60 protein-coding genes and 1 other RNA gene (2 of these 61 running past the window's edge) are annotated in these 53,531 nt (G+C 62.3%); 27 read left to right on the top strand and 34 right to left on the bottom strand.

What is annotated here, in order from left to right; all coding sequences use genetic code 11:
• Window positions 1-670 carry the 5' portion of a glutathione S-transferase family protein gene (locus ACZ6WW_RS08935; RefSeq protein ID WP_465273885.1) on the bottom strand. The gene continues 2 nt to the left of window position 1, outside the view, so only the first 670 of its 672 coding nucleotides appear in the window; the start codon lies at window positions 668-670; only part of the stop codon is in view: it crosses the left edge, with 1 base visible at window position 1.
• Window positions 671-694: 24 nt separating this feature from the next.
• Entirely contained in the window at window positions 695-1,606 is a 912-nt protein-coding gene (locus tag ACZ6WW_RS08930) for a LysR family transcriptional regulator (RefSeq protein WP_465273884.1), read from the bottom strand.
• A 99-nt stretch (window positions 1,607-1,705) separates the two neighbouring features.
• Here ACZ6WW_RS08930 and ACZ6WW_RS08925 point away from each other — a divergent pair, with 99 nt between their 5' ends.
• On the top strand, window positions 1,706-2,935 hold the full coding sequence (locus ACZ6WW_RS08925) for an MFS transporter (protein ID WP_465273883.1): 1,230 nt from the start codon (window positions 1,706-1,708) through the stop codon (window positions 2,933-2,935).
• Window positions 2,936-2,943: 8 nt separating this feature from the next.
• The gene (locus tag ACZ6WW_RS08920) at window positions 2,944-4,194 is read left to right on the top strand and encodes an SGNH/GDSL hydrolase family protein (RefSeq protein ID WP_465273882.1); all 1,251 of its coding nucleotides are present in this window, start codon (window positions 2,944-2,946) and stop codon (window positions 4,192-4,194) included.
• Between the two features lie 157 nt (window positions 4,195-4,351).
• On the opposite strand, the gene ACZ6WW_RS08915 is transcribed toward ACZ6WW_RS08920, so the two are convergent.
• Window positions 4,352-5,413: an NAD(P)-dependent alcohol dehydrogenase gene (locus ACZ6WW_RS08915; protein ID WP_465273881.1), complete on the bottom strand. Its 1,062-nt coding sequence runs from the start codon at window positions 5,411-5,413 to the stop codon at window positions 4,352-4,354.
• A 204-nt stretch (window positions 5,414-5,617) separates the two neighbouring features.
• Between ACZ6WW_RS08915 and ACZ6WW_RS08910 the strand changes: the two genes are divergently transcribed.
• Window positions 5,618-6,541, top strand: a complete 924-nt coding sequence (locus tag ACZ6WW_RS08910; protein ID WP_465273880.1) for an AraC family transcriptional regulator — start codon at window positions 5,618-5,620, stop codon at window positions 6,539-6,541.
• Window positions 6,542-6,753: 212 nt separating this feature from the next.
• On the opposite strand, the gene ACZ6WW_RS08905 is transcribed toward ACZ6WW_RS08910, so the two are convergent.
• Together ACZ6WW_RS08905 and ACZ6WW_RS08900 are read right to left on the bottom strand one after the other, a co-directional pair.
• Complete coding sequence (locus tag ACZ6WW_RS08905; protein WP_465273879.1) at window positions 6,754-8,016, bottom strand: MFS transporter; 1,263 nt, start codon at window positions 8,014-8,016, stop codon at window positions 6,754-6,756.
• 132 nt (window positions 8,017-8,148) lie between these two features.
• Entirely contained in the window at window positions 8,149-9,357 is a 1,209-nt protein-coding gene (locus ACZ6WW_RS08900; RefSeq protein WP_465273878.1) for an acyltransferase family protein, read from the bottom strand.
• Between the two features lie 170 nt (window positions 9,358-9,527).
• Here ACZ6WW_RS08900 and ACZ6WW_RS08895 point away from each other — a divergent pair, with 170 nt between their 5' ends.
• Genes ACZ6WW_RS08895 through ACZ6WW_RS08885 form a run of 3 tightly spaced genes read left to right on the top strand, consistent with a single transcriptional unit; the run spans window position 9,528 to window position 11,677 of the window.
• Entirely contained in the window at window positions 9,528-10,418 is an 891-nt protein-coding gene (locus ACZ6WW_RS08895; protein WP_465273877.1) for a LytTR family DNA-binding domain-containing protein, read from the top strand.
• A gap of 26 nt (window positions 10,419-10,444) precedes the next feature.
• Window positions 10,445-11,179 carry a hypothetical protein gene (locus ACZ6WW_RS08890; protein WP_465273876.1) on the top strand — a complete coding sequence of 245 codons (735 nt, stop codon included), beginning with the start codon at window positions 10,445-10,447 and terminating at the stop codon, window positions 11,177-11,179.
• A gap of 60 nt (window positions 11,180-11,239) precedes the next feature.
• Window positions 11,240-11,677, top strand: a complete 438-nt coding sequence (locus tag ACZ6WW_RS08885) for a DUF6491 family protein (RefSeq protein ID WP_465273875.1) — start codon at window positions 11,240-11,242, stop codon at window positions 11,675-11,677.
• Between the two features lie 97 nt (window positions 11,678-11,774).
• Here ACZ6WW_RS08885 and ACZ6WW_RS08880 read toward each other — a convergent pair whose 3' ends face one another.
• The 3 genes from ACZ6WW_RS08880 to ACZ6WW_RS08870 all read right to left on the bottom strand — a co-directional run bounded on the left by ACZ6WW_RS08880 (window position 11,775) and on the right by ACZ6WW_RS08870 (window position 13,593).
• Window positions 11,775-12,596, bottom strand: coding sequence for a ferritin-like domain-containing protein (locus ACZ6WW_RS08880; protein ID WP_281850556.1), 822 nt, complete (start codon window positions 12,594-12,596; stop codon window positions 11,775-11,777).
• 218 nt (window positions 12,597-12,814) lie between these two features.
• Entirely contained in the window at window positions 12,815-13,231 is a 417-nt protein-coding gene (locus ACZ6WW_RS08875; protein WP_465273874.1) for a universal stress protein, read from the bottom strand.
• Between the two features lie 38 nt (window positions 13,232-13,269).
• Window positions 13,270-13,593, bottom strand: coding sequence for a glycine zipper 2TM domain-containing protein (locus ACZ6WW_RS08870; protein ID WP_281850554.1), 324 nt, complete (start codon window positions 13,591-13,593; stop codon window positions 13,270-13,272).
• A gap of 205 nt (window positions 13,594-13,798) precedes the next feature.
• Between ACZ6WW_RS08870 and ACZ6WW_RS08865 the strand changes: the two genes are divergently transcribed.
• The 8 genes from ACZ6WW_RS08865 to ACZ6WW_RS08830 all read left to right on the top strand — a co-directional run bounded on the left by ACZ6WW_RS08865 (window position 13,799) and on the right by ACZ6WW_RS08830 (window position 18,153).
• Window positions 13,799-14,260 (top strand): hypothetical protein, encoded by a 462-nt coding sequence (locus ACZ6WW_RS08865; RefSeq protein ID WP_465273873.1) that lies wholly within the window; start codon window positions 13,799-13,801, stop codon window positions 14,258-14,260.
• A gap of 98 nt (window positions 14,261-14,358) precedes the next feature.
• Window positions 14,359-14,904 (top strand): peroxiredoxin, encoded by a 546-nt coding sequence (locus ACZ6WW_RS08860; RefSeq protein ID WP_465273872.1) that lies wholly within the window; start codon window positions 14,359-14,361, stop codon window positions 14,902-14,904.
• Entirely contained in the window at window positions 14,904-15,395 is a 492-nt protein-coding gene (locus ACZ6WW_RS08855; RefSeq protein ID WP_465273871.1) for a hypothetical protein, read from the top strand. The genes ACZ6WW_RS08860 and ACZ6WW_RS08855 overlap by 1 nt, the downstream gene beginning before the upstream one ends.
• A 47-nt stretch (window positions 15,396-15,442) precedes the next feature.
• Window positions 15,443-16,192 (top strand): DUF2884 family protein, encoded by a 750-nt coding sequence (locus ACZ6WW_RS08850; RefSeq protein ID WP_465273870.1) that lies wholly within the window; start codon window positions 15,443-15,445, stop codon window positions 16,190-16,192.
• Between the two features lie 116 nt (window positions 16,193-16,308).
• Window positions 16,309-16,755, top strand: a complete 447-nt coding sequence (locus ACZ6WW_RS08845) for a DUF2383 domain-containing protein (protein WP_465273869.1) — start codon at window positions 16,309-16,311, stop codon at window positions 16,753-16,755.
• Between the two features lie 9 nt (window positions 16,756-16,764).
• The gene (locus ACZ6WW_RS08840) at window positions 16,765-17,340 is read left to right on the top strand and encodes a DUF924 family protein (protein ID WP_465273868.1); all 576 of its coding nucleotides are present in this window, start codon (window positions 16,765-16,767) and stop codon (window positions 17,338-17,340) included.
• Window positions 17,341-17,374: 34 nt separating this feature from the next.
• Window positions 17,375-17,650, top strand: coding sequence for a DUF2845 domain-containing protein (locus tag ACZ6WW_RS08835; protein WP_465273867.1), 276 nt, complete (start codon window positions 17,375-17,377; stop codon window positions 17,648-17,650).
• Between the two features lie 101 nt (window positions 17,651-17,751).
• Complete coding sequence (locus ACZ6WW_RS08830; protein ID WP_465273866.1) at window positions 17,752-18,153, top strand: hypothetical protein; 402 nt, start codon at window positions 17,752-17,754, stop codon at window positions 18,151-18,153.
• Window positions 18,154-18,172: 19 nt separating this feature from the next.
• On the opposite strand, the gene ACZ6WW_RS08825 is transcribed toward ACZ6WW_RS08830, so the two are convergent.
• A complete protein-coding gene (locus ACZ6WW_RS08825; RefSeq protein ID WP_465273865.1) occupies window positions 18,173-19,198 on the bottom strand; it encodes a 2-dehydropantoate 2-reductase in 1,026 nt (341 codons plus the stop codon).
• Window positions 19,195-20,853 carry an FAD-binding dehydrogenase gene (locus ACZ6WW_RS08820; protein WP_465273864.1) on the bottom strand — a complete coding sequence of 553 codons (1,659 nt, stop codon included), beginning with the start codon at window positions 20,851-20,853 and terminating at the stop codon, window positions 19,195-19,197. Before ACZ6WW_RS08820 ends, ACZ6WW_RS08825 begins: the two co-directional genes overlap by 4 nt.
• Window positions 20,854-21,101: 248 nt before the next feature.
• On the opposite strand from ACZ6WW_RS08820, the gene ACZ6WW_RS08815 reads away from it, so the two are divergent.
• The gene (locus ACZ6WW_RS08815) at window positions 21,102-21,902 is read left to right on the top strand and encodes a DUF2884 family protein (protein WP_281850543.1); all 801 of its coding nucleotides are present in this window, start codon (window positions 21,102-21,104) and stop codon (window positions 21,900-21,902) included.
• 176 nt (window positions 21,903-22,078) lie between these two features.
• Window positions 22,079-22,921, top strand: a complete 843-nt coding sequence (locus tag ACZ6WW_RS08810; protein WP_465273863.1) for a mechanosensitive ion channel family protein — start codon at window positions 22,079-22,081, stop codon at window positions 22,919-22,921.
• 221 nt (window positions 22,922-23,142) lie between these two features.
• Here the strand turns inward: ACZ6WW_RS08810 and ACZ6WW_RS08805 are convergent, their stop codons facing one another.
• On the bottom strand, window positions 23,143-26,730 hold the full coding sequence (locus tag ACZ6WW_RS08805; RefSeq protein ID WP_465273862.1) for an ABC transporter permease/M1 family aminopeptidase: 3,588 nt from the start codon (window positions 26,728-26,730) through the stop codon (window positions 23,143-23,145).
• 24 nt (window positions 26,731-26,754) lie between these two features.
• Window positions 26,755-27,639 carry an ABC transporter ATP-binding protein gene (locus tag ACZ6WW_RS08800; RefSeq protein ID WP_281850540.1) on the bottom strand — a complete coding sequence of 295 codons (885 nt, stop codon included), beginning with the start codon at window positions 27,637-27,639 and terminating at the stop codon, window positions 26,755-26,757.
• Window positions 27,640-27,994: 355 nt separating this feature from the next.
• On the opposite strand from ACZ6WW_RS08800, the gene aceF reads away from it, so the two are divergent.
• The 3 genes from aceF to tam all read left to right on the top strand — a co-directional run bounded on the left by aceF (window position 27,995) and on the right by tam (window position 32,351).
• Window positions 27,995-29,692, top strand: coding sequence for a dihydrolipoyllysine-residue acetyltransferase (aceF, locus tag ACZ6WW_RS08795; protein WP_465273861.1), 1,698 nt, complete (start codon window positions 27,995-27,997; stop codon window positions 29,690-29,692).
• Between the two features lie 16 nt (window positions 29,693-29,708).
• Entirely contained in the window at window positions 29,709-31,493 is a 1,785-nt protein-coding gene (gene lpdA / locus ACZ6WW_RS08790) for a dihydrolipoyl dehydrogenase (protein ID WP_465273860.1), read from the top strand.
• A gap of 84 nt (window positions 31,494-31,577) precedes the next feature.
• A complete protein-coding gene (tam, locus tag ACZ6WW_RS08785; protein ID WP_465273859.1) occupies window positions 31,578-32,351 on the top strand; it encodes a trans-aconitate 2-methyltransferase in 774 nt (257 codons plus the stop codon).
• A 501-nt stretch (window positions 32,352-32,852) separates the two neighbouring features.
• Here the strand turns inward: tam and ACZ6WW_RS08780 are convergent.
• The 5 genes from ACZ6WW_RS08780 to ACZ6WW_RS08760 form a co-directional block, all read right to left on the bottom strand.
• Entirely contained in the window at window positions 32,853-33,518 is a 666-nt protein-coding gene (locus tag ACZ6WW_RS08780; RefSeq protein ID WP_465273858.1) for a hypothetical protein, read from the bottom strand.
• 42 nt (window positions 33,519-33,560) lie between these two features.
• Complete coding sequence (gene dinB / locus ACZ6WW_RS08775; protein WP_465273857.1) at window positions 33,561-34,655, bottom strand: DNA polymerase IV; 1,095 nt, start codon at window positions 34,653-34,655, stop codon at window positions 33,561-33,563.
• A 67-nt stretch (window positions 34,656-34,722) separates the two neighbouring features.
• Complete coding sequence (locus ACZ6WW_RS08770) at window positions 34,723-35,082, bottom strand: hypothetical protein (RefSeq protein ID WP_465273856.1); 360 nt, start codon at window positions 35,080-35,082, stop codon at window positions 34,723-34,725.
• Entirely contained in the window at window positions 35,079-35,570 is a 492-nt protein-coding gene (locus ACZ6WW_RS08765; RefSeq protein ID WP_465273855.1) for an RNA polymerase sigma factor, read from the bottom strand. Before ACZ6WW_RS08765 ends, ACZ6WW_RS08770 begins: the two co-directional genes overlap by 4 nt.
• A gap of 6 nt (window positions 35,571-35,576) precedes the next feature.
• A complete protein-coding gene (locus tag ACZ6WW_RS08760; RefSeq protein ID WP_465273854.1) occupies window positions 35,577-36,338 on the bottom strand; it encodes a hypothetical protein in 762 nt (253 codons plus the stop codon).
• Between the two features lie 141 nt (window positions 36,339-36,479).
• Between ACZ6WW_RS08760 and ACZ6WW_RS08755 the strand changes: the two genes are divergently transcribed.
• Complete coding sequence (locus tag ACZ6WW_RS08755) at window positions 36,480-37,805, top strand: APC family permease (protein WP_465273853.1); 1,326 nt, start codon at window positions 36,480-36,482, stop codon at window positions 37,803-37,805.
• A gap of 64 nt (window positions 37,806-37,869) precedes the next feature.
• Window positions 37,870-40,014, top strand: coding sequence for a beta-agarase (locus ACZ6WW_RS08750; protein WP_465273852.1), 2,145 nt, complete (start codon window positions 37,870-37,872; stop codon window positions 40,012-40,014).
• On the opposite strand, the gene ACZ6WW_RS08745 is transcribed toward ACZ6WW_RS08750, so the two are convergent.
• Both ACZ6WW_RS08745 and ACZ6WW_RS08740 read right to left on the bottom strand, forming a co-directional pair.
• Window positions 39,996-40,421, bottom strand: a complete 426-nt coding sequence (locus ACZ6WW_RS08745; RefSeq protein ID WP_465273851.1) for a hypothetical protein — start codon at window positions 40,419-40,421, stop codon at window positions 39,996-39,998. The two genes, ACZ6WW_RS08750 and ACZ6WW_RS08745, sit on opposite strands and share 19 nt — an antisense overlap.
• A complete protein-coding gene (locus ACZ6WW_RS08740) occupies window positions 40,418-40,984 on the bottom strand; it encodes an RNA polymerase sigma factor (RefSeq protein ID WP_465273850.1) in 567 nt (188 codons plus the stop codon). Before ACZ6WW_RS08740 ends, ACZ6WW_RS08745 begins: the two co-directional genes overlap by 4 nt.
• A gap of 129 nt (window positions 40,985-41,113) precedes the next feature.
• Here ACZ6WW_RS08740 and ACZ6WW_RS08735 point away from each other — a divergent pair, with 129 nt between their 5' ends.
• Entirely contained in the window at window positions 41,114-41,437 is a 324-nt protein-coding gene (locus tag ACZ6WW_RS08735) for a hypothetical protein (protein ID WP_465273849.1), read from the top strand.
• A gap of 42 nt (window positions 41,438-41,479) precedes the next feature.
• On the opposite strand, the gene ACZ6WW_RS08730 is transcribed toward ACZ6WW_RS08735, so the two are convergent.
• The 4 genes from ACZ6WW_RS08730 to ACZ6WW_RS08715 are packed head-to-tail and all read right to left on the bottom strand — an operon-like array spanning window position 41,480 to window position 43,609.
• The gene (locus ACZ6WW_RS08730; protein WP_465273848.1) at window positions 41,480-41,890 is read right to left on the bottom strand and encodes a hypothetical protein; all 411 of its coding nucleotides are present in this window, start codon (window positions 41,888-41,890) and stop codon (window positions 41,480-41,482) included.
• On the bottom strand, window positions 41,887-42,372 hold the full coding sequence (locus ACZ6WW_RS08725; protein ID WP_465273847.1) for an Mpo1-like protein: 486 nt from the start codon (window positions 42,370-42,372) through the stop codon (window positions 41,887-41,889). The genes ACZ6WW_RS08730 and ACZ6WW_RS08725 overlap by 4 nt, the downstream gene beginning before the upstream one ends.
• Window positions 42,372-42,704 (bottom strand): SMR family transporter, encoded by a 333-nt coding sequence (locus ACZ6WW_RS08720; RefSeq protein ID WP_281850523.1) that lies wholly within the window; start codon window positions 42,702-42,704, stop codon window positions 42,372-42,374. Before ACZ6WW_RS08720 ends, ACZ6WW_RS08725 begins: the two co-directional genes overlap by 1 nt.
• Before the next feature lie 8 nt (window positions 42,705-42,712).
• Window positions 42,713-43,609: a phosphoribosylaminoimidazolesuccinocarboxamide synthase gene (locus ACZ6WW_RS08715; protein ID WP_465273846.1), complete on the bottom strand. Its 897-nt coding sequence runs from the start codon at window positions 43,607-43,609 to the stop codon at window positions 42,713-42,715.
• 107 nt (window positions 43,610-43,716) lie between these two features.
• Here ACZ6WW_RS08715 and ACZ6WW_RS08710 point away from each other — a divergent pair, with 107 nt between their 5' ends.
• From ACZ6WW_RS08710 to rpe, 3 genes are read left to right on the top strand one after another with little or no spacing between them, the layout of a single operon-like run.
• Window positions 43,717-44,025, top strand: coding sequence for a c-type cytochrome (locus tag ACZ6WW_RS08710; RefSeq protein ID WP_281850521.1), 309 nt, complete (start codon window positions 43,717-43,719; stop codon window positions 44,023-44,025).
• Window positions 44,022-44,822, top strand: a complete 801-nt coding sequence (djlA, locus tag ACZ6WW_RS08705) for a co-chaperone DjlA (RefSeq protein WP_465273845.1) — start codon at window positions 44,022-44,024, stop codon at window positions 44,820-44,822. Before ACZ6WW_RS08710 ends, djlA begins: the two co-directional genes overlap by 4 nt.
• A 50-nt stretch (window positions 44,823-44,872) precedes the next feature.
• Window positions 44,873-45,544, top strand: coding sequence for a ribulose-phosphate 3-epimerase (gene rpe / locus ACZ6WW_RS08700; RefSeq protein ID WP_465273844.1), 672 nt, complete (start codon window positions 44,873-44,875; stop codon window positions 45,542-45,544).
• Between the two features lie 76 nt (window positions 45,545-45,620).
• Here the strand turns inward: rpe and ACZ6WW_RS08695 are convergent, their stop codons facing one another.
• From ACZ6WW_RS08695 to ACZ6WW_RS08665, 7 genes are all read right to left on the bottom strand, one after another.
• Complete coding sequence (locus ACZ6WW_RS08695; RefSeq protein WP_465273843.1) at window positions 45,621-46,001, bottom strand: OB-fold protein; 381 nt, start codon at window positions 45,999-46,001, stop codon at window positions 45,621-45,623.
• 129 nt (window positions 46,002-46,130) lie between these two features.
• Window positions 46,131-46,772 (bottom strand): ribose-5-phosphate isomerase RpiA, encoded by a 642-nt coding sequence (gene rpiA / locus ACZ6WW_RS08690; RefSeq protein ID WP_465273842.1) that lies wholly within the window; start codon window positions 46,770-46,772, stop codon window positions 46,131-46,133.
• Between the two features lie 82 nt (window positions 46,773-46,854).
• Window positions 46,855-47,322: an EVE domain-containing protein gene (locus ACZ6WW_RS08685; protein ID WP_465273841.1), complete on the bottom strand. Its 468-nt coding sequence runs from the start codon at window positions 47,320-47,322 to the stop codon at window positions 46,855-46,857.
• Window positions 47,319-47,930, bottom strand: coding sequence for a 5-formyltetrahydrofolate cyclo-ligase (locus tag ACZ6WW_RS08680; RefSeq protein WP_465273840.1), 612 nt, complete (start codon window positions 47,928-47,930; stop codon window positions 47,319-47,321). The genes ACZ6WW_RS08685 and ACZ6WW_RS08680 overlap by 4 nt, the downstream gene beginning before the upstream one ends.
• Window positions 47,931-48,018: 88 nt before the next feature.
• Window positions 48,019-48,207: non-coding RNA, 6S RNA (ssrS, locus tag ACZ6WW_RS08675), on the bottom strand.
• Between the two features lie 7 nt (window positions 48,208-48,214).
• A complete protein-coding gene (locus ACZ6WW_RS08670) occupies window positions 48,215-48,529 on the bottom strand; it encodes a cell division protein ZapA (RefSeq protein WP_281850514.1) in 315 nt (104 codons plus the stop codon).
• Window positions 48,530-48,587: 58 nt separating this feature from the next.
• Entirely contained in the window at window positions 48,588-48,842 is a 255-nt protein-coding gene (locus tag ACZ6WW_RS08665; protein ID WP_281850513.1) for a TIGR02449 family protein, read from the bottom strand.
• 100 nt (window positions 48,843-48,942) lie between these two features.
• Here ACZ6WW_RS08665 and ACZ6WW_RS08660 point away from each other — a divergent pair, with 100 nt between their 5' ends.
• Both ACZ6WW_RS08660 and ACZ6WW_RS08655 read left to right on the top strand, forming a co-directional pair.
• Window positions 48,943-49,509, top strand: coding sequence for a UPF0149 family protein (locus ACZ6WW_RS08660; protein WP_281850512.1), 567 nt, complete (start codon window positions 48,943-48,945; stop codon window positions 49,507-49,509).
• A complete protein-coding gene (locus ACZ6WW_RS08655) occupies window positions 49,464-50,825 on the top strand; it encodes an aminopeptidase P N-terminal domain-containing protein (RefSeq protein WP_465273839.1) in 1,362 nt (453 codons plus the stop codon). The genes ACZ6WW_RS08660 and ACZ6WW_RS08655 overlap by 46 nt, the downstream gene beginning before the upstream one ends.
• Window positions 50,826-51,131: 306 nt before the next feature.
• Here the strand turns inward: ACZ6WW_RS08655 and ACZ6WW_RS08650 are convergent, their stop codons facing one another.
• The 4 genes from ACZ6WW_RS08650 to ACZ6WW_RS08635 all read right to left on the bottom strand — a co-directional run.
• The gene (locus tag ACZ6WW_RS08650; RefSeq protein WP_465273838.1) at window positions 51,132-51,872 is read right to left on the bottom strand and encodes a hypothetical protein; all 741 of its coding nucleotides are present in this window, start codon (window positions 51,870-51,872) and stop codon (window positions 51,132-51,134) included.
• 225 nt (window positions 51,873-52,097) lie between these two features.
• On the bottom strand, window positions 52,098-52,235 hold the full coding sequence (cydX, locus tag ACZ6WW_RS08645) for a cytochrome bd-I oxidase subunit CydX (RefSeq protein ID WP_465273837.1): 138 nt from the start codon (window positions 52,233-52,235) through the stop codon (window positions 52,098-52,100).
• A gap of 17 nt (window positions 52,236-52,252) precedes the next feature.
• Entirely contained in the window at window positions 52,253-53,383 is a 1,131-nt protein-coding gene (gene cydB / locus ACZ6WW_RS08640) for a cytochrome d ubiquinol oxidase subunit II (RefSeq protein ID WP_465273836.1), read from the bottom strand.
• A gap of 11 nt (window positions 53,384-53,394) precedes the next feature.
• On the bottom strand, window positions 53,395-53,531 hold the final stretch of the coding sequence (locus ACZ6WW_RS08635; RefSeq protein WP_465274049.1) for a cytochrome ubiquinol oxidase subunit I. The gene runs 1,429 nt beyond the window's last position; only the last 137 of its 1,566 coding nucleotides appear in the window; the start codon falls outside the window, past its right edge; the stop codon is at window positions 53,395-53,397.

The raw sequence follows: 53,531 nt of genomic DNA, 5'->3' as shown, positions 1-53,531 counted from the left end.
AGCCGGTCATGAACGGGCCGCCGCGCTTCAGGGCGCGCTGATAGGCGGGCCGGGCGTGGATGCGCTCGAGGAACTGCCACAACCTCGGATAGCTCACCGCATCCAGGCCGGCGCGGCTGGCCGCCGCTTCCAATGGGAAGCTGAGCTGGATATCGGCGGCACTGAATGCATCGCCCGCAAACCAGGTGGCTTTGGCCAATTCGCCTTCGAGGTAGTCCAGGTGCAGCTTGACCTGGGGGTCGACGAAGCCATGGAGTGCCTTGGCCGAGACGCCGCGCAATACGGGTTTGACGAAGAACGGCGCGGGCGTGGTCGCTACCCGTTGAAACACCAGTTTCAGCAACAAGGGCGGCATCGCCGAGCCTTCGGCGTAATGCAGCCAGTAGGTACAGCGCAGTCGCTCGGGCGTGCCGGCGGCGGGCAGGAGGCGGCCGCCGCCGTAGCGACCGGCGAGGTATTCGATGATGGCCCCGGACTCCGCCAGTACCAGCTCGCCATCGACGATGACCGGCGACTTGCCTAACGGATGGATGCGCCTGAGCTCCGGTGGCGCCAGCATCGTCTTGCGGTCGCGCTCGTAGCGTTTGACTTCGTAGGGCAGGCCCAGCTCTTCCAGTAGCCACAGGATGCGCTGCGAACGGGAGTCGTTGAGGTGATGTACGAGGATCAAGAGTGTCTCCAGTGAAGTCGCTTTCTAGTCAGCTTTCCAAACCGCATTCTCGGCTAGTTGCTCGCTCAAAAAATCCACGAACGCGTGCACACGATGCGGTACCAGTCGCCGTTGCGGCGTGACGGCGTGGATGCCCGAATCGGGCAGGGCGTAATCGGGAAGCACCACTTGCAGCCGACCGCTGCGCAGATCGTCGTGAATATGCCAGATGGAATGCTGGGCGATGCCGATGCCGGCCAGCGCAGCATCGCGCAGCTGGTCGCCGAAATTGCTCTCGATGCGGCCATCGACACGCACGCGATAGGTTTCGCCGCCGCGGTCGCTCATTTCCCAGACATCGTGCCGGCCGTTGCTGCCCACTTGAACCAGGCAGTCGTGGCGGGTCAGGTCGTCGGGTGTGCGCGGCGTGCCGTGTCTACGCAGATAGTCGGGCGAAGCGCACAGCGCGCGCTGGTTGGATGCGATGCGTCGCGCGACCAGGCTCGAATCGCTCAGGCGGCCGATGCGGATGGCCAGATCCAGGCCTGCGCTCACCAAGTCGACAAGTTGGTCAGTGAGATGCACGCTGAGCTTCACTTCCGGGTGGCGTTCCAGAAAAAGCGGCAGCAGCGGCGATACATATAGACGTCCAAACGTGGCCGACATGGTGACGCGAAGCGTGCCGGTGACGCCCAGGCTGGCACTACGCAGGCCGGAAGTAAGCGCATCCAGATCGTCGATCAGCGTGCGGCCTTGCTCGGCCAGCAGCGCACCCTCCGGCGTGGCATGCAGCTGGCGGGTCGTCCGGTGCAGCAGGCGAACGCCGAGCTCCCGTTCGAGCCGCTTCAGGCGCTGACTGGCCACGGCCACCGAGATGTCCAGGCTGCGCGCGGCAGCGCTGATCGATCCCAGGTCCAGTGCTTTGATAAACAAGAAGATATCGTCCGGACGCTGCATGATTATCAACAGAAAATTGAAATTGATTAAGTCAATCGATGGTTGTTGAAGAATATGCCTCTGCCTACGCTGGCGCATCTCTTTTTTGGACCTTGAGCCATGACGCCGGCTGCACCCTCCCGCCCCAGGACACCGTGGGGCCTGTACTCACTCACCGCCGGTGCGTTCGGCATCGGTACGACCGAATTCGTCATCATGGGCCTGCTGCTGCAGGTCGCGGCGGATCTCCACGTCACCATTGCCGCTGCCGGCTTGCTGATTTCCGGCTATGCGCTGGGCGTCTTCGTCGGTGCGCCATTGTTGACGGTGGCCACCAGCCGGATGCCGCGTAAGGCCGCCTTGGTCGCCTTGATGATTATCTTCACGCTCGGAAACATCGCCTGTGCGATGGCGCCGAGCTACGGCTTCCTGATGGCCGCACGTGTGCTTACTTCGTTGGCGCATGGAACGTTCTTTGGCATCGGCTCGGTCGTCGCCACTGGCATGGTGCCGGCGGACCGCAAGGCATCGGCGATCTCGATCATGTTTACCGGTCTGACCGTCGCTACCCTGCTTGGCGTGCCGGCGGGTGCGTGGCTAGGTTTGCACCTGGGCTGGCGTGCGACGTTCTGGGCGGTGTCGGTGATTGGTGTGCTCGCCACGGTCATCATTGCCGCGCTCGTGCCGTCCGAGCATGGCGTGCGCGAACGCATTGCATTTGCCGACGAACTGAAAGCCGTTGCGCGCCCGCAGGTTCTGCTTGGCCTGTTGATGACGGTGTTCGGTTTTGCCGGGGTGTTTACCGTATTCACCTATATCCAGCCGATGTTGACTCGTCTGACCGGTTTCAGCGATAGCGCCGTGTCACCGATCCTGCTTGTCTTCGGTGTCGGTCTGATTGCCGGTAACCTGCTTGGCGGGCGTTTTGCCGACAAGCGGTTAGTGCCGGCCGTATTGGGGTCCTTGATTGCGCTGGCGATCGTGCTGTTCGCCATGACGTTTGCGATGCACAACAAGATCGCCGCGATTGCGTTTACCGGCCTGCTCGGTGTCGCCGCGTTCGCCACGGTGTCGCCATTGCAATTGCGAGTCTTGCAGAAGGCCGAAGGTGCGGGTCAGAACCTGGCGTCGAGTTTCAATATCGCCGCATTCAATCTCGGCAATGCGCTGGGCGCATGGTTGGGCGGCATGACGATCGAGCATGGTCCGGGTATCGGCTCGGTCACGTGGGTGGCTGCGTTGGTGACGCTGGCTGGCCTTGCGGTCGCGCTGTGGAGTGTATGGTTGGATCGCTCGCGTCGGGGTATCGCCACGACGTGTGCGCAAGCCAGTCTTGCGGCGCGCAGCTGATGGGTGCCATGAGCATGCGCCGCTTTGTGGTAGCCGTGGTCGTCGGTTGGTTGGTGGCGTTCGGTGTATGCGCAGCCCCGCGCGATGATGTCCATTGGGTAGCCACCTGGACTGCAAGCCCCGAGGCCAGGTGGGATGGCGATTTCGCTTTGCCGTTGAACCTGCCATTCCATCTGTGGAATCAGACCGTGCGCCAGGTCGTACGTGTCAGTCTGGGTGGCAAGCAGACGCGCATCGTGCTGTCCAATGCCTACGGCGATGCGCCGCTGGTCATCGGTGCCGCGCATATGGCATTGGCCGGACACGAGGGAGCCGTTGTCGCGACCGGCGATCACGCGTTGACCTTCTCGGGCCAGTCTGCAGTTTCCATTCCGCCGGGGGCCTTCGTAGTGAGCGATCCCGTGGCCTGGAAGGTCGATGCATCGAGCGATCTGGCCGTGAGTCTGTATTTGCCAGAGCCGACGCCGCCAGCGACATTTCATTGGGACGCTCGCCAAACGGCGTATGTGGGTGCCGGCAATCAAACGGCCGATGCAGCCTTCAAGACGGACGCCACGATGACGACGCGCGTGTTCCTGAGCGCGGTACTGGTTGACGCCGATGCGCATGCGAGCGCCGTCGCCACTCTGGGCGATTCAATCACCGACGGTGCCGGCGCATCGATGGATCGCAATACGCGTTGGCCGGACTTTCTGGCGCAGCGTTTGCGTCAGCACGATGCCGCAGTGATGAATGCAGGCATATCCGGCGCACGCCTGTTGCGTAACAGGATGGGCGATAACGCGCTGGCTCGATTCGGACGCGATGTACTCGATCAGCCCGGCGTGAGAACGGCGATCGTGATGATCGGCATCAACGACATCAGCTGGCTCGATACGCCGCTGGGCCCGCACGACGCTACGCCTTCGCCGGAGCAGATGATCGCCGGCTATCGCCAGCTGATCGCTCAGGCCCATCTGCATGGCGTGCGCATCGTCGGTGCGACATTGACGCCATTCGAGGGCGCGTTGATCGACAGTCCGATGAAGCACTACTACAGCGCGGACAAGGAACGTGTGCGTCAGGCGGTCAATCGCTGGATGCGCGAGAGCGGCGAATTCGATGCGGTGGCGGACTTCGATACCGCCTTGCGCGATCCGGCGCATCCGCGGCGGCTATTGCCTGCGTACGATTCGGGCGATCATTTGCACCCTGGCGACGCCGGTAACAAGGCGATGGCCGATGCGATCGATCTCTCTGGACTGTTCGGCACGCATTGAGTCGGAAGGAACCTTTCCTATCCGTCATCCCGGCGAACGCCGGAAACGCTTTACAACAGCGAAGCTGGTCATCTAGTGCCTTAGGCTTCGATGCGCCGAAGACACTGCGCCCCGGCCTTGGCCGGGGCGACGGGTAGGAGAGACTATTCGAAGTACTTCAGGCCGCTTTCTTCAGCGAAGCAATATCGATCACAAAGCGATAACGCACATCGCTCTTGAGCATGCGCTCGTAAGCACCGTTGATGTCCTGGATATCGATCATCTCGATATCGCTGACGATGCCATGCTTGGCGCAGTAGTCGAGCATTTCCTGCGTTTCGGCGATGCCGCCGATGGCCGAGCCCGAGATCGAGCGGCGGCCCATCACGACATTGGCAGCGGCGACAGCCGGCTCGATCGGTTCGAGCAGGCCGACCAGGCACAGCGTACCGTTCATGGCCAGCGTGGCGAGATACGGATTCAAGTCGTGCGGGCTGGGGACGGTATCCAGGATGAAATCGAACTGGCGCGTCACCGCCTTCATCTGCGCTTCGTCGGTGGACAGCACGACATGATCGGCGCCCAGGCGGCGTGCTTCGGCTTCCTTGTCCGGCGTACGCGTGAACAAGGTGACGTCGGCACCCATCGCCTTGGCAAATTTCAGGCCCATGTGGCCCAGTCCGCCCAGGCCGATGACCGCCACCTTGCTACCCTTGCCGACCTTCCAGTATTTCAGCGGCGAGTAGGTGGTGATGCCCGCACACAGCAGCGGTGCGGCCGCCTTGGCATCGAGCGAGTCGGCGATGCGTACGACAAACTTGTCGTCGACGACGATACGCTCGGAGTAACCGCCGAAGGTCGGCATCTGGTCACGGCGATCGATCCCGTTGTAAGTCCACACGGCGCCTTCGCGGCAGTATTGCTCAAGGCCTTCGTTGCAGGCGTCGCAATGCTGGCAGGAGTCGACCATGCAACCCACGCCGACCATGTCGCCGACCTTGAACTTGCTGACGTTCGCACCGACCGAGCTGACCCGGCCGATGATTTCGTGGCCGGGCACCATCGGGTAGATGCTGTTCTTCCATTCGTTGCGCGCCTGGTGGATATCCGAGTGGCAGACGCCGCAATAGAGAATATCGATCACCACGTCGGTCGGGCGCGGATCACGGCGTACGAAAGCATGCGGCGCCAATGGGGTGGTCGCGGACTGTGCGGCAAAGCCGCGAATATCGAGAGTCATGCGGAGCTCCAGGCAAGTGAGGGACGGGCGGCAATCCGGGAAAGATCGTCGAACGCCTCGCAGTATGCGGAGGCGGGTGTGACGGCCGGTAGCTCGATTCTGCGAAATCCTTGCCCGATTCTCCGTTTTGACGCTGAGGCACTCGCGTAAGCTCGCAGGAACAGGCAAGGTTCGATGGTCCCTGATCAGCTGAAATACTCTCGAATGTCGCTACTTTCCGAAGAATCGGCCGCGCAGGAGTTGGAACGCAAACGGCAGGATCTGGCAGCCCTGATTGATCGATTGGCCGTCGATGATGGCGACCACGAAACCGCCATCGCGGGGCTCAACCTGTATCGCTCCAACCAGCCGATCAACTCCAAGTGCGGTCTCTATACCTCGACGCTGACCCTGGTTGCGCAAGGCAGCAAGCGGGTGCTGCTCGGGGGCGAGCGCTATGACTACGATCAGGCCAATTACCTGGTGACGACGATCGATCTGCCGGTGATCTACAGCGTCACCGAGGCGTCGCCCGAGCGTCCGTGTCTTTGTGTGGTGTGGCAGCTCGATCCTTCGCGCATTGCCGAGTTGCTGACTGCCGATCTGCCGCCGGTCAAGGTATCGGCGGGCCGCGGCATGTCGATCAGCCCGCTCTCGCACGACATGCTCGACGCCGTGCTGCGTCTGGTGCGTCTGCTGGAGACGCCGGCGGATATTCCGATGCTGGCGCCTTTGATCGAGCGCGAATTGCTCTATCGCCTGCTCATCAGCGATCAGGGCGCACGCCTGCGCCAGATCGCCATGACCGGCAGCCAGACGCAGCAGATCGCGCGGGCGATCGACTGGCTCAGGCAGCACTTCAGTGCACCGTTGCGTATCCAGGAGCTGGCGCGGACGGTCAATATGAGCGTGTCGTCGCTGCATCACCACTTCAAGGCGATTACGGCCATGAGCCCGTTGCAATACCAGAAGCTCCTGCGCCTGCAGGAGGCGCGGCGTCTGTTATTGACCGAACAATGCGACGCGGCTTCGGCGGCGCATCGCGTGGGCTATGAAAGTCCTTCGCAGTTCAGTCGTGAGTACAGCCGCTTTTATGGGGCGCCGCCGTTGCGCGATGTTGCGCAGATACGGGAGCTTGCTTCGGCGTGAGTTGGATATTGTGGGAGCGATTTCAGGGAATCTCGAATAACCTTCCCTATTCGTCATTCCGGCGAAGGCCGGAATCTATTCCTCAGCGCAGAGGCTTGCCACATGCCGCCTGACAAGCGACAACCGAGGAATGGATCCCGGCCTTCGCCGGGATGACAATAAAAACTGAGGCTATTCGAGACTCCCTGAAGTCGTTCCCACAGCAAAGCCGGCTAAATCGTCGTTTCGGCCATCTGCGTAGCTTCCGGTTCCGCCTGCAAACGCTGTCGTCGACGCAAAGTGGGAAACATATAGATCCACAGCCCGACCACGATCAATGTCCCCACGCCGCCGATCAGCGTGGCATTCACCGCACCTACCCAAGCAGCGAGCATGCCCGATTCGAATTCGCCCAGCTGATTGGAGGTATTGATAAAGATTGCGTTCACCGCATTGACCCGGCCGCGCATATCGTCAGGCGTATCGAGCTGCACCAGCGAGTTGCGGATCACCACGCTCACCATGTCGAATGCGCCGAGTGCGAACAAGGCGATCAACGACAGCCACAGCAGCTTGGATACGGCAAACACCAGGGTCGCCAAACCGAAGCCTGCAACCGCGGCGAACATGATCGGACCCACACGTCGCTGCATGCTGTGGCGCGCGAGCCAGATCGACATCAGCAACGCACCCGCGGCCGGTGCCGCACGCAACAGGCCCATGCCCCATGGCCCGGTGTGCAGAATGTCCTTGGCGAAGATCGGCAGCAGCGCGGTCGCGCCGCCGAGCAGTACGGCGAACAGGTCGAGCGAGATCACGCCCAGCACATCGGGCCGATGGCGGATGAAGTGCACCCCGGCGAATACGGTTTTCAAGGTTGCCGGTTCGCGTCGCGGCGGTGCCTGCTCGTAGCGCAGCAGACCCATCATCACGACGGCAACCAGATAGAGCACGCCGGCCAGCACATACACCACGCCGGGACCGGCGACGTATAGCAGGCCACCCAGGGCGGGCCCGAGAATCGTCGCCGCCTGACCAGCCGAACTGCTTGCCGCCATGGCGCGCGGCAGGATCGGTGCCGGCACGAGTGCCGGCAACATCGATTGCAGCGAGGGAAACTCGAATGCCTTGGCGACACCGATGATGAACACCAGCGCGAGAACCCCCGCCTCGTGCACCGAATGAAGCAGACTCAACGCAGCGAGTACCGCGATCGCCAGCAACTCCACCATGAGGCCGTAGCGGACGATGCGTCGCCGCTCGAATTGATCGGCCACGTGACCGGCCGGCAGCGCGAGCAGGAACGAGGGCACGAATTGCGCCAGGCCGATCAGGCCCAGATCGAAGGCGCGTCCGGTGACTTCGTAAATCTGCCAACCGACCGCGACCGATAGCATCTGAAAGCCGAAGCTGGACGCGACGCGCGCGAACCAGAACTGTACGAATGCAGGATGTTTGAGTAACGAATCCGCTGGGGGCAGCGCGGAAGAGGCCATGAGAGGTCCTTGCGAAGAACGCGCATTATCGACTTCCGGGACCATTCACGGCAAAAATTTATTGGCGCATGGACTCGCAGTTTTCTGCGCTCCAACCAGGGCGCCGTTGATCGCGGCGCCCTGTCCTATGCTTCAGGCCAGATCGTCAGCCATGCGTGGCAAGACCAACGCAACACGCGCGGGGCGGGGCCTTGCGTCCAGGCCGAACAGCGGGCGCAACCACGACGTGCGGCGAATGATCTCGTGCGACACGGCACATCCGGCAACCGTTCCCACCAGGATCATCAGGGGTTCGCCCACCGCGCCCAGGCCCAGCGGCATCAGCCACCATGCCAGTGCCAGCATCACGCTCTGGTGCAGGATGTACCAGGGGTACACGGCCTCGCGTGCATAGGGCAGCCAGCGGAAGGGGCGGTTCAGGCATGCGTGCCCCCAACCCAGTACGGCAGCGATTGCCGTCCACATATAAAGGTACTGGGCGGCACGGACGATCAGGTCCAGCGCATTCGATTCGTGCCCCAGCAGCGCCCCACCGAACTTGTCCAGCACGATAAACACGCCGAACGACGCCAATGCGACTCCAAGCGTGCTGCGACGCAGCCGCGCCAGCTCGTCCCACAGGCGCGAGCCCGTACCGAGCAGATAACCGTAGAAGAACATCGTCCCGTAGAGCGCATGGGAGTACCAGTCACCGATCAGCGTGTGATACATCGGATAACGATCGGCAAGCAGCACGCCCCAGGCCAGCAGCGGAACGGCCGGCGCGATGAGCAGGCTGCGGCCCCGCAGGCCTTCGATGCGTGCACGTATCCGTTGGCCGATCGGCGACTCCAGAGCCGGCAAAAGCATCAGCAGCACGAGCGTGTACAGCCACAGATAGGGCAAGTACCACAGGTGGTTCCAGGTCACGCCGAACTGCCAGCCGTCAAAGGCATGCGCCGGCCACGGGCCGCCGGTCCAGTAGCGCAGGAGGAAGGCACCGAAGCCCGGCTGGACGAGCCCGTTCGACAGCCCCTGCACATAGGGCTGGATCGGCACCACCACGGCCATGCCGAACAACAGTGGCAGCATCAATCGCACCGTGCGCTTCCAGGCCAGCCGGGGCAGTGAGGTCTTGCCGCGCAGGAAGTGCACCGCCAGCCCGGAAATCAGGAACAGCAGCTCCATGCGCCAGCGGTTGAGGAACAGCATGGGGTATTGCAGCCACTCGGCGGTATGGCTGCTCTTGAGATGAAAGCCCCAGTCGGCGACATACAGCATCGACAGGTGATAGAGGATCAACAGGCCAAAGGCCAGGACGCGCAGGGCGTCGATATCGTGGCGGCGGGGTGTGGCACTCATGACGTAAGGCTCCCGGTGGAAAGTGGAGCCGATGCTGGCGTGCGCGTGATGAGGTGTCGTGGGCTAAGTGATTGATTGGGTGGAGTGGGGGACGAACGGTGGGGTGGGAGGGATGAGTTGGGGTTGCATGATTACGCTCGTACTCGCTACTCCCTGGCTACACTTCGGCCATGCCATCCCCTTCCTTCGATTACCGCTCCTTCCAACGCTGGCGCCGCCCGTTCGAGATCGCGTTCTGGGTGGTGTTCTTTATCCTGAATGCGACCTTCAACAGCATCACCTCGCGGCTGGATCATCCGCGGCTGGCGGCGTGGGAGCCATGGAGCTGGGAGTGGAGCAGCGCCCTGGTGATGCTGGCGCTGATCCCGGCGGTGGTGGCGGGGCAGCGGCGCTGGCCGATTCGTTTCGAAACCTGGCGTACCAGCCTGCCCTGGCTGCTGTTGGGCAGCGTGATCTTCTCCCTGGTACATGTCAGCGGCATGGTGCTGCTGCGCAAGCTGGCCTATGCGGTGATGGGGCAGCAGTACGACTTCGGCTCCTGGGTCGTCTGGGGTTATGAATATCTCAAGGACATCCGTTCGTACGCCGCCATCGTCGCCCTGATCGGATTCTACGAATTGTGGCGGACCCGCTTTCAGGGCGAGGCGCGCATCCTGGCCGAGCCGGACGAAGGTCCGCCGGTGGAGTCGGTGGAGCGGCCCGAGCGCTTTCTGGTGCGCAAGCTCGGCAAGGAGTTCCTGATCAACGCGCGGGAAGTCGAGTGGCTGCAGGCTTCCGGCAATTACGTGAACCTCCACGTGCGCGGAAGGGATTACCCATTGCGGGCCACGATGGCCAGCATCGAGGAAAAGCTCGATCCGTCCCGTTTTGTGCGAGTGCAGCGAAGTTATTTCATCAACCTCGATTACCTGACCGAGATCGAGCCGCTGGAAACCGGCGACGCGCGCCTGACCATGCAGGGCGGCATGAAGATTCCATGCAGCCGCCGCTTTCGCGCGCAGTTGCGCGAACGTTTCGGTGATGTCGCGGTTGCGCAGGGCTCGCGGCCCGTACATTCTTAACGCCTGTCTTTAACCGAGGTTGCGTCATGAATTCTGCCCGCCGTCCTTTGCTTGCCGTACTGGTCGCCGCCGCATCGATGGCAGGTTGTTCGCAACAAAGCGACCAGCCCTCTGCAGCCGAACAGGCGCAGACTGCGGCAGCGCAGACCCAGGCCGACGCAGCCAAGAAACTCGATACGTATCGTCAGCTCGTGCGGCAGAACAATGACGAGATGACCGTGCTGATGGGCAAGGACATCGTCGAGCGCTTTCCCAATACCGATGCGGCCAAGGAAGTGCAGCAAACCCTGCCGGGGATCGAGCAGCGCTTCAAGGACAACCGTGAAAAAGCACGTGTGCAAGCACTGTGGATCTACCAGGTATCGCCGATGCAGGGCGGTACGCAGTCCACGGCAACCATCTACACCAGCCAGCCTTCAGGCAACGATCGCGTGCGCCTGGTGCTGCGTCGCCACACCGAGTGGGGCCAGAACGTGTTCCTCTTCGGCAGCGGCCACGGCTTCATCTGCAAGGGCAATTGCACCATCAATGCAACCGTGGACGGCAAGCCGACCGGCATCAAGGGCTTTGCACCGACCACCGGCGAGCCGGCCATCATGATTCGCGACGACAAGGCATTCATCGCCATGTTGGAAAAGGCGAAGAAAATCACCATGGACGTCACCACCAAGGACGACGACAAGAAGCAGACACTGGTTTACGAAGTGGGTGGATTCGACGCAAGCAAGTGGCAGCCGGTAAGCAAGGGCAAGAAGAAGTAAAGCGGTTCACCGCACCTGCGGGTGCGCGTTTCCATGCAGGTCGCTCCAGGAGACATCGCCATGAAGTCCATCCGTTCGTTGATGATCGCCCTTGCGGTCGCCGCACTGGCCGCATGCGCCACGCAGCCGGAAAAACCCAATCAGCGCCTGCTCGACTATCAGGCAGCGTCGGGTGCGCCGGTCAATAGCTTCCGTTACTTCTCGTTATGGTCCTGGGAGGCCTTGGATCGTACGCATCTGTCCATCTACACGCGCAGCAACGAGGCGTACCTGCTCACGGTCGATGGCGGTTGTCAGAACCTGGAATGGGTCAACGCGATCGGCCTGACCTCGCGCATGCACGAGGTCACCTCCCGTTTCGACAAAGTGCTTACCGGCGAGATGGTCCCATGCACCATCATGGAGATTCGTCCGGTCGACGTGCAGAAACTCAAGGCCGAGGAGAAGTTGCAGAAGGAGCGGAAGATCGAGGAGAAGGAGCGGAAGGATGGGGAGTAGGAAATGGGGAGCGGGGAACGGGGAAGAGCAGTGCGCTGCACGTTGGCTCGTTCCATCCCCCGTTCCCAAGCTCGCGTAGCGAGCGAATTCCCCAGCCCTACTGCAGGAACAACTTCTCTGCGATCTTCGCCAGCGGCTTCTCGATGGCATTCTGCACGCGTGCCGGCAGGTCCAGCGGCTTGAGCAGCATCTTTACCGTCATCTCGGCGGGGATGTTCCGGCGCAGCAGGTCCTGGGCGCGCCCGGTCACCTCGCGGTACTTCGCCTTGTCGCTCTGGTACTGCGGATAGCATTGGTTGAAGACGTGGCGCAGGGCGATATCGCTGTCTTCGCTCTTGATCTCGTTGACCCGGCGCAGCACGGCGCGAAACACCTTGTAGCGACCGAAGCCTTCCTTTTCGCGATAGCGGCGGAAGTGCTGGTAGAAGTGCTTGTAGTGGCGCACCTCGTCGCTCTTGATGTGATTGGTCAGCTGCTTGAGCACGGGCTCGTCGGTGATGTCGTTGAGCGCGCGGTACAGGCTGGCCGTACCGGTTTCGACCACGCAACGTGCCGCCAGCTCCAGGCCGCGGCTGTTTTCCAGCTGTTCGGAGGTGCACACCGCGCCGTACTCGTCCCAGAACGCCTTGAAGCCGCGCTCCCAGTCAAACTCGGGCCATACCTTGCGGACATAGGCGGCGAGGGCGCGCCCATGCTGCAGTTCTTCATGTTCCCAATGCTGGCTCAGCCAGGTCTGCAGCTCTTCGTCGCCGGCGAAATGGTCGACCAGATTATGGGTATAGAGGTCCGATCCACTTTCGACAAACGAGGCGCTGCAAAGCAGGAAGAACAGATCTTCGTTGTGGCGAATGCGCTCGATGTCGATGCTATCGAGATCCAGACTTTCCAGGGTCCAGGGCAACGATGTGGTGTAGCTCACGCGGTGTTTCCTGTTCGGGGCAGAGCCAGGTGTTTCCCTGGCGTGACTGTATTATGACAAGAGGATACGACGCCTTTGGCCCGTAGGGGATTAACGCTTGTTTACCGGCTGGGCTGACGAGCGCCCGGTTCTCGCCGATCCGCGAAATCTTGCGTGGCGCCCCATGAAAAACGCCCGCTGAGCGGGCGTTTCTTGCGATGGAGCGGGGGGCAAAGCGGTCAGCGGACGACGGTCACCGGGACATGCGCGCGGGCCAGAACGTCGTCGGAGACCGAGCCGACCAGCCACCGGGCCAGTGCGCCCCGCTCGGTATGACCGATCACGATATGGTCGATGCCGTGGGCATGGATCTGGCCGATCAGGATGTCGCCGGGGCTGCCGTGCAGTACCTCGAGATCCACCAAGGTGTCGGCATCGGGTGCCAGCGCCCTGAGTTCGGCCATCAGTTCGACGGCTCGCTGACCTGAGGTGTCGGTCATGACGAGGGAGGTCGTGTCGGCGCCGCCTTCGATGATCTGCAGCGCCGATACGACGCGTACCCGTCCCTGGGAAAGTCTGGCCAGCTTGATGGCAAAACAAAACGCCCGTTGCGACGACGGCGAACTGTCGTAGCCGACCAGTGAATACTTGAACATGCTGCCTCCATGGCTTCAGGTGTGTACGTCAACTATCGTCAGTCCTCGACCTTATGGCAACGGCGCTCGATATGCGTGTGCTTCGCCTGCTGGTGCTCCTGAATTTTCTTACCGGCATAACCGCCGCCGACTGCACCGGCCACCGTCGCCAGCGTCTTGCCTTTGCCGCCACCCACTTGGTGACCCAGCAGGCCACCGCCGACCGCGCCGATCGCCATGCCCGCGATCTGGTGCTGATCCTTGGGTTGATCCTGGACTTCAACGTTATGGCACACGGTGTGCGAGGCGAATACCGCGGTCGGACTCAGTGCCAGCGCCAGCAAAAAGCCGGCAGCCCATGCTTTCGGGTAATGAGTTTTCATCGCGTCACCTTCTTTTCCAATCAGTGAGATCAGTCTGCTCGGTGGTTTGTTACGGAAAGATCAAAAATCGTACAAGAATGCGATCTCCACATTGCCGTCACCTCCGTCGGGTTGAGCTATACCGACATGAACACGATGGCCGCCCGGTCCGAAGCACAGCAAAAGGGCGGCTCACCTTGGCAAGAGCGACAAAGGAGAGCTTCACATGAGCAAGCGTCATTTCGGTTTGGCAGCACTGCTTCTGTTTTCGGTAACGGGTCTGTCCGCATTGCCGGTGGCACGTGCCCACGCGGCCGATGCGACGGTGGATTGCGACCTGAGGTTCAGCGTCAAGGGTTGGTCGATTCTCTACAAGCATGCCGAAGGCGCCGGCACCATCGTCTGCAATAACGGACAGCGCGCGAACGTCAAGATCAACGTGGTGGGCGGTGGCCTGACGGCGGGCAAATACCGCATCGACGACGGCAAGGGCGCGATCTCGCACGTGCGCTCGATCGACGACGTATTTGGCGATTACGCACAGGCCGGTGCCGACGCCGGCGTGGTCAAGAGCGGCAGCGCCGAAGTACTGACCAAGGGCACCACGTCGCTGGCGCTGTCGGGCACGGGCGAGGGTGTGAACCTTGGCGTGTCGGTGGGCAAGTTCACGATCGAACGCGTTCACTGATCAGGGGATCGACTCCGCTGATGCAAAGGGCGCCGCACAAGCGGCGCCCTTTGTTTTGCGCGTACACTTGAACAGTTTTCCCTACCCCGGAGTAGCTCATGCGTCGCACTATCCTGCTGTTCCTTCTTTCACTCTTCGTGGGCATCGCCGCACCCGCGTTTGCCGATGTCGTCCCTTCGGACATGCCGCAGGTCGGCCAGGTCGCCCCGGATTTCCGCCTGCAGGACCAGAACGGTCACTGGCACACGCCGGCCGATCACAAGGGCCGCTGGCTGGTGATGTATTTCTATCCGAAGGACTTCACCGGAGGGTGCACCACCCAGGTCTGCACGTTCCGCGACGATATCGCCAAGCTGCGCAAGGCCGGTGCAGACGTGGTCGGGGTGAGCCTGGACAACATCCAGTCGCATCAGGCATTCGCCGAGAAGTACCACGTGCCGTTTCCGCTGTTGTCCGATGCCGACCGCAAGGTGGCGACGACTTATGGCGTGCTGACCTCGCAGGGGAGCATGCACTATGCCAAGCGCACCACGTTCCTGATCGACCCGCAAGGCAAGATCGCCAAGGTCTATCAGGACGTCGATCCAGAGAAGAACTCGTCGCAGGTGCTGGCTGATCTGGCGACGTTGAAGGCTGCACCGTAATGCCGTTTGTAAAAGTCCGTAACGACGCGGCTGGCCCGCGTCGTTTCTCGATATGGAGCCTGGCGTTGTGGGTCCTGTTACTGCTGCTCGCCTACGGTGGTTTGCAGTATCTGCAGCACGGTGATTTTCTTTATCTGGGCGCCACCTTTGTCGCGATCGTCGTCTGCGTGGGCGCGATCATGCGTCACGAATGGGCGCGCTCAGCGATGCGTGTCGTTGCGCTCCTGATCGCGCTATATGCGCTGGTCAGCGGTGTAGCGATACTGATGCATTGGAGCGACTTCGACAGCATGCGCCAATCGGCGCAGGCCAATCCGCAGATCGCCGAGGATGTATCGATGCTGCTGGCGCGCACCAAGCGCGTCTACCAGATTGCGCTGGCGATCAAGGCGATCGGCATCGTGTATCTGCTGTGGCTGGCCTGGGTGCTGGGGCGGCCTGCGGTGCGTGCGCAGTTCCATCGGCGGCAGACCCGGTTCAGCCGGGGTTGATACGTCACCGGTTATCGCTGGGCCTCTTTGAGAGTCGTGGAGGCCTTATGCGCCCGATGGCATGTGTTTGGATGCTTGCCCTGGGCGCCACGACCGGCGTCCAGGCGCAGGACCTTGCGTCGGTCTGCCAGGCCAGCAGCAGTTACGACGTCACCTTGCAATCGCAAGGCCTGCTGTTCGATCGCCCGCAGCCGGCACCGTTTCGCGTCGTGCTGCGGGATGGCAGCCTGCAAACCGACGGTCAGGCCGTGACCCTGCGGCTGGACGAGCAGGACCGCCTGTCCTTGTTCGAGCGGCAACTACGCGCGCTCGAACCTCGCGCCAAGGCCGTGGCGCGCAATGGTGTGGACCTGCTTGCCAAGGCCGTGCGCGATGAGACCGCTCAGCTGTCGCTGAGCGCCGAAACCCAGTCGGAACTCGATCGCCGGCTGGCTGCCCGAGCACAGGAACTGAAGCAGCGCATTACCGCGAGCGAGAGCACGCACGATTGGCAGGGGGATATGGCTGACCGCTACGCCAATCAGATCGCCAGCGACATCATGCCGTTGCTGGCCAGCGACCTGGGCCAGCAGGCGGTGAACGCAGCCATCAGCGGCGACCTGCAGGCCGCGGCGAGTCTGCGGGATCGTGCCACCGATCTGGCGACCGAGCTCCGGCCGCGCCTGGAGCAGCGCATGCAGGCCCTGAGGCCGCAATTGCAGGCCTTGTGCCCGGATATCCAGCGCCTGGCGGAGCTCCAGCAGGGGATTCGGGCATCAAACGGTCAGCCTTTGAACCTGATTCATGCAGGCCAATGAAACGGCAGCTGAGCGGACAATAGCCTGAAGGATAGGGGTTTATCTTCGGCTAAGTGCCCGGCAACGAGGATGACAGCCATCGAAACGTTGCGCTCACCGCCAAGGAGGCGGTTCCCGTGTCGCAGGCCGCCCATCTGTTCAACGCACTGATCCGTCGCGGTATCGATGACCGCGCGTTGTATCGGCGTGCCTTGGCACAGGTGCGCGAACCGGGCCTGCGGGCTTTGCTCAACGAAAACGCACAGGCGCTCGATCAGTTGATCGACGATTTGCAGGCGCACGTACGTGCATGGAACAAGGTGCCGGCCTCGCACGGCACGTTGATGGGCGCGGTACGTGGCGCCATGGCCGATGCCACCATTTCTCGTTCGGACCAAAGCCATCGTGACACCGCCTGGGTGCGTTGCCTGGCGCGTTGCGAATGTGCGCTCTGGGACCGCTTCGAGCGCCATGCGAGACGCACGGCCGATAGCGAGATCGCGCAGGTGCTTGATCGCCAGCTGAGCCGGTTGCATCGGGTTCATCTGGATATGCATTGCCTCGCAGGCACGACGCACGGCTAGATTCTCCGCATGCAGCCTGCCGCCAGGGATGTGCTCGATTTCTGGTTCGATCCGGCGCAGCAAGCCCATTGGTTTGAAAAAAGCGATGCGTTCGACGCGCAGATACGCAGCCGTTTCGGTGCGCTGCATCAGCGTGCTGTCGACGGCGAACTCGATAGCTGGACGCTGGAGCCTGACAGCTGGTTGGCCTTGTTGATCGTGCTCGATCAATTCAGCCGCAACCTGTATCGCGAAGACACACGCGCCTATGCGGCCGATGCCAAGGTGTACAGCATGGTGTTGGCGGGATTGGCGCGCGGTGACGATACGCGGTTGTCGTCGTTGCAGCGCGTGTTCGCCTACATACCTTTGGAGCACGCCGAAGATCTGGGCTCACAGAATCATGCAGTAAATCTGTTTGAGCAGCTCTGCGAGGACGTTCCCGTGGGCGAACGGCCGGCATACCTGAACTATCTCGACTACGCGCGCCGCCACCGTGATGTGATTGCGTGTTTCGGTCGGTTCCCGCATCGTAACCAGGTCATGGGTCGTGTTTCGACGGCGGCCGAACTGGCGTATCTTTCGCAGCCATCCGCCGGATTCTGATCGGCGGGGCTAGCGAATGGAAAAGGAGAAAACCATGCGTCGTTTATTTGCCCTTGCGTTGCCCATGCTTCTCAGTATCTCCGTCGCGCATGCCGCCGAGACCTTGCGCGTCGGCAGCCAGGTACTGGCGGTGGGGGACAGTGCGGTACGCGCCATTGGGTTGTTGGGCGACCCGGCCTACAAGGAGCCGGTGGAAAATACCTTCGGCGCGGCGCGCGGTGAGCGCTGGCAGTACCAGATGGGTAACCGCGTCACGACGGTGACGATCATCGGCGGAAAGGTAGCGTCGATCGAGGATCGTTCGCGCTGACTCCTTGCTGCGACGTTCACTTACAAATCTCACGTTTCCCTCTGACTTCACAGCCTTCGGCATCTATGTAGTCTGGTATCGCAGTGAAGGAGCGAGGAGCCATGGATGGCACCGGCGGGCGACAAGCTAAGAACACCGTCGCCCGCCACCCGTGCGCGATGACGCTACGATTGCTGACGACGGTCGCGCTATGGGTGGCATTGGCCCTATTTGCCGACGCGTATGCCAACACGACTTACCGAGTCGGTAGCCACGTGCTGGTGGTTGGTGATGATGCCTCACGCGTCAAAGCCTTGTTGGGCAAGCCGCAAAGTATTTCGCGCGGCACACATATAGGCGGCCGCCTGCCGGGTCAGAACACGAAGCGACGTCATCGAGGCGCGCGGGATCGAAAAGGCCCACGCCGATACCAGGCTACGCGATGGCACTACCGGCTCGACAGCAAGCATGTCGTGGTGACGCTCGTCAGTGGCAGGGTGGTCGATATCGCTAGCGGACGTTGAGTCGCATCCCTTGGCCTGCCTAGGTCATGTGGCGCCGAGCCGCCCGCAATCGGGCAAGCAGCGCCTGTGCCGTCCAGGGTGTGCGCTGCTTCTCCGCATTGCGGATCAATCCTTGCAGGCAGGCGTTGGCATCGGCTCGTAGCCCATGCAATGCGGCAAGCCGTACGACGGCGCCATGCAGTGCATCGACTTCGGTCGCGCGTCCGGCGCGAAGGTCTTCCCAGGTCGACGAACGCGCCTGCGGATCGATGGCCAGCATGCGCGGCGCCAGTTTCAGGAACAACGCGTCAGGCAGCTCCAGCGCGCGTGGAAGCCATGCGGCAGGCAGCGGCGTGAGGCGTGCGACCGGCATGGCGGCAGCTTGGAACGCGTCGAGCGCCTCGCGTTGCACGATCGCCAGGCAGCGTCGCCAGTCGCGCATGGACAGCTCTTGCTTGAGCGGCAGGTCGGACAGCGCATTGATCGCGTTATTGAGATTGAACAGCAGCTTGGCGCGGAGCACGGCGTCCATATCGCTGCGCAATCGCAATGGCAGGCCGGCTCGGGCGAACAAGGGTAGATACGCCTGCAGCGCGGGATCCTCCGCGGCCATCAGCTCGCCGCCCGAGCCCTGATGCAGCACGCCGGGACTGTGCTGCAGTACGTTGAAGGGCACCATGCCGGCCAATACCGTGTGCTGCGGCAAGGCTTCGCGTAAGCGGTTGGCATTTTCCAGCCCATTCTGAAAACTGACGACGATGCTGTGGGCAGCTAGTACGCGCGACAGTTCATGGGCAACTGTGGCCGTTGCCGAAGACTTGACGCAGACGAGGACCAGATCGGCGTCTGCGGCAGCTTCCGGGGAAGTATGGAAGTCCAACTGGTCCATGCGCAGATGACGCTCCCAGCCATGCCAGTCGCTCAGATGCAGTCCGTTTTCCGCCAATGCCTTTGCGGTGGCCGGGCGCCCGATAAATCGCACGGGGGCGTGTTCGAGCAGGCGTCCGCCGAGATAAAGACCGATATTGCCGGCGCCATAGATGACGATGCGCCCGGGTGGGCTCATGCGACAGCTGCCGCCGCCGCCCGCCCGGCGATGCGTCCGGAGAACAGACATCCACCGAGAAAGCTGCCTTCCAGGGCGCGGTAGCCATGCAAGCCGCCTCCGCCGAAACCGGCCGCTTCACCGGCTGCATAAAGGCCAGGTAGAGGAGTGCCCGATGGGTCCAATACGCGCGCATGCAGGTCGGTATGCAGGCCGCCGAGTGTCTTGCGGGTGAGGATGTTGAGACGCACCGCGATCAGCGGACCGTTGGCTGGATCGAGGATGCGGTGCGGCTTGGCGACACGCACCAGCTTGTCGCCGCGATAACGCCGCGCGTTATGGATGGCCATGATCTGACCGTCCTTCGTGTATGGGTTATTGAACTGCAGGTCGCGTGCTTCGATCTCGCGTCGCAGTTGCGCGGCATCGAGCAAGGCGTCGCCGCTGAGCTGGTTCATGCCAGCGACGAGTTCTTCCAGCGTGTTGCGCACAATAAAGTCGCGACCGTGCTGCTTGAACGCCTCGACCGGAGCGGGTGCGTGCTTGCCGACCGCGCGCTTGGCTACCTGGCGCCAACTCTTGCCGGTGAGATCGGGGTTCTGTTCCGAGCCGGACAGGGCGAATTCCTTGCGAATGATCTGCTGGTCCAGAATGAACCAGCTGTAGTCGTAGCCGGTACGGCGCAGGTGTTCGAGCGTTCCCAGGGTATCGAAGCCAGGCCACAGCGGGCCGGGCAGGCGTTTGCCGGTGGCGTCGAACCAGAGCGAGGAGGGGCCGGGCAGGATGCGGATGGCATGCATGGGCCAGATCGGCGCCCAGTTTTCGATGCCCTCGACGTAGTGCCACATGCGGTCGCGATTGATCAGCTGCGCGCCGGCCGCTTCGGTGATGTCGAGCATGCGTCCATCCACATGCGCCGGCACGCCGCAGAGCATGTGCGCTGGCGGCGCGCCCAGTCGTTCGGGCCAGTACTTGCGCACCAGCTCATGGTTCGCGCCGATGCCGCCGGAAGCCACGACCACGGCCTGCGCGCGAAGCTCGAATGCACCCGTGATCTCGCGCGAGCTGGGCTTGCCCCGTTCGACCTTGTCGTCGGCCAGCAAACTGCCACGCACGCCGACGACGGCGCCGCGTTCGACCATCAGCTCATCCACACGGTGACGAAAACCGAACTGCAACTTGCCGCGTGCCTGCGCGTCGCGTGCGCGGCGCACGAAGGGTTCAAGAACACCCGGGCCGGTACCCCAGGTGACATGGAAGCGTGGCACCGAATTACCGTGACCGACCGAACCATGCCCGCCGCGCTCGGCCCAGCCCACGACCGGAAACCAGCGCATGCCCATGTCGTAGAGCCAGCGCCGCTTCTCGCTGGCGGCAAAATCGACATACGCCTCGGCCCAGCGCCGCGGCCAATGATCTTCCGGGCGGTCGAACGCTGCGGTGCCCAGCCAGTCGGTCAGGGCCAGCGCGTGCGAATCCTTCACGCCCATGCGCCGCTGCTCCGGCGAGTCGACGAAGAACAGGCCGCCAAAGGACCAGAACGCCTGACCACCCAGGCTCTGCTCCGGCTCCTGGTCGAGTACCAGTACGCGTTTGCCCGCGTCGGCGGCCTCGGTGGCGGCAACCAGGCCAGCCAGGCCGGCGCCCACCACGATCACGTCGAACGTATCGCTCATGCCATCGATCCCCAGAGTGTCGCTATCCATGGCGACGTTAGCGCGTCGAACGATTGTTTGACTATGGGCGGTGCAGCACGAAAGCGGGGTAGGGGCGGCCATATGCAGCCCATGACCGATGGCAGGGGATGACCGCTGGCCCATGTATCAAACGCGCAAAGGATTAAACCTTTCACCCACGGTGGCGCATCGAAGCGGCACACAGGGCGTCGATCGACGAGCCCGTCCATTTTGGGGAGAACTTAGGTATGCGCATGAAAGCGGGCGTGCTGGTACTGGCGATGGGCTTGGGCTTCGGTCTGCAGGCAAGCGCAATGGATGTCCATGTCAGTGGCGACAGCTGCGGCTATCGCACCGATTACGATGTGCATGTCACCGATGCGGGCATCGGATTCGATCGCGACAGCGGCGTGGCGCAGCATGTTTTCATGCATGACGGTCAAATCAAGATCGACGGGAAGCCGCTTGCTGTTTCCGGCGACGACGCCGAGCGCCTGCGCCAATACGAGGCGCAGGTTCGCGCGCTCCTGCCGGAGGTGGCGAGCATTGCACGCGAAGGGCTGGATATCGGCTTCGGCGCCATCGCTACCGTCACGGCGACGTTTGCCGAGGATCCGGCCGAGCGCAAGCGCATGCTCGACAAGATCAATACCAAGCGGGCCGCGGCGATGCGCGAAATCGACCAGGGCATCGCCAGCGGCATCTGGAAGCAGGATGCGTTGGAACGCACCGTCGAAGAAGGCGTCGGTACGGCGGTTTCCGAACTGGTCGGCACCGTCACCGCCGGCGCCGTATCGGCCGCGTTGAGTGGCGACCAGACCAAGGTCGCCGCGCTTGAGGCGCGCGCCAATTCGCTCGATAAAACCATCGACAAAGAAGTGAATGCGCGCGCCGACAAGCTTGGCCATCGCGCCGAAGCCCTGTGTCCGCGCATGCAGGCCCTGGATGATTTGCAAAAGCGTTTTTCGTTCCGTCTCAGCGACGGTTCGCAGCTCAAGCTGGTGTCGCCCGATCCGGATCATCACGCCAAGGTCGTCGCCTCTTTCTGATCCCCAAAAAAAGCTCTATCAAAACTAGCTGTTAAGGATATCCGCTCCCCCACAGCGTGAATCCATCGCCGCGTCCGTTGCTCACCCCAGACGCGGCGTTTTTTTTTCCGCCATCGGGCGAGGCATCGACGCGGATGCTAGGCTTGTCGAGGTACTCACGACGAGCTGGACTTCGTATGCACGACTACCTCAAGCATCTCAATCTTTCCGAGGGCGCGATCGCCGTCATCATCAATCTGATCGCTGCGCTGGTGATCCTCGTGGTGGGCCTGTGGGCGGCCAGGCGCGTGACCAATTTCGCCGGGCGTGCGATGGGGCGGGCGAGCTTTGATCCAACATTGATCGGCTTTCTGCGCAACCTGATCTACGGCGCGCTGATCGCGATGATCATCGTGGCCGTGCTGACCAAGGCTGGCGTTCCGTTCGCGCCGATGGCCGCAGCGCTCGGTGCTGCGAGTCTGGCGATTGGCTTGTCGTTGCAGGGCTCGCTGAGCAACCTGGCCTGGGGCGTGCTGTTGATTCTGTTTCGGCCGTTCCGTGTGGGCGACTTTATCCATGCCGGCGGTATCGACGGCACTGTCGAAAGTATCAATCTGATGCATACCGTGTTGGTGCTGTCGGACAACCGCGAGGCGGTGGTACCCAATGCCAAGATCGGCGGCGACGCCATCATCAATTTCAATCGACGCGGCACGCGTCGGTTCGAATTGCGCGTGGGTATCGGCTACCAGGACGATATCGGCAAGGCGATGGCGTTGGTCGAAGCGCTTTTTCAAGCCGATGAGCGCATCCTCAAGGAGCCTGCGCCGGGTGTCTATACCGAAGCGCTGGCAGACAGCTCGGTGAATCTGCTATTGCGTGCGTTCACGAATACCGGGGATTTCTGGGCGACGCAGACGGATCTGTTGCGTCGCGTGAAAGAACGCTTTGATGCAGAGGGCATCACCATTCCGTTTCCGCAGCGGGAGTTGCGGGTGGTGCAGGGGCAACTGCCGGAAAGCAAGGAGGCAGCCCGCTAGGCGGTAAAAATAGGACCACGTTTCTTCGGCGCAGCTTCAAGAGCTCGAACAACCTCAGTCTTCATCGTCATCCCGGCGAAGGCCGGGATCGACTCCTCAACGTGGCCGCTTGCCAAACGCTATCTGAAAAACGAGAACTGAGGAGTGGATCCCGGCCTTCGCCGGGATGACGAAAAGGAGAAGGCGACCGAGTTTCTCTAAGGTCACCTCCGGCCATCGCTCTACTGCAAACTGACACTCCGCCGATTGTCATCGGAAACCCGATCGATCAGCTTGTTGTAAGGGTCGATACCCGCCGTGGCCGGCACACCATCGACCTCGACGGTGATCGTGCTGTCGCCCTTGGGTACATCGCGCTTTTGCAGATAAAGCGGCTTGCCTTCCTGGCCGTTCCCCGGCGAGGCGGCGAACACGCCGATGTCGAGCGGAATGCCCGGGTCGGCATCAGTTTCCTTGCCCTTGCCGTCGACGTAGATCTTGCCGGCATGCACTTTGAGCGTGACCTGATACTTGCCGTTGGGCAGCTTCTTGGCCGTCGCTTCGGTCATGCGGTTGTCGTACAGCGTGATCTTCCAGAAGAAATCGTCCAGCACCGGATGCCACTTCGGATCGACCGAGGCACGCAGGCTGTCCATGAATTCCTGTGACGTCGTATACGGCGGTTGCTGGAACTGCTTGGCTTCCAGGAAGCGCTTGAGCACGCCGTTGAAGGTGCCTTCGCCGATATAGTCCTTCAGCGCGTAGAAGATCAGCGAGCCCTTGCGGTAGTGGATGTACTGCTGGTTTTCCACCTTGGCCAGGGGTTCTTCGGCCACCGCTTCACCCGCGCGACCGCCCAGGTAGGCGTCGAGTTCGTACTTGAGGAACTTGCGCATCTGATTGGCGCCGTAGCGATGCTCCATCACCATCAACGCCGAATACTGCGCCAGCGACTCGCTGAGCATGGTCGAGCCCTGCATGTTCGCGCCGATCACCTGATGCGCCCACCATTGATGCGCCACTTCGTGCGCGGTGACGTAGTACGGATAGTCGATCTTCGAGGTGTCGCGCAGGTCGGCGATAAAGCCGATCGATTCGGAGAACGGAATCGTATTGGCGAAGGACTGCGCAAAGCTGGCGTAGTTGGGGAACTCCAGGATGCGTACCTGGCGAAACTGATAGGGCGTGTAGTTGGCGTCGTAGTAGGCCAATGCGTCCTTTACGCCCTCGATCATCCGGTCGACATTCCAGGAGTGCGCGGGGTTGTAGTAGACCTCGATCGCAATGTCCTTGAAATGGTCGCGTTTGACCGCGTAACGCGCCGACAGCCATGCTGCAAACGGCAGCATCGGCTTGTCCATAACGTAATGGAAGTAATGGCGGCCGTTGGCGGTCCATTCCTTCTGCAGGTAACCCGGCGCCAGCGCGATCTGATCGGCGGAGGTCGAGACCGTCGTGTCGAAGGCCAGCCAATCGGCATCGTTGGCGATGTAGTTGTTAGCGCGCGCTTTTTCGTCGCCCAGCTTAGGCATCCGCGGCACCTCGGCCGACAAGCCATACTTGCGGCGGTCGTTGCGGTCGGTGATCTGCTGGCCGTCCTGGTAGCCGAATTTCGGCAGCACGCCACTATTGACGAACGTGCCATTGCCCGCCAGGAACTGGCCTTCGGGGCTATTGGTAAAGCCCTTGGGGGCATATTCCATGTCGAAATCGAAATCCATCGACGCACCGGGCGCGAGCGGGGTCTTCAGTCGATAGATGGCGTAGCCGAGCTTCTTGTCGTCGATCACCACGTCATGCGGCGCGAAGTTCAGCGACTTCATGGTGAAGTCGTTATCGGTATTCACGTGCAAATCGCTGATGGGTTGGTCGTGCTTGTTGGTCAGCGTGTAGTGGACACGAAATTCGATCCTGCGCGGCTCGTCCGGATAGATGTCGACATCCGCCTTTATTGCCGCCACTCGCGGCTGCGGCATGTTGCGGTACTTGGCGTACAGCTTTTCGTAGTCGGCGTGCTCGATCTTTTCCGCTTCGCTGTTCTTGTAGTGGTTGAGCACATTGGTGTTGTAGAAGATCCAGATCCCGCTGCCGATAAACGCCAATAATGCCGCGGTGATGGCGATCTTCATCGGCGCGCGCAGACGCTGGCGCGCTTCACGTAGGCGCTGATGCCACGTCTGGTCGGTGCCGCGCACCCAGAAAAGCGAGGCCAGGCACAGCAGGATGGTCGCGCAGCAGGCCCAGTAAAAATCGAACCACAGCGTGGCTTTCATGAAATGCCCGTATCCGTTCATATCGGAGTAGGGCAGTTCCGGCGTGCCGCCGTAGGTGTAGAGGTTGTGGTCCCAGTGCAGGAAGCCGAAGCCGATCAGCCAGATGAACCACAGGATCGTCAACAGGTAACCGAGGAACTTGTTGTTCGAGATCACCTGCAGAAACAGCGCAAGCGCACCCAGCAGCAAGAAGGGAACGGCGTTCAGCAGCAACTGGCTTCGATAGAGCGACAGCTCCAGCTGGGTATAGCCATGAGCAAGTTGCCAAACGATGGCGACCAGCGAACCGGTCACCAGGAACACGACGATGACGACGGTCAATGCCATCAACTTCGACAGCAAGGTGACCCAGTTCGGCAGTGGATAGGTATCGCTTACTTCGGCAACACGCAGGCTGCGGTCGCGCCAGACCAGCTCGCCCGCATAGAAAGTGACGATGATATAGAGCAGCCAGTGAAAGGCGCCACGCACGATTTCCAGCATCTGATGCGTGACCGGATAGGTCGGCGTGCCATAGATCTGGCCGGAAAAAATCAGCGATGGGATCAGGTTCGCAAGGCCGAGCACCAGCATGATCAGGAAGGGCACGCCGGTCAGCACGCTCATGGTGTCGAACATGAACAGCTTGCTGAGTTGCGCACGGTGGGCGCGCGCGTCATCGCGTAACTGCACTTTGGGCAGGCTCAACTCGCCGGCGTGCTGCGGGCGCAGGATCGGTGGCTCACTGCGTTTCTTTTTCCGTTGCGGTAGCTGCACGCCTTCGCGGTTGGCGCGGAACAACCAGAACGCCGCCGCAAACATCACCAGCGCGACGCCGATCCAGATCAGGCGATTGAACAGCAGCAACCCGTCAATCGGTGGCAGTTGATGATTGAACTGGTCGGCCGACCAGTAGCGGGTGGCCAGGCCGACGGTGCGAACGCCAAAGGGGTCCAGCAGGGCAGCGACAGTGTGGTTGTTGATGTCCTGCGTCAGCCGCCCGGAGATGACGAACAGCACGAAGAACACGATCACGCCGATATAAGTGGCGAGTAACGAGCGGGTCGCCGTGGCCAATAAAAACAGCAGCGCCGCGATCAGCAACATGTCCGGGAGCACGATGACAGCCATGCCCCAGGCATAGCCGCCAAAGCTGAAGGGGCCCATTCGTACGGGGTCGATCCATGGCATGGCACCGCCCAGGGCGATGCCGATGGCGCAGACCACCATCACGGCCAGCGTCGTCATGTACCCGGCGAGAAAGCGCCCTCCCAGATAGGCTCCGCGGCTGACTGGTGTCGTGAAGACAAGCTCCGACGTGCGCATATCGAAATCGCGCAGCGCCGATGTCGCAATGAACGCGGTGACCAGGAACATGCTGATCACGGACAACGTGCCGAGCAGGCGCGCGATCACCATCGGCGCGTTGCGCAGCACATTGCCGCTGGCGCCGCCGAGGGCTACCGCATCGCTGCTGGCGATCAGGAAAGCTACAGCGCCATAAGCGAGCGCAATCACCCAGAACAACGGTGATTTCAGCTGCTGGCGTAGCTCGAAACGAAAGATTTCGAAGAGCATGGGTGCGTCCTTGTCCGGCGCCGGTCAGGCGGTCTTGGCCGCGGCCTGCTTGCGCAGTTCGCCGAAATAGACGTCTTCGAGATCGGGCGATACCGTTTCGAAACCTTCGCCGGGCGAGCTGTCCGCCAGCACGTGGATTTGCGTACGGCCACCGGTCAGGCGGGTGGAAAGGATGTTCATGCGTGCGCGATAGCCGTCCAGTTCGGACTTGTCGATCGAGCGTCGCCACACACGCCCGTCGAGGGCGCGGATGGTTTCCAGCGGTTCGCCGCTGAGCAACACCTCGCCCTGGCCGATGATCGCCATGCGCGGGCACAGGTCGGTAACGTCCTCGACGATATGCGTGGAAAGAATCACCACCACCCGTTCGCCAATTTCGGCGAGCAGGTTAAGAAAGCGGTTGCGTTCTTCCGGGTCGAGGCCGGCGGTGGGTTCGTCGACGATGACCAGACGCGGATCGCCGATCAGCGCCTGGGCGATGCCGAAGCGTTGCCGCATGCCGCCGGAATACGTGCCGAGCTTGCGCTTGCGTACGTCCCAGAGATTCACCTGTCGGAGCAAGGCCTCGACCAGCTCGCGTCGTTCGCGCTTATGGGTCACGCCCTTGAGCACCGCAAAGTGATCGAGCATGGCCTCGGCGGAGACCTTCGGGTACACCCCAAATTCCTGCGGCAGGTAGCCGAGCAGGCGGCGGGTGGCCTGCTTGTCGGCCAGCAGGTCCTGTCCGTTGAGCGTGATGCTGCCCGCATCCGGATCCTGCAGCGTCGCGATGGTACGCATCAGCGAGGATTTGCCCGCCCCGTTGGGGCCGAGCAGCCCGAACATGCCGTGCGGAATGTCCAAGGAAACCTGGCGTAAAGCCTTGACTCCATTGGCATACGTCTTGGACAGATCGCGGATGTTGAGCATGACACCACCTGGGAGGCCGCGATGGCGGCGTTACAGCCAGCTTAGAGGGCGCGCGGGCGGGCGGCATGCGCTTAAGGTCATGGGAGGGGTGGGGCGTAGGAGGGATCAAGGTGAGAGGTGAGAGCGAGCGGGCTCCGGCAATCTGGCTGCTTTTACTCACTCCCTGACTCCTTAGACTCCTCTCAACGCGGGAGGACTCGGGGCTCGGTGGCCCTCCGTACCTACCCGCATGGCAGATATTCCGCCATTCGTATCGATCCAAGTCCTCCGGAAGGGGCGGCTGTTCGCTATTATGTGAGGCCTTGCGGCCGCCATCCCCGAGCGGTGCGCCACCCAAGTATCCGCAGGAGAAATCATGGCCGACCTGAAAGAAGCGCGAGTCCCCGATATCGGCCAGGCCGATGTGCCGGTGATCGAAGTGATGATCAAACCGGGCGACAAGGTCGCCAAGGAACAGAGCCTGATCACGCTGGAATCGGACAAGGCGACGATGGAGGTGCCCGCGCCGTTCGCAGGTACGGTCAAGGAAGTGAAGCTGAAGGTGGGCGACGAGGTGTCCGAAGGCACCGTGATCGCCATCATCGAGGCTGAAGACGGCGCCGCCGCGCCCGCACCGCAGGCCGCAGCTCCGGCGCCCGCCCCGGCACCGGCACCCGTCGCTGCCAAGGCGGCCGAGCCGGCCAAGAGTGCGCCTGCCCCCGCTCCGGCGGCCGGCGGCGGTGCGGTCCGCGAAGCCAAGGTGCCCGATATCGGCAGCACCGGCGTGCCGGTGATCGAAGTGCTGGTCAAGGTCGGGGACACCGTTGCCAAGGACCAGGGCCTGATCACGCTCGAATCGGACAAGGCCACGATGGAAGTGCCCGCCCCGTTCGGTGGCGTGGTCAAAGAATTGAAGGTCAAGCTGGGTGACGAGTTGTCCGAAGGCGATGTGATCGCCTTGATCGAGTCGTCCGAGGGCGGTGCGGCTCCCGCGCCAGCCCCGGCTCCGGCAGCCGCCCCGGCGGCGGCACCCAAGGTCGAAGAAAAGCCCGCGCCGATCGGCGGCCGCAGCATCCTGCCGGGCAATGCGCCCGAAGGCGATGTACCGCCGCAGGCCCGTCCGCCGTTCGACGCTGGCATCGTGATGCCGGGCGATGCGCCGTATGCCAGCCCCGCTATCCGCGCTTTCGCGCGTGAGCTGGGTGTGGACGTGCACCAGGTGAAGGGCTCGGGCCGCGGTGGCCGTATCGTGCGCGAAGACGTCAGCGCCTATGTGAAGCATGCGCTGGCGTCGGGCGCGCGTCCGGTGACGGGCGGCGCGGCGGTCGGCGGTGGCGGCGGTCTGAACCTGCTGCCGTGGCCGAAGGTCGACTTCGCCAAGTTCGGCGAGATCGAAGAAAAGCCGCTGTCGCGCATCCAGAAGATTTCCGGCGCTAACCTGGCGCGCAACTGGGCGATGATTCCACACGTCACCCAGCACGAAGATGCCGATATCACCGAGCTCGAAGCCTTCCGCAAGAAGCTTGGCGAAGAGAACAAGGATCTGAAGGTCACTCCGCTGGTGTTCCAGATCAAGGCGGTGGTCGCGGCGCTGAAGAAATTCCCGCAGTTCAACGCCTCGCTCGACGAAAGCGGCGAGAAGCTGATCCTCAAGAAGTACTTCCACATCGGCATCGCGGTGGATACGCCCGATGGCCTGGTGGTGCCGGTGATCCGCGATTGCGACAAGAAGGGTCTGCTCGACCTCGCGCTGGAGCTGGGCGAGATCTCCAAGAAGGCGCGCGACAAGAAGCTCGGTCCGGCCGACATGTCCGGCGGCTGCTTCTCGATTTCCTCGCTGGGCGGCATTGGCGGCACGTCGTTCACGCCGATCGTCAATGCGCCGGAAGTGGCGATCCTGGGTGTGTCCAAGGCATCCACCAAGCCGGTCTGGAACGGCAAGGAATTCTCGCCGCGCCTGATCCTGCCGCTGTCGCTGTCCTACGACCATCGCGTGATTGACGGCGCGCTTGCCGCGCGTTTCGCGTCCTTCCTGGCCACGCAGCTGGGCGACATCCGTCGCCTGTTGCTCTGACCGGGGGATTCGAATCATGGCGAACACGATCGAAATCAAAGTCCCCGACATCGGCGGCCACGATGGCGTGCCGGTGATCGAAGTACTGGTCAACGTCGGCGACAAGGTCGAGAAAGAACAGAGCCTGATCACCCTCGAGTCGGACAAGGCGACGATGGAGATTCCCTCCAGCGCTGCCGGCGTGATCAAGGAACTCAAGCTCAAGGTAGGCGACGAAGTTTCCGAAGGCGCGGTGATTGCCGTGCTGGAAACGTCGGACGCTGCTGCTCCGGCGCCCGCTCCGGCGGCACCGTCACCGGCAGCCGCCGCTCCCAAGGCAGCTGCCCCCGCACCTGCCCCCGCTGCCGCTCCGGCGCCGAAGGCTGCCGGTGCCAGCGGCCGCGCGGCGGACATCGAATGCCAGTTGCTCGTGCTCGGTTCGGGTCCTGGCGGCTACACCGCTGCGTTCCGTGGCGCCGACGTGGGCCTGGATACGGTGCTGGTCGAACGCTATGAAACGCTCGGTGGCGTCTGCCTCAATGTCGGTTGCATTCCGTCCAAGGCGCTGCTGCATGCCGCGGCGGTGATCGACGAAGCCGAGGCGATGGCCGCCCACGGCGTGAGCTTCGGCAAGCCGAAGATCGATATCGACAAGCTGCGCAGTTTCAAGAGCAAGGTCGTTGGTCAGCTGACCGGCGGCTTGGGCACCATGGCCAAGCAGCGCAAGGTGCGCACCGTGCAGGGCGTGGGCAGTTTCGTGTCGCCCAACGAACTGGAAGTGGAAGGCAAGGACGGCAAGAAGCTGATCCGTTTCGAGAAGGCGGTGATCGCTGCCGGCTCGCAGTCGGTGCGCCTGCCGGCATTCCCGTGGGACGACGAGCGCATCATGGATTCGACCGGTGCGCTTGAGCTGAAGGACGTGCCGAAGAAACTGTTGGTTGTCGGCGGCGGCATCATCGGCCTGGAAATGGCGACGGTGTACGCAGCGCTGGGCAGCGAAGTGACCGTGGTCGAGTTCATGGACCAGATCATTCCCGGTGCCGATGCCGACCTGATCAAGCCGCTGGCCAAGCGCCTGGCGAGCAAGGTCAAGGGCATCCACCTCAAGACCAAGGTGGTCGAGGCCAAGGCCACCAAGAAAGGCATCGAAGTCAGCTACGAAGGCGAGAACATCCCCGAAACCACGCTGTTCGATCGCGTACTGGTGTCGGTCGGCCGCTCGCCGAACGGCAACAAGATCGGTGCCGACAAGGCGGGTGTGGCGGTGACCGAACGCGGCTTTATCAATGTCGATACGCAGATGCGTACCAACGTGCCGCATATCTTCGCCATTGGCGATCTGGTCGGTCAGCCGATGCTGGCGCACAAGGCCACGCACGAGGCCAAGGTCGCGGCCGAAGTCGCCGCGGGCATGAAGACGCATTTCGATGCACGGGTGATCCCCTCGGTGGCCTATACCGATCCGGAAATCGCCTGGGTTGGCGTGACCGAGCGTGAGGCGAAGGAAAAGGGCCTGAAGATCGGCGTGGGCAAATTCCCATGGGCCGCCAGCGGCCGCGCGATCGGCATCGACCGCACCGAAGGCTTTACCAAGCTGCTGTTCGACGAAGAAACACATCGCGTGGTCGGCGGCGGCATCGTCGGTCCGCATGCGGGCGATCTGATTTCGGAAGTCGCCCTGGCGATCGAGATGGGTTCGGAAGCGGCCGATATTGGCCTGACCATCCATCCGCATCCGACCTTGAGCGAATCGGTCGGCATGGCGGCGGAAGCCTATGAAGGCACCATCACCGACCTGTACATGCCGAAGAAGAAAAAGTAAGCACAGGTCGATTCGATTGACGACCTTCGAAGCCCCCATGGATCTGACGATCGATGGGGGCTTTTTACGTTTGGGAGTAGCACGATGAGTTGGTCAGCCACCCAGTACAGCAAGTTCGAAGACGAACGGAACCGACCGATTCGCGATCTGCTTGCCCAGGTATTCAATGAGCACGTCGCGCGCGCAGCGGATATCGGCTGTGGCCCCGGCAACTCGACCGAGTTCCTGCAAAGCAAATTCCCGGGTGCCGCGATTGTCGGCATGGACAGTTCGCAGGATATGCTCGAGGCCGCGCGCCGACGTTTGCCTGATGTGCGCTTCGATCTCGGCGATATCGCAAGCTGGAGCGAACCGGGTCCGTTCGATGTCATTCTTTCCAATGCCGCGCTGCAATGGGTGCCCGATCATGCGGCATTGTTGCCTGCATTACTGGGCAAGCTGACGACGGGCGGCAGCCTAGCCGTGCAGATGCCGGACAACCTCGACGAACCGGCGCATCGCTTGATGCGCGAGATTGCCGTCGATGGACCGTGGGCGGCGAAGCTGGCGAGCGCACCGCGTGCGCGCGACAGTCGTCATAGCGCTGACTGGTACTACCGTGTATTGCGCGAGCAGGGCGCGGAGGTGAACGTGTGGCGGACGATCTATCACCATCCGCTGGCGGGCGGTGCGGCGGCGATTGTCGAATGGTTCAAAGGTTCGGGCCTGCGGCCGTTTCTCGAACCGCTGGACGAGGGCGAGCGCGTTGCGTATCTGGCGCGTTACGAAGCGGCTGTGGCGAAGGAGTACACCATCCTTCCCGACGGTACGGCGCTGTTGCCGTTTCCGCGATTGTTCTTCGTGGCGACGCGCCAATAAATCGCCTCGGTCTCCCATCTTCGTCATTCCGGCGTAGGCCGGAATCCACTCCTCAGCGTGACCGCTTGCCGAACGTTATCTGACGAGCGAGAACTGAGGAATGGGTTCCGGCCTGCGCCGGAATGACGACAAGGGGAGGCGGGGGTTATTCGTGTTTGCCCAACGCCGCCACCATATGCGGCTCCAACTGCTCCAGACGCGACTACGTTCCCTGCGCGGTAGTCGCTGGACGAGAACGAGCGCGTTGTGTATCTGGCGCGTTACGAAGCGGCTGTGGCGAAGGAGGACACCATCCTTCCCGACGGTACGCGCTGTTGCCGTTTCCGCGATTGTTCTTCGTGGCGACGCGCCAATAAATCGCCTCGGTCTCCCATCTTCGTCATTCCGGCGTAGGCCGGAATCCATTCCTCAGCGTGACCGCTTGCCGAACGTTATCTGACGAGCGAGAACTGAGGAATGGGTTGCGGCCTTCGCCGGAATGACGACAAGGGGAGGCGGGGGTTATTCGTGTTTGCCCAACGCCGCCACCATATGCGGCTCCAACTGCTCCAGATGCGACTGCGTCCCTTGCACGGTAGCGATCATCTGGCGCAGCACGGTAATGAACTCGATCGGATCGACATCGCGCCCAAGCTCCACTTTCGTACGTATATCCACCATACGCGGCGCACTGAGCAATAGCGTGCTGTCCTGGCTCAGCCATTCGGTGGCGTGCCGCTGATCGGCGTAGGCGCCCGAATAACTATTGAGGCGGTCGGCAGGAATCCAGCTTGCGCTTTGATTGGCGACTGCCACGTCCCAGGCCTGGCTCGCGAAGATTGGCCAGTGGATATTGATGTCGAATTGCTTGCTGTGTGCCCGAATATGTTCGTTGATCGTCTTGCTATCAGCGCCCGCCAGCACGTCGGCAGTAATCAGTTTGTCCAGCTCCAGCAGCGGCTTCAGGTCTTCCGCGTTGGTTTGTCTGGCTTCTCTTGTCTCGGCAAGATCGTTGGCGAGTTCAGCCTCGATCTGCCGGCTCGCCGTTTCCGCCGCCCGCTCATGGTGTGCATGCTCGATCCACTGCTCCAACCCGAGCGCGGTGAGGATACTGAGCACGATCATCAAGTAATGCGAAGCGAACTCTTTCAGCGAATGCAATTTGACCTTTGGAATTTCCAAATGCATGGCAATCCTCATTGACCCCTGGGTGCGCCCGGCCGCGCGGCGTTAATCGTAGACATTGTCGAACAGATCGCCCTGGGCGAGAAAGCTGTCCTGCTCCACGAAGCCCGCCAGGCCTACGCCGACCAGGCGATAGAGATCGCTGGCCGGTCGCTCGACGCGTTCACGCAGGGCGCAGGCCAGATCGGCAAGCTCTTGCGCCGAGCGTGGCCGCACCGAGGGCGTGAGGCTGCGCGTCAGGGTATGGAAGTCCGCGGTCTTGAGCTTGAGCACGATGGTGCGCGCGATACGGCCGCCCAGGGCTTCGCGCTGATGCGCCGCCCAGGTTTTCTCGGCAAGGCGGCGGATATGCGGCTCCAGTTCGTCCAGGGTCAGATCGTTCTGGAACGTGTCTTCGGCCGACACCTGCAAGGTGAGGCGATCGGGCTGCACGGGGTGCTCGTCGATGCCCAGCGACAGTTCGTGCAGCCGCCGGCCCCACTGACCGAAGCGCTGTTCCAATACTGCCTGGCCGAGCGCTCGCAGTTCGCCCACCGTTGAAATCCCCAGTTCGGTCAGCTTGGCCTCCATCACCTTGCCCACGCCGGGCAACTTGCCGACCTTCAATGGCGTGAGGAAGGCTTCGACCTGATGCGGCCGCACCACGAACAGGCCATCGGGCTTGCGCCAATCCGAGGCAATCTTGGCCAGAAACTTGTTTGGCGCCACGCCGGCCGAAGCGGTGAGGCTGGTTTCCTCGCGAATCGCCGCGCGGATCGCTTCGGCCGTCGCCGTGGCGCTCGACAGGCCGGTCTTGGTCTCGGTGACATCGAGGTAGGCCTCGTCCAGCGACAGCGGTTCGATCAGGTCGGTATGTCGCGTGAAAATCTCGCGCACCTGTCGCGACACTGCCTTGTAACGCACGAAATCCGGCGGCACGAAGATCGCCTGCGGGCATAGCCGCTCGGCACGTATCGCCGGCATGGCCGAGCGCACGCCGAAGGTTCGCGCTTCGTAGCTTGCCGCACACACCACCGAGCGCGCCCCTTTCCAGGCCACCACCACCGGCTTGCCGCGCAACGAAGGATCGTCACGCTGCTCCACCGACGCGTAGAACGCGTCCATGTCGACGTGGAGGATCTTGCGAGGGGATGGGGGCACAGGGTGTCGGTCGGCGAGGGCGGCATCGATTCTAATGCCGCCGGAAATCCTTCGCGCGGGCCCGGGCCTACTGTGCCGGGGTTGCCACCGTTGCGGCCGAAGCCGGCAGGCTCTGCACCAGGTAGATCCGCACGTTCGGGTGTCCGCTCGGTATGGCCAGGGCGGCGCCGTCGCGAACGTTGACCGTGTCGCCGGGCGATCGGTTTTCCAATGCGCTGCGCAGCGCGCCGTCGAGATCGCTGTCCCGATGGGTGGGCCAGAGGGGGAGCAAGCATGCCAGCAGAACCAGTGACGCGGCCGTCGCCAGCCAGCTCCAGCGAGCGACGTGCGCCGCCTTCGGGCGCTGCGCGGCGATGTCGTATTGCAGGCGCAACAGGCCGCCGGGCGGTGGCGTGCGTTCGGGCGAGAGTTTGCGAAGTTCGCTCATGCCTCGCCTCCGATCAAGGTCTTCAAGCGTGCAAGCGCCTGATGTTTGCGCGACGCCACGGTGCCTTCGGGAATGCCGAGGATACGCGCGATTTCCGAGGTTTTCAGCTCGCTGTATTCGGACATCAGCAGGACCTCGCGTTGTCGCCGCGGTAATCCGCGCAATGCCTGGTGCAGTTGGCGTTCGGCCAGGAAGTCATGCGACTCGGTTTCCACATGCAGCTGTTCGATGTGGTCTTCGATGGCATCTCCTCGCCATAGCTTGCGCCAGCGCAGACGATTGCGCGCCAGGTTGAGCGCGGTCGTCCACACCAAGGCATCGAGCGTTGCCTCATCGACTTTTTCGCGGCGCTCCCAGATGCGCATGAAGGCATCGTGGACAAGGTCCTGGCAATCCTGCGACTGCCAGAGCTGGCGATAAAGCACGTTGTAGAGCGAACGCTCGAGTCGGCGGTAACTTGCATACAGCGCTTCCTCGCGCAGTGCCATGAGGGCTTAATGCTGCTGGGTGCGATCGACTCGCATGATCAACAGGCGTGCCATGGGTGTATCGCTGCCGGCAGCTGCTTCACCGGTGGTCGCCGGCGTCTGTGCCAGCACGACGAATTGCCCTGGGGTGACGTTCAATTGACCCTGGAATTGGTTCAGCCCTTGCGCGCGCGACGTATTCTGCATGTTGTGAATATCAAGCTGAATGCCGATATCGCCCGATGTAGGCGCACTGGTGTTATAGGCGAATCGGTAGTCGGTGACGATCTCGCCTTGTCCACCTTCTCGCACTGAACCTGAAGTAGCTTCCACCAGTTTGAAATGCGTCGGTCCCATCGAGGTGCGCCAGGATTTGAGCACGTCGCCAAGCATGCTGAGCGAAGCATCGTCTGTACCGTCGCCCTGGGTCGCGTCAACGATCCAGAAACGCAAATTCAAGGAGGATGGCGCGGAAGCGTCCTTCTTGCCGTTGGCCAAACTCGATAGAGCGCCGGCGATGGAGTCTTGCGCGCTCTCCGGTGCATAAATCAACAGCTTGCCCGGCGCGGGTGTGGTGACCGCCGCCCGTCCTCCCGGCGACAGCGCCATGGCGAGCGACTGGGCCAAGGCGTCGGTTTGCGCTGGCGGCACGTCATAGATCCGCAAATCCATGGGTTCGGAGGCTTTGGCATCGCCGGAAACAGGCGTGGCCGAGTTTTCATGCTTATGGCAGCCAGCCAAGCCCAGTGCCAATCCGCTGATAAGCATCAGCTTCAATGTGTATTTCATGATCTCCCCAGGTGGCCGGCAAAAGCGGCCTTCCCAGATATATACACGCGAGCTGGGGCTTTCTTCATTTGGCTGGTGAAATTTTTTCCGTGCCGACAGGGGCTGGCCCTGAGTGGCCGCAAGATGGCATGGTTCACCCCTATGACCGACAACTCCTCTGCATACGTACGCCGCCTGGGCATCTGGGATGCCGCCGCCATCGTGGTCGGCGGTGTCATCGGTGCCGGCATTTTTCGCAGCGCCTCCACCGTGGCCGAACGCACCGGCTCGGGCTGGGAGCTGTTGCTGCTCTGGGCCATCGGCGGCCTGCTCACGCTGACCGGCGTGCTCTGTTACGCCGAGCTGGGAGCACGGCGACCGCAGGCCGGGGGCGTCTACATTTATTTGCGCGAGGCATTCGGGCAGCTACCGGCCTTTTTGTTCGGCTGGACGATGGCGCTGATCAACTATCCCGGCAGCGTGGCGGCGGTGGCTACGACCTTTGCCGACTATTTTTGCGTCGCGCTTGGCCTTTCGCATTTCTGGATCAAGCCGGTGGCCGCGGGCGCGATCGCCTTTATCGTCGGGGTGAACCTGTTCGGCATCCGCGCCGGCGCGCGCATGCAGAACCTTTTCACGCTGCTGAAGCTCGGCGCGATCGTGCTGGTGGTGGTCGCTGGCCTGGCCCTGGCGCAAGGTCGGCTCGGTCTGGTGCTGAGTGCCGATACGGCACACCCGGTTGCGTCGTGGAGCTTCCTGGGTGCGCTGCTGCCGGTGCTCTTTACCTATGGCGGTTTCCACTATCTCAACGATCTAGCCGGCGAAGTGCGCGAACCACAGCGCACCTTGCCGCGCGCGCTCGCGCTGGGCATGGGCACGGTGGTGGTGTGCTACGTGCTGGTCAATATCGCCTACCTGTCCGGGTTGGGACACGCCGGGCTCGCGGCCAGCCACGCGCCTGCCGCCGACCTGGTACGCGCCTGGTTGGGCGACCGTGGCGCCACCCTGATTGCCATCGGCATTGCCTGCTCGACGTTCGGCTATTGCAGCATCGCCATTGCCGGTGGCGCGCGCGTGCTGCAGACCATGGGCGCGGACGGCATGTTTTTTCGCGCGGTGGGACGCATTGAGCCGCGCACGCATGCACCGCAGATTGCGCTGACTGTGCTGGGCGCGTGGGCGATCGTGCTGGCGGCAAGCGGCAGCTTCAACCAATTGCTCGACTACACCACGGTGGGTGAGTGGTTGTCGCACGCCTTCGGCATCGCCACGCTGTTCTGGTATCGCCGCCGCTTTGCCAACGAGCCGTCGCCTTATCGCGTGCCGCTGTATCCCCTGATGCCGATCCTGTTCGTGAGCGTGGTGCTGGGAGTGATCATCGCCACAACGATCAATTCGCCACGAGACGCCGGCATGAGCCTTGTGCTGATCCTGGTTGGTGTGCCGGTGTATTGGGGCTGGAAGGCCTGGTCGCGACGCAGGGCTTGATCCCGGCAAGCCGGCCTTCATCGACGATGCCCATACTTATGGACTTTTGGAAGGGAGCGCCGCGATGAAGAAATTCATTTCATTGGCATGGCTGGCGGCGCTGCTATTGACCGCTTGCCAGACCGCGAGCAATGCCGGGACGTTCGATCTCGCCGGGGATGCGCCAAACGTGAAGTTACAACAAGTGCGGCGCGCCGATGCAGTGGAAACCAATGCCCAGGGCGGCAAGCAGCGACGCTACACCTTTGCTCCTTTGGTAACGCCGGAGATATCCATCCAGGCGCCCGCACAGGGCTGGGACTGGTCCGGCAAGAGTGAACTGCGCATTGCAGTGCAGAACGCGATGGCCTGGGATGTGACGCTTCAGATCACCGTCGACGGTGTTCGCGCAGGCCAGTCACTGCGAGCAGTGGTTGCTTTGCCCGCCGGGCCTGCGCAGACCGTGGTGCTGCCATTACGCGCCGAAGCGCCGCGAAGCCGAGGCATGCAGGCAGGCCCACCGATGCCCATCGACGAGCAGGGTCGTCGAACCATCGTGGCGACGACCGTCGAGGGACGGCTCGATCTGCGAGCGGTAGGCGCCGTGCGCTTGAGCATGCCCGCGCCACAAGCGCCGCAGACCTTGTTGCTCGGTGCCGTCGAAGGAGTGGCCGGAGACGATGCGCTGCAGCATGCCTATACCGGCATTGTCGATCGCTGGGGGCAGTACGCGCGCGGGCAGTGGCCGGAAAAGATCGATAGCGACCAGGCGCTACGCGCGGCGCAGACCGCGGCACAAGCCGATCTGCGATCTGCGCACGACAGCGCGCCGAAGCTCGACACCTACGGCGGGCGAACGGACGTGCCGGCATTCGCCGCAAAAGGCTGGTTCCGCTCCGAAAAGCGCGATGGTCGCTGGTGGCTGGTGACGCCGGAAGGTCACGCGTTCTTTTCGCTGGGGATGAATGCGGTCGTTCTCGACGGCGCGCGCACCTATGTGCAGGATCGCGCATACATGTTTCGCGATCTGCCCGCCGATGAAGGCGAATGGAAGGCTTTCTACGGCAGCAGCGATACGCGACAGGCGGACGCAACATCGCGCAAAGGGCTGAAGTTCGACCACGGCCAGTGGTTCGATTTTTATGCGGCCAACCTTTATCGCGTCGACGGCAAGGATTGGACGACGGCATGGCATGCGCGCACGCTGGAGCGACTGAAGAGCTGGGGTTTCAACACCATCGGCAACTGGAGCGACGATGCGCTCGGCAAGGCGCACAAGCTCGCCTATACGCGCTCGATCAATATCGACGGCGTGTTCGGCAATGTCTCCAGCGGCTATGACTACTGGGGGCGCATGCCTGATCCCTACGATCCCCGCTTCGTCGAGGCGGCGGAAAAAGCCGCCGCGAAGGCGACGCAGGATGTCGTTGACGATCCCTGGCTGCTCGGCTATTTCGCCGACAACGAACTGGCCTGGGCCGGGCAGGGCCCGCGAGGTCGCTGGGGCCTGGCGATCGGTACGCTCAGGGGCGAGGCACGGAGTGCGGCCAAGCAAGCCTTCATCGCCAAGCTCAAGAGCCAATACGGCGACGCGATAAAGCTGGGGTCCGCCTGGGGTATCCCGCTGACCTCGTGGGACACGATGGAAGCGTCGGGTTTTGTACCGCCGGCACCGAAGGCGGCGTATCCGGCGATCGCCGCCGACTACAGTGCCTGGCTACGTGACTATGCCGACACGTATTTCCGCGTGGTAAGCGAAGCGCTGCGTCGTCACGACCCGCATCATCTGTTTCTGGGCGGACGCTTTGCGGTGAATACGCCCGAAGCCGTAGCGGCCTGCGCCATGTACTGCGATGTGGTGAGCGTCAACACCTATACCGATGTGCCGCAGCATGGTTTTGACATCCCTGCGGTAGCGCAGGCGAACAAGCCGGTCATGATTACCGAGTTCCATTTCGGCTCGAAAGATCGCGGCCCTTTCGGCAATGGCGTCGCTTCGGTCTATACCGAGCAGCAGCGCGGCGAAGCCTATGCGCGTTTTATCGCGGCGGCGGCGAGCGATCCGAATATCGTCGGCGCGCACTGGTTCCAGTACACCGATCAACCGGTGACTGGACGCCTGCTCGATGGCGAGAACATGCATATCGGCCTGGTCGGCATCACCGATATCCCGTTCGGCAGCTTCGTACAGGCCGTTCGCGCGGCTAACCGTCAGGCCTCCGGGCCATGAGTGCGACGATCGGCCGGGCGCAACCAGGCAATGCCCTGCGACATGGCAAGACAGCCGAGTAGGGCGTAGATCCAGGGATTGCCGAACAAGCGAAGGTCGGCGATGGCATGGAGCCAGTCGCGGCCGTCGATCACGGCCAAGACAATCAAACCGCAGACCAGCGTTGTCATGAGTGCCGCCAGCAGGCCATTTTCCAGGCGCGGCGGTGGGATGGCGTCGCGTTCGGCGAGCGCGGCAACGCGCGCGGCAAAATTTTCCGGCAACAAATCCGGCGGCGGTTGTTTCAGGGCACGCATGACCACGCGATAGCCCTGCACCCGGGCGCTGTCGCGATTGTCGTGGGCATATTGCGCTCGTTCGCGCTGCAGGGCCTGTTCCTGCGCCTGCCATTCCTCGTCGTGGTTCATAAGGTCGTTCCTATCCGGCTTTCGAGCACGCCGCGCAGCTGGCGGCGGCTACGGAAAAGATGGCTCTTGATCGTACCTTCGGCCATGCCCGTGATCGTGGCTATCTCCGGGATGGTCACCTCCTCCAGATGATAGAGCGTCAGCACGGTGCGTTGCAGCGGCGGCAGCGTCTCTATCGCGGCGTGCAGGTGCCGGTGCAGTTCGTCATCGGCGCAGGCGGCTTCCAGGTCGAAGCCGTCGCCGATTTCCTCGACCGGGTTGCTGTCGTCCTCATTAGCTAGCGGCTCGACCAGAGGAATGCGCCGGCGTTCGAGGTGGCGCAGCGCGACAGTAAAGGCGATCTGGCCGATCCAGGATTTGAGCGAACTCTCCTGGCGGTACTGGTGCAGGTAGCGGTAGACGCGCAGGAACGTGTCCTGGCAAAGCTCGCGCGCGTCCTCCGGGTGGCGGACCATCCGGTAGACGATGTGCCAGCACAGCCCCTGGTACTCGCGTACCAGGCGTTCGAAGGCCCCCGTTTCCCGGGCCAGCACGGCTTGGACCAGGACGCGGTCCTGATTCATTGATTTGAGTTGTCCATCTCGCTGGAGATACACCGACGGCCTCGACGGTTGCAGCCTCGCCGCTGCAACCGTCGGCGTGCCGCGTGTATCTATCTCACCAAGCCGCCCTTTGGCGTAGTGGAGAACGTCATGCAACAAGTCATTGTTCCGGTTGTGCTGTTCCTGTGCATTACCTATGCGATCAAGCTCCTGATCGACGCCCGGCTGCATTCGCAGCTATTCAAGCATGGCGCGTCGGAGGCATGGCTGCAGTCGATACTGAAGACGGAGGAACGGCAACGCCGGTATGCATCGTTGCGCTGGGGCGTAGTCCTGTTGGCGTTGGCCGCGGGTTTCGGACTGAATCAGTATCTGTATAACGACAATTTCAACGCCGGCAGCATCGCCATCCTGGCTGGTGCGGTAGGCCTGGGCAATCTGGTGTTCTTCGCGCTGTCGCGCCGGTTGGACTGAAACGACACTCGCTGCCGGGCGCGGTATGCCGCGCCGGGTGTATCAACTGGCCAGTGTCGTGGCGATGCCAAATGCAACGGCGGTCACGAGAGCGACCGCCATGCAGGCGCTGGCAGGGCGGATGCGGTGCGCATCGACGCGCGGAATGAGGCGCCACAGTAGCAGTGCGCCGATAAACATGTTCAACACCAGCACCCAGCCCAACGCATTGGAAGCGAGCAGGGGGCCATACGGCGGGCGCGCATGGCCCGTATACATGGCCACGCCGGCGATCAACAGCATGCCGGCGAGGTTCCACAGCAGGCAGGCAAGATACGTGCGGTTGAACACCACCGCGCATCGCTCTGCCCAGCGCAGCACCAGCCAGGCGATCAAGGCCGGGACGATCGCGCCGATGCTGCTGTAGAGCACCCACCAGAACAGCATGCTGAGCACTGTGAGCAGTTGCGTCATGGAGTGATTCCTAAGCGTTGCAGCAGACGATCCAGAAACCAGGCGGGGCCGACAAAAAAAGCGGTGAGTTCATCGCGCAGGTTGGGCCGGGGCTGTTCGAGAAAGCGGCTCAGCAACACGCCGAGCCACCCCAGCAGAAAAACACCCAGTGCCCACCCGCGCAGCTGTATCGGATCGACCGCGGAATAAATCAGATGCGTAAGCAACGACAGCACCAGCAGCGCGACGAACATCGCCGCGCCGATTCGGCGCGAATACTTCCAGTACCAGCTGAAAAGCAGCACTTGCAGCATCACCGCCCAGAATCCGGGCCGGCCAAGCATCGGCGGTACGGGAATCGTCCAGACCAGCGCGATGGCGCTCCATGCGATCAGCAAGATGCAGCATGCCAACAGCCAACGATGTCCTGAATGCCGATGGTCGTTGCTGTATCGGTCAAGCAGATGCGCGAAGTACTCGGCGTTTTCCTCGCGCGAATGCATCAATGCGAACCGGCTTTGGAGAACAGGTTCAGTACCAGGACACCGGCGACGATCAGGCTCATGCCGATCAGGGCGGGCGCATCGAGTTTCTGCTTGAACAGGACCGTACCGATCGCAGCGATCAGCACGATGCCGGCACCTGACCACACCGCGTACGCGACGCCGATCGGGATGCTGCGCAATGCAAGGCTGAGAAAATAAAACGCCGTGCCGTAGCCTGCCATCACCACGAGACTCGGCCACAGCCGGCTGAAACCGGCCGATGCCTTGAGCGCGCTGGTGCCGATCACTTCGGCGAGGATGGCCAGGCCCAACAGAATCCAGGAATTCATCGCGCCGTTCAGTCCAGCGTGATGCCTGCCAGGCGCTGCAGCGCTTCGGCGTACTTGGCCGAGGTACCCTCGATCACGCTGGCGGGCACGTTCGGGCCCGGTGCCTGCTTGTTCCAGCCGAGCGTTTCCAGATAGTCGCGTACGAACTGCTTGTCGTAGCTGGGCGGGCTGATACCGACCTTGTATTCGTCGGCAGGCCAGAAACGCGAGGAATCGGGTGTCAGCATCTCGTCCATGACGTAGAGCTTGCCGTCCTCGTCGGTGCCGAATTCGAACTTGGTGTCGGCGATGATGATGCCGCGCTCGGCCGCATAGGCCGCCGCCCACTTGTAGATGGTCAGCGTCGCTTCGCGCACCTGCTCGGCGAGATCGGCGCCGACCGCGGCAACGACGGCATCGAAGCTGACATTCTGGTCGTGGTCGCCAACCGCGGCCTTGGTCGAGGGGGTGAAGATCGGCTCGGGCAGTTGCTCGGCCTGCTTGAGGCCGGCCGGCAGCGTGATGCCGCACAGCGAACCGGTGGCCTGGTAGTCCTTCCAGCCCGATCCGATCAGGTAGCCGCGGGCGATCGCCTCCACCGGCACTGGGGTCAGGCGGCGCGCGATCACGCTGCGCTTCTGGTACAGGGCGAGGTTCGTGCCTTCAGGCAGCTCGTTCTGCAGGGGGATGTCGAGCAGGTGGTTGGGAACCAGATGCGCCGTCTTGGCGAACCAGAAATTGGACATCTGGGTCAGCATTTCGCCCTTGCCGGGGATCGGATCGGGCAGCACCACGTCGAAGGCGGAGAGCCGGTCGCTGGCAACGATCAGCAGGCGATGGTCGGGCAGCGCGTAGACGTCGCGCACCTTGCCGCGGTGGATCAGGTTCAGACCGGGCAGGTTCGATTGCAGCAGGGTCGTGGGCACGGGGCGCTCCAGGGCAAAAGCTCAAGCGGGACATTGTAACTGTCCGGATGGCCGCCGGGCCGGGCGGCGCTGGTAGAATTGGCGGTTTTAACCCCCATGCATTGCCGATGCGAACCGTATTGACCGCGGCACTTTTGCTGGCCGCACTACCCGTGATGGCCGCCACGCCGCCCAAGCCGGCGCGCCTGGGGCTGTGCGCGGCATGTCACGGTGAAACCGGCATGGCGCAGATTCCGGCCGCGCCCAACCTGGCCGGGCAGAAACTCGACTATTTGCGCGAAGCGCTGAAGCAATACCGCGATGGTCGCCGCAACGCGCCGCTGATGAAGGCGGCGATCGGTCCCGTAAGCGACGCCGATCTCGATGCGCTCGCCCAGTGGTACAGCGCACAAGCACCGGTACAGGCGACACCATGAGTCTTACTTGGACCCTCCTGCTGGCCTTTGCCGGCCTGATCTTTGGCCACGGCATACCCGGCGCCATCGTCGGCGGCATTGCCGGCTTCATCATCGACGGCGTGCGTCAGAAGCGACGTTATGCCACACCGGAAGTTGGCGGCTTTATCGGCCCGCTGTTCGCCTTGCTCGGTGCGGTGGCTAAATCCGATGGCCGCGTGTCCGAGGCCGAAATCGCCATCGCCGAGCGCCTCATGTCGCGTATGGGTCTGGATGCCGAGCAGCGCAAGCAGGCGGTCACCAGCTTCAATGCCGGCAAGCAACCGGAGTTCGATGTCACTCCGGCGATCGACGGTCTGCGCCAATGGGTCGGCCTGCGTCGCGACCATGCCTTCCCGGTGCTCGACGTGGTGATCGAGACCGTGCTGGCCGAGGGCAACCCGCCGCCGGAGAAAATGTCGCTGCTGCGCCAGGTGGCGTTCGCACTGCGCGTGAGCGACATGGAGCTGATGGCCCTGATGGCGATGAAAGGCTATGCCTGGAACGCGAGCGCGGGCGGACGGCGCGGCCCCGGCAACGGTGGCGGTTACGCACCGCCGCAGCGCAACCAGCAGGGGCCCGACCCCTACACCGTGCTTGGCATCGAGCGTGGTGCCGACGATCGCGCAATCAAGCGTGCGTATCGCAAGCTGATTTCCGAACACCACCCGGACCGCCTGGGCGATCTGCCCGAGGATATGCGCCGTCGCGCCGAGTCGCGAGCCAGCGAGATCAATGCGGCGTACGAGCGGATCAAGGCGGAGCGGGGGTTCAAGTGATGGGCACCGTGACGATCTCTTTCCTCTTTACCCTTTACTCTTGAGCCACCATGCCTAAGCAATCGCCAATCATCGCGCCCTCCATCCTTTCCGCCGACTTCGCCCGCCTGGGCGAGGATACGGCCAAGGCGCTCGACGCCGGTGCGCAGTGGGTGCACTTCGACGTGATGGACAACCATTACGTGCCAAATCTGACCATTGGGCCGATGGTGCTCAAATCGCTGCGCAATTACGGCGTCACCGCGCCGATCGACGTGCACCTGATGGTCAAGCCGGTCGACCGCATTGCGCCGGATTTCGCCAAGGCCGGCGCGAACTCGATCAGCTTCCATCCGGAAGCGAGCGAGCATGTCGATCGCACCATCGGTTTGATCAAGGACGCGGGCTGTCATGTCGGCCTGGTATTCAATCCGGCCACGCCGCTGAACTGGCTCGACTACACGCTCGACAAGATCGACCTGGTGTTGATCATGTCGGTGAACCCGGGTTTTGGCGGGCAGAAATTCATTCCCGAGGCACTCGACAAGATCCGCGAAGTGCGTCGTCGCATCGATGAAAGCGGCCGTGCGATTCGGCTGGAAGTCGATGGTGGTGTTACGGCCGACAATATCGGCGCGATTGCTGCTGCAGGTGCGGATACGTTCGTCGCTGGTTCGGCGATCTTTAATGCGCCGGACTATCGGGCGGTGATCGAGGCGATGCATAAGGCGATCGGCGGCTGAGAAACGAGTGAAAAGGAGTGGGCCGCCAGTAGCGCCTCACTCCTGATCACTAGCCGCGGCTCGTCATACAGCGAACTCAGAGATCGCAATCTCCGAGCGCAATCGGCCCGTTGCTGCTGAATTCCACCGTACAGACCGCGCTGAACGCCTGCCCCTGGTGCAGCGACTTCGCCTTGGCCGCGGACATCCGGTCGATCGTTGCGTGGCCCTTGACCTGGTCTGTCGCGTCGGTAAGCGTCACTAGAACCTCGTTACCCACCCGCTGGGCAGCCTCAGCCACCACGGCACTGACGGTGACGCGCTGGTCGAGATAACCGTCCGGAATGATGTGACCGGATTTCACATATAGCTCGCCGAGCTGAGCCAGGCTGACCGCAGGGGCCGTCTCTTGTGCAAGTGCGACGGTGGTGGTGGACAGCATCGCCAGGGCGAGCACTAACGAACGTAGCGCACGCATGACCGATACCTTTGTCCATGGAGGACATGGGGGGACTGGCCACCAAAATGGAGACGCCCTTGCCCGTTTCAATACGCCGATTTCGACGCCGCATTCAACGCAGCGTTTCCTCCGGCGCACGAATCGGACTCAATCCATGAGGCGGTCGCCGATCAGCACCACGTCGGCCGGGCGGCGGGCAAACAGGCCGACCGAGACCACGCCGGGGAGTTGGTTGAGGTCCTTTTCCAGCGCGACCGGGTCGGCGATCTGCCAGCCATGCACGTCGATGATCCAGTTGCCGTTATCGGTGGTCACGCCGTCGCGCCAGACCGGCTGGCCGCCGCGCTTGACGATCTCACGGCCGATCAGGCTGCGTGCCATCGGGATGACTTCGATCGGCAGGGGGAAGGTGCCCAGCACGTCCACGCGCTTGCTCGAATCGATGATGCAGACGAACTTGGCGCTCGCTTCGGCGATGATTTTCTCGCGCGTCAGAGCGGCGCCGCCGCCCTTGATCAGGCGGCGCTGCGGGTCGCATTCGTCCGCACCGTCGATGTAGATATTGAGCGGGCCGGTGGCATTGAGATCGAGCACCGGGATGCCGTACTTCTTCAGCTGGGCCGTGGATTGCTCCGAGCTCGACACCGCGCCCTGGATCTGGTCGCGCAGGTCGGCCAGGGCGTCGATAAAGAAGGCGACGGTGGAGCCGGTACCCACGCCGATGATGGCGCCCTTTTCCACATAGCGAATGGCGGCTTCGCCGGCGAGGCGCTTTTCCTGACTGCTCATGACACGGCCAAAAGTTGAAAACGCCTATGATCCCCGATTTGCTCCGGGGGCGCATTAACGGCTTTCTCCGCGGCTTTGTTCTCTAGGCCAGTTTCAGGATGTACTTCCAGTCGCCGTCGCTCACCGGCATGACCGACAGGCGGTTGCCCTTGCGCACCAGGGCCATGTCGGCCAACGCTTCCTGCTGCTTGAGCTCATCGAGCGTAATGGTGCGTTTGAATTTCTTGACGAACTTGACCTCGACCAGCATCCAGCGCGGGTTGTCGCGCGTGCTGCCGCTATCGAAATAATCGCTCTTGGGGTCGAACTGGCTGGGGTCCGGATAGGCATCGGTCGCCACCTCGGCGATACCTACGATGCCCGGCTCGGCGCAGTTGGAGTGATAGAAAAACACCTTGTCGCCGATCCGCATGTCATCGCGCATGAAGTTGCGCGCCTGGTAATTGCGTACGCCGTCCCAGGCCTCCTGGCCCTTGCGTTCGAGATCGTCGATGGAGAATGCGTCCGGCTCGGACTTCATCAGCCAGTGGCTGATTCTTTTACTGGTCATGCGGGAGTTCCGTCTTCTTCGGTGGCGCGGCAGTCGATCAATTCGCTCTCGGTGGCGATGTAGTCGAGGCTTACGTCCCAGGCTTCCTGGTCGAGCTGGGGGAGTTCCTGGAAATCGTAGGCCACGCCGACCAGTAGCGGCTCGGTGGGGCGGCCCTGCTCGCGCAGGAAGGCAAAGCTGCGGTCGTAATAGCCGCCGCCATGGCCCAGGCGATTCCCGAGGCGATCGAAGCCAAGCAGGGGCACCAGGACCAGGTCGAGCTGGAACGCCGCCAGCCATTCCTTGGGCTCGGCCGGTTCGGGAATGCCATAGCGGTTGGGCTGCACCCCGTCGCCGGCGTTCCAGGGCGCGAAGCGCAACGTGCCGTCGTCCTGGATCAGGGGCAGGTAGAACTGCTGGCCGCGGGACGCCAGGGGAGGGATGACAAGGTTCAGCGGCAATTCGCCGTCGCAGGCCCAGTAACCGGCCACGCGAACGTCGGTGAGGTATTCGGGAAGCTGCTCCAGGCTACGGCGCAGCCCTTGCGCGGCGGCGATGCGCTCGGCCGGCGACAGGGCACGGCGGCGTTCGGCCAGCTGCTTGCGTAGCTCGCGTCGCTGAACATCCACGTCGCGTCTCCTTGGCTTTCGGGGGATTTGCCGCCCCGTCCGCGATCGCAAGTCCTGGCGATCGGGGCGGAACTGGCCTGAAGAGGTGGCGTCAACCGCGATGCCGCTGCTCACCGAACGACCTTGATCCACGATGGATCAGGTGGGAGGGCTTGCACCGCCTCGAGGCTTTCCGCACGAGGGCGGACATGCACAACAGCAGTGACAGAACCGACCCGGGGCCGTATTTAGGAACAAGGCAAATGTAAGAGTGCGCTGGCGCACACCGCAGAAAACGCCGAGGACTATTTTAGGTGCCCATGCAGCTGCGCGTCCAGGGCCGCGTCGATCTTTCGACGCAAGGCGACCAATTCGTCGCCCAGATTGTGGCTTTGGCCGCTACTTTGCTTGCGCAAGGCAAGAAATTCGTGCGTGATGCTGATTGCGGCCAAAACCGTCAGGCGGTCAAAGCCGGGCGCCTTGGAAGCCGAGCGCAGTTCGCGCATCTTGCGATCGAGATAGCTGGCAGCTTCGAGCAGCCCTTCGCGCTCTTCGGGCGCGCAGGCAATCAGGAATTCTCGATCGATCAGTCGCAGTGCAACCGGTTCACTCGTGCTCATCTAAACAGTACTCATCGTCGAAAGGCATCGCACCAGGCATCGCAGCGAGATTTGAAAATCAGCCGCTGTGCTCGAGCGCCTTCAGGCGCTGAATCATCGCTTCCACGCGACTGCGTGCCTGCTCGTTGCGCGCCATCAAGCCAGCGCGCTCTGTCGCCAGTTGTTCCTGGCTCAAACGCAGGCTGCGGTTTTCTTCCTGCAGGCGATGCACCATGTCCAGCAAACGATCCAGCCGTTCGCTCAACGCAACGACTTCTTCCCGAATCGGATCGGGTTTGAAAGCATCGGACTGGACGGGTTCGGGCATGCTCATGGATTGGCACTATAGCAGGACGTTTGGTGAAGTCAGCAGGCGCCGTTGGCGTTCCGAGGGGCTAAACTTACAACCTTGTTTTTCGATAGGAACCGGCGCCATGAGCGTTAACGACTGGATCGGCCACGACGAGCTCGACGATGCCTCGGCGCGCCTGCGCCTGGGGGTACAGGGGAGCGAACTGCACGGCTCGCTATGCGGCTTTCTGGCCGGTGGTGGCCGTGTCGGCAAGCAATCGTTACTTGCCGTATTGCAACTGGATGGCGAGGAGGTTCATCCCTCGGCGCAGGACCAGGACTTGTTTGAACGCCTGGTAAAGCAATGCGAAGCCGAACTGGATGATCCGGAGCTTGGGTTCGAGCCGCTGCTGCCGTCCGACGATCGCCCGTTGCCCGAGCGCGCCGAAGCCCTGGTCGACTGGTGTCGCGGTTTTCTGGGCGGCTTCGGCCTGGCCGGCACCGAGGCCCATGCCAAGCTGTCCGAAGAGGCCCAGGAAATTCTGCGCGATCTCGGCAGCATCGCTGCCGCGCAACTGGATTTCGGCGAAGAAGGCGATGACGAAGATGCGCTGATCGAAGTGCATGAATTCGTGCGCGTCGGTGCAATGTTGTTGTTTGCCGAATGTGCCGGCGGCCGTGGCAAAACCGGCAGCGATCGCGTGCATTGAACATCCAGCCTGACGAATACATACGCCGCCGCCGTCAGTTGATGCGGATGGCCGGCGACGACGCTGTCCTGCTGGTCGCCGCCGCGCCCGAGCGTGTCCGCAACGCCGATGCGAACTGGCCGTACCGGCAGGACTCGGATCTGCACTACCTGTCGGGCTTCCCCGAGCCCGATTGCGTACTGGCGTTGCTGCCGGGTCGCAAGCACGGCGAGGCCGTGCTGTTCTGTCGTGAGCGCGATCCCGAACACGAGCGCTGGCATGGCGAATCCATCGGCACCGAGCGTGCGGTGGAAGTCTATGGCATGGACGACGCCTTCCCGATCGACGATATCGACGACATCCTGCCCGGCATGATCGAAGGCCGCGGCCGGGTCTACTGCCATTTTGGCAGCGAGCCGGAATTCGATGCCCGCCTGCTCGGGTGGATGCGCCGGCTGCGTCAGCTACGTGGCGGCGGAGTGGTGCCGAAGGAGTTCGTCGCGCTGGGGCATTTGCTGCACGATTTGCGTCTATACAAATCGAAAGCGGAGCTGAAGTTGATGCGTGCGTCAGCCGCAATTGCCGCCGAGGCCCATATGGCCGCGATGCGCGTTGCCACGGCGGGGCGTTACGAATACGAGGTGGAGGCGGAGCTGTTGCGGACCATTCGTAGCCGCAGTGCGGTCGCTGCATTTCCACCGATCGTCGCTGGCGGTGTGAATGCGTGCGTGATGCATTACCAGGCTAATCGGGCGGTGCTGCGCGAAGGCGATCTCTTGTTGATCGATGCCGGAGCGGAACTCGACTGCTATGCGTCGGATATCAGCCGTACGTTTCCGGTGAGTGGGCGCTATAACCGCGAACAGCGTGCGCTGTACGAATTGGTGTTGGAGGCGCAGCTGGCTGCTATCGACGAGGTGCGGCCTGGCCGGCCGTTCGATGCTGCGCATCAGATGGCGGTGCGTGTGATTGCCGAAGGCCTGTGCGCGCTGGGGCTGCTGCAAGGGGCTGCTGACGATGTCATAGCCGATGGTAGCTACAAGCGTTTTTATCCGGCCAAGACGGGGCATTGGCTGGGCCTGGATGTGCATGACGTGGGTGACTATCGCGTCGATGGCGAGCCACGGTTGTTGGAGCCGGGGATGGTCGTGACGGTCGAGCCGGGCATCTATATTCCGCCGGGGGATACGACGGTGCCCGAGCGGTGGCGCGGTATCGGTATCCGTATCGAGGATGATGTGGCGGTGACACGCGATGGTGGTGACGTGTTGACGGCTGCTGTGCCCAAGCGGGCGGAGGAGATTGAGGGGTTGCTGGCTTCGCGGGATCGGAAGTGACCAAAGAGACCCCTCCTACCTTGTAGGGGTGGCTTCAGGGGACCTCCAAAAACCCTTTCCTACCTGTCGTCCCGGCGAGGCGCTTTACAGCAGCGAAGCTGGTCAAGCCGGGACCTAGCGCCTTGTGCTTCAACGTGCGGAAGACGCTGGCCCTGGCTTTCGCCGGGGCGACGACGAAAACTGAGGATATTCGAGGTTCCCTTCAGCCGCGACCCGCCGTTACGTCACGATCTGTCGCGACTAAAGTCGCTCCTTCAAAAACGGCACGCCTTTATCAGCCCTGGTGAAGCTTGACCAAGGAAGGCATCAGAAGATAGTCACGACCCCGGTATCCGTCGTACATCTGCCAAGCAGGCAAGTCGTCATAGCCGTATTGATTGACGGGCCACGATTGGCATAGCAAAGGATCGTCATATCAAGATTGGCATTGGAATTGGCGCCCAGCCAATCCTGTTTGCCGATACGACAGCCATCGCCGATTTGCAGTTGAGATACGGCCAAGCCGGCCGTATTGGTGATGGCTTGGGTGCGCCCATGATAGAGGTAGTTTTGCTTCACCGGCACGGCGAAATTCTTCGGCGCATAGGCCTGCAGGACAACCAATTGGCCGGCCAGATCGGATATCAGGCTCGAAGACTTGGCCCCATCTTCCTGGGGAGTCAACGGTTGCAACCAAACGCCATTAGACCTGATTCCGGCTTTGGGGTCGTTATCGCCGTGCGATTCGCAGGATACTCCCATTAACGTTTCGCTACCCCAGATGGTCTCCCCTTCCGATTTCAGTATGCCTCCCTGCAATGTGCAGAAGCTACCATCGAATTCCTGGGTTTCCTTCGGCTGTAGCCTGTGAATATAGGTGAAGCCGCCATCGGCGTTCGGTTTCACTATCTGGGTGACGATAACCTCCTTGCCTGTGAAGTCCTGCACTTTTACCTGGCGTTCTATGAAACCGGTGTCGCCTGCTACCTCGATAGGACGTTGGCTGATGACCTCGGCCTGTGTAATTGCTGAGACCGTTAAGGCCAGACATACAAGAAATCGCTTCATCGCGTGTGTTCTCCCTAATTCACCGATTTAGACCGGCATATTTGGGATGATGAAGTTCGATCCTGACGCTTGGCAGTGGCGTAAGAATGAGTGTTCCGATGGCGGGTTACGTATCCATTCGTAGGGTTTGTTCCCGGTAGATATGAAGCATGTCGAACAAAAAACGGCAGCCTGTTTGGCTGCCGTTTTTTTTGCCCTGCCTATCGGCTTGGTTGAAGCGTCGTTTTACTTGCCTTCTTTCGGAGGTATAGGTTCCTGCCGCTCATGCGCTTCGTCAGAGGCATGCACCTCATACCACATCGCATTGAGAATGCCGAAAGCACAAGCAAGCCCCAACCCAAGAATCCACGAGAAATACCACATGGCTTCGTGCCTCCGTATCAGTAATGGTGAGTGGACTGGCGAACATGCTCGAGCGTCACACGCCCGCGCACGACACTGAACACCCAGCTCGTATAGAGAATGATGAGCGGCATAAATACGGCCGTGGCGCCCAGCATCAGAAGCAACGTGCCGCGACTCGACGACGCATCCCAGATCGTCAGGCTCGACTTGGGATCGAGGCTCGACGGCAGTAGAAACGGGAACAACGCAAAGCCGGCGGAAAGAATGGTCCCCGCTACCATCAGGCTGCTTGACAGGAACGCACCCAGTCCGCGTTTGGCCGCACTGAGCTGCACGCCGATCGCTCCAAGGACCGCCACGATCGGTGCCAACCAGAACAACGGATGCTGCATATAACTGGCGAACCAGCTGCCACCGCGCGCTACTTCCTTGTACAACGGATTGGAAACGCCATCGGTCACCACCGGACCAACCACGGCATAGCCAGGCACGCCATACGCCAGCCAGATACCCGCCAGTACATACAGCACGATATAGGCGAGCGTGGCCCAGCGCGTCACACGTACGGCACGGTCGCAGATCACGCCTTCGGTTTTCAGCACTGCCCAGCAAGCGCCATGGGCTAATAGCATGCTCAAGGAAACCAGTCCGGCCACGAGTGCGAACGGATGCAGTAGCGCGAAGAAACTGCCTTCCCAGGTCATGCGCAGGTCGCCGTCGAACTTGAACGGCGCGCCGAGGAACAGGTTGCCGAAGGCGACACCGGTGATCAGCATCACCACGACGCCCGAACCGACCAGCACCCAATCCCACACCTGTAGCCAGCGGGCGTCATGCACTTTCCGGCGAAAGTTGAACCCGACCGGGCGCAGGATGAAAGCCAGCAACACCAGTGCGATAGCCAGGTACATGCCGGAAAACGACACCGCATAGAGCATTGGCCATGCCGCGAACGCGGCGCCACCGCCGAGGACGAACCAGACCTGGTTGCCTTCCCATACCGGCTCGATGGTTTCCAGCAGCACCTGCCGTTCGTCGTCGCTGCGGCCAAGCACACGCAACAGCGCGGCAATGCCGAAGTCGAAGCCATCCATGATGGCGAAGCCGATCAGCAGGACGCCAAGCAAGGCCCACCAGATCACCCGCAAGCTTTCGTAATCGAACATGGCGTTCTCCTTTAAGCCTTGCCGGGACGGTGAGTGACATCGGTGGCGGGCCAGATGCCGAGGCCATCGGGGCCCTTGCGTGCAAACTTCAGCATCAGCACGGCGTCGATAATCGCCAGTGCGGTGTAGAACAGCACGAAGCCGGCGA

Source organism: Dyella sp. NPDC103356 (genome assembly GCF_055584465.1).
Note: the sequence above shows the minus strand (reverse complement) of the source record. Positions and strands in the feature narration are given on the sequence as shown.

What these genes read in the sequence shown, in the direction of transcription:
- ACZ6WW_RS08895 (WP_465273877.1), top strand. Translation starts at nt 9,528, where the DNA reads ATGCCATCCCCTTCCTTCGATTACCGCTCCTTCCAACGCTGGCGCCGC.
- tam (WP_465273859.1), top strand. Translation starts at nt 31,578, where the DNA reads ATGAGTTGGTCAGCCACCCAGTACAGCAAGTTCGAAGACGAACGGAAC.
- rpiA (WP_465273842.1), bottom strand. Translation starts at nt 46,772, where the DNA reads ATGAGCAGTCAGGAAAAGCGCCTCGCCGGCGAAGCCGCCATTCGCTAT.
- ACZ6WW_RS08800 (WP_281850540.1), bottom strand. Translation starts at nt 27,639, where the DNA reads ATGCTCAACATCCGCGATCTGTCCAAGACGTATGCCAATGGAGTCAAG.
- ACZ6WW_RS08720 (WP_281850523.1), bottom strand. Translation starts at nt 42,704, where the DNA reads ATGAATTCCTGGATTCTGTTGGGCCTGGCCATCCTCGCCGAAGTGATC.
- ACZ6WW_RS08725 (WP_465273847.1), bottom strand. Translation starts at nt 42,372, where the DNA reads ATGCATTCGCGCGAGGAAAACGCCGAGTACTTCGCGCATCTGCTTGAC.
- ACZ6WW_RS08930 (WP_465273884.1), bottom strand. Translation starts at nt 1,606, where the DNA reads ATGCAGCGTCCGGACGATATCTTCTTGTTTATCAAAGCACTGGACCTG.
- ACZ6WW_RS08905 (WP_465273879.1), bottom strand. Translation starts at nt 8,016, where the DNA reads ATGGCCTCTTCCGCGCTGCCCCCAGCGGATTCGTTACTCAAACATCCT.
- ACZ6WW_RS08655 (WP_465273839.1), top strand. Translation starts at nt 49,464, where the DNA reads ATGTGCCGGCGGCCGTGGCAAAACCGGCAGCGATCGCGTGCATTGAAC.
- ACZ6WW_RS08920 (WP_465273882.1), top strand. Translation starts at nt 2,944, where the DNA reads ATGAGCATGCGCCGCTTTGTGGTAGCCGTGGTCGTCGGTTGGTTGGTG.
- ACZ6WW_RS08890 (WP_465273876.1), top strand. Translation starts at nt 10,445, where the DNA reads ATGAATTCTGCCCGCCGTCCTTTGCTTGCCGTACTGGTCGCCGCCGCA.
- ACZ6WW_RS08755 (WP_465273853.1), top strand. Translation starts at nt 36,480, where the DNA reads ATGACCGACAACTCCTCTGCATACGTACGCCGCCTGGGCATCTGGGAT.
- ACZ6WW_RS08765 (WP_465273855.1), bottom strand. Translation starts at nt 35,570, where the DNA reads ATGGCACTGCGCGAGGAAGCGCTGTATGCAAGTTACCGCCGACTCGAG.
- ACZ6WW_RS08750 (WP_465273852.1), top strand. Translation starts at nt 37,870, where the DNA reads ATGAAGAAATTCATTTCATTGGCATGGCTGGCGGCGCTGCTATTGACC.
- ACZ6WW_RS08815 (WP_281850543.1), top strand. Translation starts at nt 21,102, where the DNA reads ATGCGCATGAAAGCGGGCGTGCTGGTACTGGCGATGGGCTTGGGCTTC.
- ACZ6WW_RS08840 (WP_465273868.1), top strand. Translation starts at nt 16,765, where the DNA reads ATGCAGCCTGCCGCCAGGGATGTGCTCGATTTCTGGTTCGATCCGGCG.
- ACZ6WW_RS08855 (WP_465273871.1), top strand. Translation starts at nt 14,904, where the DNA reads ATGCCGTTTGTAAAAGTCCGTAACGACGCGGCTGGCCCGCGTCGTTTC.
- ACZ6WW_RS08860 (WP_465273872.1), top strand. Translation starts at nt 14,359, where the DNA reads ATGCGTCGCACTATCCTGCTGTTCCTTCTTTCACTCTTCGTGGGCATC.
- ACZ6WW_RS08865 (WP_465273873.1), top strand. Translation starts at nt 13,799, where the DNA reads ATGAGCAAGCGTCATTTCGGTTTGGCAGCACTGCTTCTGTTTTCGGTA.
- ACZ6WW_RS08685 (WP_465273841.1), bottom strand. Translation starts at nt 47,322, where the DNA reads ATGACCAGTAAAAGAATCAGCCACTGGCTGATGAAGTCCGAGCCGGAC.
- ACZ6WW_RS08885 (WP_465273875.1), top strand. Translation starts at nt 11,240, where the DNA reads ATGAAGTCCATCCGTTCGTTGATGATCGCCCTTGCGGTCGCCGCACTG.
- ACZ6WW_RS08825 (WP_465273865.1), bottom strand. Translation starts at nt 19,198, where the DNA reads ATGAGCCCACCCGGGCGCATCGTCATCTATGGCGCCGGCAATATCGGT.
- ACZ6WW_RS08770 (WP_465273856.1), bottom strand. Translation starts at nt 35,082, where the DNA reads ATGAGCGAACTTCGCAAACTCTCGCCCGAACGCACGCCACCGCCCGGC.
- ACZ6WW_RS08670 (WP_281850514.1), bottom strand. Translation starts at nt 48,529, where the DNA reads ATGAGCACGAGTGAACCGGTTGCACTGCGACTGATCGATCGAGAATTC.
- ACZ6WW_RS08740 (WP_465273850.1), bottom strand. Translation starts at nt 40,984, where the DNA reads ATGAATCAGGACCGCGTCCTGGTCCAAGCCGTGCTGGCCCGGGAAACG.
- djlA (WP_465273845.1), top strand. Translation starts at nt 44,022, where the DNA reads ATGAGTCTTACTTGGACCCTCCTGCTGGCCTTTGCCGGCCTGATCTTT.
- ACZ6WW_RS08810 (WP_465273863.1), top strand. Translation starts at nt 22,079, where the DNA reads ATGCACGACTACCTCAAGCATCTCAATCTTTCCGAGGGCGCGATCGCC.
- rpe (WP_465273844.1), top strand. Translation starts at nt 44,873, where the DNA reads ATGCCTAAGCAATCGCCAATCATCGCGCCCTCCATCCTTTCCGCCGAC.
- ACZ6WW_RS08650 (WP_465273838.1), bottom strand. Translation starts at nt 51,872, where the DNA reads ATGAAGCGATTTCTTGTATGTCTGGCCTTAACGGTCTCAGCAATTACA.
- ACZ6WW_RS08835 (WP_465273867.1), top strand. Translation starts at nt 17,375, where the DNA reads ATGCGTCGTTTATTTGCCCTTGCGTTGCCCATGCTTCTCAGTATCTCC.
- ACZ6WW_RS08830 (WP_465273866.1), top strand. Translation starts at nt 17,752, where the DNA reads ATGGATGGCACCGGCGGGCGACAAGCTAAGAACACCGTCGCCCGCCAC.
- ACZ6WW_RS08925 (WP_465273883.1), top strand. Translation starts at nt 1,706, where the DNA reads ATGACGCCGGCTGCACCCTCCCGCCCCAGGACACCGTGGGGCCTGTAC.
- ACZ6WW_RS08710 (WP_281850521.1), top strand. Translation starts at nt 43,717, where the DNA reads ATGCGAACCGTATTGACCGCGGCACTTTTGCTGGCCGCACTACCCGTG.
- ACZ6WW_RS08695 (WP_465273843.1), bottom strand. Translation starts at nt 46,001, where the DNA reads ATGCGTGCGCTACGTTCGTTAGTGCTCGCCCTGGCGATGCTGTCCACC.
- aceF (WP_465273861.1), top strand. Translation starts at nt 27,995, where the DNA reads ATGGCCGACCTGAAAGAAGCGCGAGTCCCCGATATCGGCCAGGCCGAT.
- ACZ6WW_RS08805 (WP_465273862.1), bottom strand. Translation starts at nt 26,730, where the DNA reads ATGCTCTTCGAAATCTTTCGTTTCGAGCTACGCCAGCAGCTGAAATCA.
- ACZ6WW_RS08745 (WP_465273851.1), bottom strand. Translation starts at nt 40,421, where the DNA reads ATGAACCACGACGAGGAATGGCAGGCGCAGGAACAGGCCCTGCAGCGC.
- ACZ6WW_RS08820 (WP_465273864.1), bottom strand. Translation starts at nt 20,853, where the DNA reads ATGAGCGATACGTTCGACGTGATCGTGGTGGGCGCCGGCCTGGCTGGC.
- cydX (WP_465273837.1), bottom strand. Translation starts at nt 52,235, where the DNA reads ATGTGGTATTTCTCGTGGATTCTTGGGTTGGGGCTTGCTTGTGCTTTC.
- lpdA (WP_465273860.1), top strand. Translation starts at nt 29,709, where the DNA reads ATGGCGAACACGATCGAAATCAAAGTCCCCGACATCGGCGGCCACGAT.
- ACZ6WW_RS08900 (WP_465273878.1), bottom strand. Translation starts at nt 9,357, where the DNA reads ATGAGTGCCACACCCCGCCGCCACGATATCGACGCCCTGCGCGTCCTG.
- ACZ6WW_RS08870 (WP_281850554.1), bottom strand. Translation starts at nt 13,593, where the DNA reads ATGAAAACTCATTACCCGAAAGCATGGGCTGCCGGCTTTTTGCTGGCG.
- ACZ6WW_RS08915 (WP_465273881.1), bottom strand. Translation starts at nt 5,413, where the DNA reads ATGACTCTCGATATTCGCGGCTTTGCCGCACAGTCCGCGACCACCCCA.
- ACZ6WW_RS08910 (WP_465273880.1), top strand. Translation starts at nt 5,618, where the DNA reads ATGTCGCTACTTTCCGAAGAATCGGCCGCGCAGGAGTTGGAACGCAAA.
- ACZ6WW_RS08875 (WP_465273874.1), bottom strand. Translation starts at nt 13,231, where the DNA reads ATGTTCAAGTATTCACTGGTCGGCTACGACAGTTCGCCGTCGTCGCAA.
- ACZ6WW_RS08735 (WP_465273849.1), top strand. Translation starts at nt 41,114, where the DNA reads ATGCAACAAGTCATTGTTCCGGTTGTGCTGTTCCTGTGCATTACCTAT.
- ACZ6WW_RS08850 (WP_465273870.1), top strand. Translation starts at nt 15,443, where the DNA reads ATGCGCCCGATGGCATGTGTTTGGATGCTTGCCCTGGGCGCCACGACC.
- ACZ6WW_RS08660 (WP_281850512.1), top strand. Translation starts at nt 48,943, where the DNA reads ATGAGCGTTAACGACTGGATCGGCCACGACGAGCTCGACGATGCCTCG.
- ACZ6WW_RS08665 (WP_281850513.1), bottom strand. Translation starts at nt 48,842, where the DNA reads ATGAGCATGCCCGAACCCGTCCAGTCCGATGCTTTCAAACCCGATCCG.
- ACZ6WW_RS08760 (WP_465273854.1), bottom strand. Translation starts at nt 36,338, where the DNA reads ATGAAATACACATTGAAGCTGATGCTTATCAGCGGATTGGCACTGGGC.
- ACZ6WW_RS08780 (WP_465273858.1), bottom strand. Translation starts at nt 33,518, where the DNA reads ATGCATTTGGAAATTCCAAAGGTCAAATTGCATTCGCTGAAAGAGTTC.
- cydB (WP_465273836.1), bottom strand. Translation starts at nt 53,383, where the DNA reads ATGTTCGATTACGAAAGCTTGCGGGTGATCTGGTGGGCCTTGCTTGGC.
- ACZ6WW_RS08730 (WP_465273848.1), bottom strand. Translation starts at nt 41,890, where the DNA reads ATGACGCAACTGCTCACAGTGCTCAGCATGCTGTTCTGGTGGGTGCTC.